Annotated in this window: 52 protein-coding genes and 2 pseudogenes (2 of these 54 only partly in view); 40 read left to right on the top strand and 14 right to left on the bottom strand. The window is 40.6% G+C overall.

Features of this window, described 5'->3' with window-relative positions; translation table 11 throughout:
* The 5 genes and pseudogenes from ACJZU6_RS13115 to ACJZU6_RS13095 all read left to right on the top strand — a co-directional run.
* A protein-coding gene (locus tag ACJZU6_RS13115; RefSeq protein WP_408900400.1) for an AAA family ATPase crosses the window boundary here: on the top strand, nucleotides 1-1081 show its 3' end. It extends 2717 nt beyond the left edge of the window; only the last 1081 of its 3798 coding nucleotides appear in the window; its start codon lies off the left edge, out of view; its stop codon occupies nucleotides 1079-1081.
* Between the two features lie 178 nt (nucleotides 1082-1259).
* Nucleotides 1260-1949 (top strand): phosphate regulon transcriptional regulator PhoB, encoded by a 690-nt coding sequence (gene phoB, locus ACJZU6_RS13110; RefSeq protein ID WP_408900399.1) that lies wholly within the window; start codon nucleotides 1260-1262, stop codon nucleotides 1947-1949.
* Nucleotides 1950-2101: 152 nt separating this feature from the next.
* On the top strand, nucleotides 2102-3433 hold the full coding sequence (gene phoR, locus ACJZU6_RS13105; protein WP_408900398.1) for a phosphate regulon sensor histidine kinase PhoR: 1332 nt from the start codon (nucleotides 2102-2104) through the stop codon (nucleotides 3431-3433).
* Nucleotides 3434-3473: 40 nt separating this feature from the next.
* Nucleotides 3474-4460 carry a PstS family phosphate ABC transporter substrate-binding protein gene (locus ACJZU6_RS13100; protein WP_408900951.1) on the top strand — a complete coding sequence of 329 codons (987 nt, stop codon included), beginning with the start codon at nucleotides 3474-3476 and terminating at the stop codon, nucleotides 4458-4460.
* A 147-nt stretch (nucleotides 4461-4607) separates the two neighbouring features.
* Nucleotides 4608-5330 (top strand): annotated as a pseudogene (locus ACJZU6_RS13095) (substrate binding domain-containing protein); the annotation flags it as partial.
* 283 nt (nucleotides 5331-5613) lie between these two features.
* Here the strand turns inward: ACJZU6_RS13095 and ACJZU6_RS13090 are convergent.
* The 9 genes from ACJZU6_RS13090 to ACJZU6_RS13050 form a co-directional block, all read right to left on the bottom strand.
* Nucleotides 5614-6630, bottom strand: coding sequence for an IS110 family transposase (locus ACJZU6_RS13090; RefSeq protein ID WP_408900906.1), 1017 nt, complete (start codon nucleotides 6628-6630; stop codon nucleotides 5614-5616).
* 373 nt (nucleotides 6631-7003) lie between these two features.
* Nucleotides 7004-7162, bottom strand: a complete 159-nt coding sequence (locus ACJZU6_RS13085) for a hypothetical protein (RefSeq protein ID WP_158258934.1) — start codon at nucleotides 7160-7162, stop codon at nucleotides 7004-7006.
* A 207-nt stretch (nucleotides 7163-7369) separates the two neighbouring features.
* Entirely contained in the window at nucleotides 7370-8353 is a 984-nt protein-coding gene (locus ACJZU6_RS13080) for a competence protein CoiA family protein (RefSeq protein WP_408900397.1), read from the bottom strand.
* A gap of 265 nt (nucleotides 8354-8618) precedes the next feature.
* A complete protein-coding gene (locus ACJZU6_RS13075) occupies nucleotides 8619-9140 on the bottom strand; it encodes a hypothetical protein (protein ID WP_408900396.1) in 522 nt (173 codons plus the stop codon).
* 24 nt (nucleotides 9141-9164) lie between these two features.
* Complete coding sequence (locus ACJZU6_RS13070) at nucleotides 9165-9362, bottom strand: hypothetical protein (protein WP_408900395.1); 198 nt, start codon at nucleotides 9360-9362, stop codon at nucleotides 9165-9167.
* Between the two features lie 532 nt (nucleotides 9363-9894).
* Nucleotides 9895-10242, bottom strand: a complete 348-nt coding sequence (locus ACJZU6_RS13065) for a hypothetical protein (protein WP_408900394.1) — start codon at nucleotides 10240-10242, stop codon at nucleotides 9895-9897.
* A 625-nt stretch (nucleotides 10243-10867) separates the two neighbouring features.
* Nucleotides 10868-12391 (bottom strand): exopolyphosphatase, encoded by a 1524-nt coding sequence (gene ppx / locus ACJZU6_RS13060; RefSeq protein ID WP_408900393.1) that lies wholly within the window; start codon nucleotides 12389-12391, stop codon nucleotides 10868-10870.
* Nucleotides 12378-14468, bottom strand: a complete 2091-nt coding sequence (gene ppk1, locus ACJZU6_RS13055; RefSeq protein ID WP_408900392.1) for a polyphosphate kinase 1 — start codon at nucleotides 14466-14468, stop codon at nucleotides 12378-12380. Before ppk1 ends, ppx begins: the two co-directional genes overlap by 14 nt.
* Before the next feature lie 103 nt (nucleotides 14469-14571).
* Complete coding sequence (locus tag ACJZU6_RS13050; RefSeq protein ID WP_080158934.1) at nucleotides 14572-15078, bottom strand: glycine cleavage system protein R; 507 nt, start codon at nucleotides 15076-15078, stop codon at nucleotides 14572-14574.
* Between the two features lie 175 nt (nucleotides 15079-15253).
* Here ACJZU6_RS13050 and ACJZU6_RS13045 point away from each other — a divergent pair, with 175 nt between their 5' ends.
* Genes ACJZU6_RS13045 through phoU form a run of 4 tightly spaced genes read left to right on the top strand, consistent with a single transcriptional unit; the run spans nucleotide 15254 to nucleotide 20719 of the window.
* Nucleotides 15254-17482, top strand: coding sequence for an ABC transporter permease subunit (locus ACJZU6_RS13045; RefSeq protein ID WP_408900391.1), 2229 nt, complete (start codon nucleotides 15254-15256; stop codon nucleotides 17480-17482).
* A 14-nt stretch (nucleotides 17483-17496) separates the two neighbouring features.
* On the top strand, nucleotides 17497-19134 hold the full coding sequence (gene pstA / locus ACJZU6_RS13040; protein WP_080158932.1) for a phosphate ABC transporter permease PstA: 1638 nt from the start codon (nucleotides 17497-17499) through the stop codon (nucleotides 19132-19134).
* Nucleotides 19135-19163: 29 nt separating this feature from the next.
* Nucleotides 19164-20000: a phosphate ABC transporter ATP-binding protein PstB gene (pstB, locus tag ACJZU6_RS13035; RefSeq protein ID WP_080158931.1), complete on the top strand. Its 837-nt coding sequence runs from the start codon at nucleotides 19164-19166 to the stop codon at nucleotides 19998-20000.
* 11 nt (nucleotides 20001-20011) lie between these two features.
* Entirely contained in the window at nucleotides 20012-20719 is a 708-nt protein-coding gene (gene phoU, locus ACJZU6_RS13030; RefSeq protein ID WP_045037146.1) for a phosphate signaling complex protein PhoU, read from the top strand.
* Nucleotides 20720-20840: 121 nt separating this feature from the next.
* Here the strand turns inward: phoU and ACJZU6_RS13025 are convergent, their stop codons facing one another.
* Both ACJZU6_RS13025 and ACJZU6_RS13020 read right to left on the bottom strand, forming a co-directional pair.
* Nucleotides 20841-21581 (bottom strand): copper homeostasis protein CutC, encoded by a 741-nt coding sequence (locus ACJZU6_RS13025; RefSeq protein ID WP_408900390.1) that lies wholly within the window; start codon nucleotides 21579-21581, stop codon nucleotides 20841-20843.
* 237 nt (nucleotides 21582-21818) lie between these two features.
* Nucleotides 21819-22427 carry a peroxiredoxin C gene (locus tag ACJZU6_RS13020; RefSeq protein WP_080158929.1) on the bottom strand — a complete coding sequence of 203 codons (609 nt, stop codon included), beginning with the start codon at nucleotides 22425-22427 and terminating at the stop codon, nucleotides 21819-21821.
* A 131-nt stretch (nucleotides 22428-22558) separates the two neighbouring features.
* Between ACJZU6_RS13020 and ACJZU6_RS13015 the strand changes: the two genes are divergently transcribed.
* The 3 genes from ACJZU6_RS13015 to aceA all read left to right on the top strand — a co-directional run bounded on the left by ACJZU6_RS13015 (nucleotide 22559) and on the right by aceA (nucleotide 27111).
* The gene (locus ACJZU6_RS13015; protein ID WP_297480365.1) at nucleotides 22559-23461 is read left to right on the top strand and encodes a hydrogen peroxide-inducible genes activator; all 903 of its coding nucleotides are present in this window, start codon (nucleotides 22559-22561) and stop codon (nucleotides 23459-23461) included.
* A 691-nt stretch (nucleotides 23462-24152) separates the two neighbouring features.
* Nucleotides 24153-25766, top strand: coding sequence for a malate synthase A (gene aceB / locus ACJZU6_RS13010; protein ID WP_408900389.1), 1614 nt, complete (start codon nucleotides 24153-24155; stop codon nucleotides 25764-25766).
* A gap of 37 nt (nucleotides 25767-25803) precedes the next feature.
* Entirely contained in the window at nucleotides 25804-27111 is a 1308-nt protein-coding gene (gene aceA, locus ACJZU6_RS13005; RefSeq protein WP_080158926.1) for an isocitrate lyase, read from the top strand.
* 69 nt (nucleotides 27112-27180) lie between these two features.
* Here aceA and ACJZU6_RS13000 read toward each other — a convergent pair whose 3' ends face one another.
* The gene (locus tag ACJZU6_RS13000) at nucleotides 27181-27663 is read right to left on the bottom strand and encodes a CBS domain-containing protein (protein WP_080158925.1); all 483 of its coding nucleotides are present in this window, start codon (nucleotides 27661-27663) and stop codon (nucleotides 27181-27183) included.
* Between the two features lie 273 nt (nucleotides 27664-27936).
* Here ACJZU6_RS13000 and queA point away from each other — a divergent pair, with 273 nt between their 5' ends.
* The 5 genes from queA to secF all read left to right on the top strand — a co-directional run bounded on the left by queA (nucleotide 27937) and on the right by secF (nucleotide 33628).
* Nucleotides 27937-28989, top strand: a complete 1053-nt coding sequence (gene queA / locus ACJZU6_RS12995; RefSeq protein WP_408900388.1) for a tRNA preQ1(34) S-adenosylmethionine ribosyltransferase-isomerase QueA — start codon at nucleotides 27937-27939, stop codon at nucleotides 28987-28989.
* 296 nt (nucleotides 28990-29285) lie between these two features.
* Nucleotides 29286-30413 carry a tRNA guanosine(34) transglycosylase Tgt gene (gene tgt, locus ACJZU6_RS12990; RefSeq protein WP_080158923.1) on the top strand — a complete coding sequence of 376 codons (1128 nt, stop codon included), beginning with the start codon at nucleotides 29286-29288 and terminating at the stop codon, nucleotides 30411-30413.
* Nucleotides 30414-30439: 26 nt separating this feature from the next.
* Nucleotides 30440-30778, top strand: a complete 339-nt coding sequence (gene yajC, locus ACJZU6_RS12985; protein WP_080158922.1) for a preprotein translocase subunit YajC — start codon at nucleotides 30440-30442, stop codon at nucleotides 30776-30778.
* Nucleotides 30779-30814: 36 nt separating this feature from the next.
* A complete protein-coding gene (secD, locus tag ACJZU6_RS12980) occupies nucleotides 30815-32668 on the top strand; it encodes a protein translocase subunit SecD (RefSeq protein ID WP_080158921.1) in 1854 nt (617 codons plus the stop codon).
* A 12-nt stretch (nucleotides 32669-32680) separates the two neighbouring features.
* A complete protein-coding gene (secF, locus tag ACJZU6_RS12975; RefSeq protein WP_080158920.1) occupies nucleotides 32681-33628 on the top strand; it encodes a protein translocase subunit SecF in 948 nt (315 codons plus the stop codon).
* A gap of 379 nt (nucleotides 33629-34007) precedes the next feature.
* Here the strand turns inward: secF and suhB are convergent, their stop codons facing one another.
* Nucleotides 34008-34808, bottom strand: a complete 801-nt coding sequence (suhB, locus tag ACJZU6_RS12970) for an inositol-1-monophosphatase (protein ID WP_080158919.1) — start codon at nucleotides 34806-34808, stop codon at nucleotides 34008-34010.
* 245 nt (nucleotides 34809-35053) lie between these two features.
* Here suhB and trmJ point away from each other — a divergent pair, with 245 nt between their 5' ends.
* The 22 genes and pseudogenes from trmJ (at nucleotide 35054) to ACJZU6_RS12860 (ending at nucleotide 55872) form a co-directional block, all read left to right on the top strand.
* Nucleotides 35054-35794: a tRNA (cytosine(32)/uridine(32)-2'-O)-methyltransferase TrmJ gene (gene trmJ, locus ACJZU6_RS12965; RefSeq protein ID WP_408900387.1), complete on the top strand. Its 741-nt coding sequence runs from the start codon at nucleotides 35054-35056 to the stop codon at nucleotides 35792-35794.
* 110 nt (nucleotides 35795-35904) lie between these two features.
* On the top strand, nucleotides 35905-36420 hold the full coding sequence (gene iscR / locus ACJZU6_RS12960) for a Fe-S cluster assembly transcriptional regulator IscR (RefSeq protein ID WP_045037132.1): 516 nt from the start codon (nucleotides 35905-35907) through the stop codon (nucleotides 36418-36420).
* A gap of 31 nt (nucleotides 36421-36451) precedes the next feature.
* On the top strand, nucleotides 36452-37666 hold the full coding sequence (locus ACJZU6_RS12955) for an IscS subfamily cysteine desulfurase (RefSeq protein WP_080158917.1): 1215 nt from the start codon (nucleotides 36452-36454) through the stop codon (nucleotides 37664-37666).
* 33 nt (nucleotides 37667-37699) lie between these two features.
* Nucleotides 37700-38086 carry a Fe-S cluster assembly scaffold IscU gene (iscU, locus tag ACJZU6_RS12950; RefSeq protein WP_045030777.1) on the top strand — a complete coding sequence of 129 codons (387 nt, stop codon included), beginning with the start codon at nucleotides 37700-37702 and terminating at the stop codon, nucleotides 38084-38086.
* A gap of 17 nt (nucleotides 38087-38103) precedes the next feature.
* A complete protein-coding gene (gene iscA, locus ACJZU6_RS12945) occupies nucleotides 38104-38427 on the top strand; it encodes an iron-sulfur cluster assembly protein IscA (RefSeq protein WP_080158916.1) in 324 nt (107 codons plus the stop codon).
* 88 nt (nucleotides 38428-38515) lie between these two features.
* On the top strand, nucleotides 38516-39031 hold the full coding sequence (hscB, locus tag ACJZU6_RS12940; RefSeq protein WP_080158961.1) for a co-chaperone HscB: 516 nt from the start codon (nucleotides 38516-38518) through the stop codon (nucleotides 39029-39031).
* 32 nt (nucleotides 39032-39063) lie between these two features.
* The gene (gene hscA / locus ACJZU6_RS12935; RefSeq protein WP_408900386.1) at nucleotides 39064-40917 is read left to right on the top strand and encodes a Fe-S protein assembly chaperone HscA; all 1854 of its coding nucleotides are present in this window, start codon (nucleotides 39064-39066) and stop codon (nucleotides 40915-40917) included.
* 2 nt (nucleotides 40918-40919) lie between these two features.
* Complete coding sequence (fdx, locus tag ACJZU6_RS12930; protein ID WP_080158914.1) at nucleotides 40920-41258, top strand: ISC system 2Fe-2S type ferredoxin; 339 nt, start codon at nucleotides 40920-40922, stop codon at nucleotides 41256-41258.
* A 210-nt stretch (nucleotides 41259-41468) separates the two neighbouring features.
* Nucleotides 41469-41666: a Fe-S cluster assembly protein IscX gene (gene iscX / locus ACJZU6_RS12925; RefSeq protein ID WP_080158913.1), complete on the top strand. Its 198-nt coding sequence runs from the start codon at nucleotides 41469-41471 to the stop codon at nucleotides 41664-41666.
* 145 nt (nucleotides 41667-41811) lie between these two features.
* Nucleotides 41812-43095: an aminopeptidase PepB gene (pepB, locus tag ACJZU6_RS12920; protein WP_408900385.1), complete on the top strand. Its 1284-nt coding sequence runs from the start codon at nucleotides 41812-41814 to the stop codon at nucleotides 43093-43095.
* Between the two features lie 130 nt (nucleotides 43096-43225).
* Nucleotides 43226-44503 carry an aminopeptidase PepB gene (pepB, locus tag ACJZU6_RS12915; protein ID WP_080158911.1) on the top strand — a complete coding sequence of 426 codons (1278 nt, stop codon included), beginning with the start codon at nucleotides 43226-43228 and terminating at the stop codon, nucleotides 44501-44503.
* A gap of 78 nt (nucleotides 44504-44581) precedes the next feature.
* Nucleotides 44582-45014, top strand: a pseudogene (gene ndk / locus ACJZU6_RS12910) (nucleoside-diphosphate kinase).
* Between the two features lie 245 nt (nucleotides 45015-45259).
* Complete coding sequence (locus ACJZU6_RS12905) at nucleotides 45260-46381, top strand: bifunctional tRNA (adenosine(37)-C2)-methyltransferase TrmG/ribosomal RNA large subunit methyltransferase RlmN (protein ID WP_080158909.1); 1122 nt, start codon at nucleotides 45260-45262, stop codon at nucleotides 46379-46381.
* Nucleotides 46382-46439: 58 nt separating this feature from the next.
* A complete protein-coding gene (gene pilW / locus ACJZU6_RS12900; protein ID WP_080158908.1) occupies nucleotides 46440-47198 on the top strand; it encodes a type IV pilus biogenesis/stability protein PilW in 759 nt (252 codons plus the stop codon).
* Nucleotides 47188-48141 (top strand): cytoskeleton protein RodZ, encoded by a 954-nt coding sequence (gene rodZ / locus ACJZU6_RS12895; RefSeq protein ID WP_408900384.1) that lies wholly within the window; start codon nucleotides 47188-47190, stop codon nucleotides 48139-48141. The genes pilW and rodZ overlap by 11 nt, the downstream gene beginning before the upstream one ends.
* 16 nt (nucleotides 48142-48157) lie before the next feature.
* Nucleotides 48158-49270: a flavodoxin-dependent (E)-4-hydroxy-3-methylbut-2-enyl-diphosphate synthase gene (ispG, locus tag ACJZU6_RS12890; RefSeq protein ID WP_080158906.1), complete on the top strand. Its 1113-nt coding sequence runs from the start codon at nucleotides 48158-48160 to the stop codon at nucleotides 49268-49270.
* A gap of 104 nt (nucleotides 49271-49374) precedes the next feature.
* Complete coding sequence (gene hisS / locus ACJZU6_RS12885) at nucleotides 49375-50643, top strand: histidine--tRNA ligase (RefSeq protein ID WP_080158905.1); 1269 nt, start codon at nucleotides 49375-49377, stop codon at nucleotides 50641-50643.
* 13 nt (nucleotides 50644-50656) lie between these two features.
* On the top strand, nucleotides 50657-51268 hold the full coding sequence (locus ACJZU6_RS12880) for a YfgM family protein (RefSeq protein ID WP_080158904.1): 612 nt from the start codon (nucleotides 50657-50659) through the stop codon (nucleotides 51266-51268).
* 10 nt (nucleotides 51269-51278) lie between these two features.
* Nucleotides 51279-52442, top strand: coding sequence for an outer membrane protein assembly factor BamB (bamB, locus tag ACJZU6_RS12875; RefSeq protein WP_080158903.1), 1164 nt, complete (start codon nucleotides 51279-51281; stop codon nucleotides 52440-52442).
* Between the two features lie 176 nt (nucleotides 52443-52618).
* Complete coding sequence (gene der / locus ACJZU6_RS12870) at nucleotides 52619-54124, top strand: ribosome biogenesis GTPase Der (protein ID WP_080158902.1); 1506 nt, start codon at nucleotides 52619-52621, stop codon at nucleotides 54122-54124.
* A gap of 76 nt (nucleotides 54125-54200) precedes the next feature.
* Entirely contained in the window at nucleotides 54201-55109 is a 909-nt protein-coding gene (locus tag ACJZU6_RS12865) for an alanyl-tRNA editing protein (RefSeq protein ID WP_162841610.1), read from the top strand.
* Between the two features lie 532 nt (nucleotides 55110-55641).
* Nucleotides 55642-55872, top strand: coding sequence for a zinc ribbon domain-containing protein (locus tag ACJZU6_RS12860; RefSeq protein WP_080158901.1), 231 nt, complete (start codon nucleotides 55642-55644; stop codon nucleotides 55870-55872).
* Nucleotides 55873-55940: 68 nt separating this feature from the next.
* Here ACJZU6_RS12860 and xseA read toward each other — a convergent pair whose 3' ends face one another.
* Nucleotides 55941-57293, bottom strand: a complete 1353-nt coding sequence (gene xseA / locus ACJZU6_RS12855; RefSeq protein WP_297480446.1) for an exodeoxyribonuclease VII large subunit — start codon at nucleotides 57291-57293, stop codon at nucleotides 55941-55943.
* Between the two features lie 272 nt (nucleotides 57294-57565).
* On the opposite strand from xseA, the gene guaB reads away from it, so the two are divergent.
* Nucleotides 57566-57671: the 5' portion of an IMP dehydrogenase gene (gene guaB / locus ACJZU6_RS12850; protein WP_080158899.1), read on the top strand. Its footprint extends 1358 nt past the window's final position; the window shows 106 of its 1464 coding nt (coding positions 1-106); the start codon lies at nucleotides 57566-57568; its stop codon lies beyond the right edge, outside the window.

The following is a 57671-nucleotide window of genomic DNA, read 5'->3' as shown; positions in this document are numbered from 1 at the left end:
TGAGCAATCGTTAGATGTCATTGAAAATAAAGCCAAAGCTGAGCTTGAACACCAGCAACAACAATTACAGCACCAACAAGCCCAGTTAAATCAGTTAGCTGAAGCGATGGCGGCGAATGAGGCGCACAATCACCATGCGACACAGCAATTGTTAGAAGTAACTCAAGAGCAAGAAAAATTACAACATACTTTATTATATTGGTTTGAAAAATTAGCCCTTACCGAAGCTGAATTGACCGCATTATTGAGTAAAGATGATACATGGTTGCAACAACAACGGGCTGAACTTAAACAAATAGAACAGGCATTATCTGCCAGCCAAACAGTATTAAAAGAGCGTCAGCAAGCAGATGTTGAGCATCAGCCGTTGGTCGAATTAGCGACAGGTTGGTTTACTGACCATGACATCAGCAATGATGTGAGTTCACAACAGCAAACCATGACGGAATGGCTGGCTCAAAAACAGCACAGTGATGATCAGGTGTTTCAATTACGTCAGCAATTAGTCCATGCCGAGCAAGCGGAACAACAGGCAGGGGATCTACGATCTGCGTTAGCGACACAACAGACCCAAACCGAGTTGTGGTTACAAATGAATGAGTTGATCGGTTCAGCAACAGGTAATAAATTTAGAACCTTGGCACAAGGGTTAACCTTACAACAATTGGTGTTAGCGGCGAACGAACATTTGCAAGATTTAGCCCCGCGTTATGCTTTGCAACCCGTTCCTGGTAGCCCATTAGCATTGCAAGTTATCGATCATGATATGGGCGATGAAGTCCGCAGTGTGGAATCGCTTTCTGGTGGCGAAAGTTTCTTAGTGTCGTTGTCGTTAGCGTTGGCATTAGCATCGCTTGCGGCAGATACGCGCCAGCTCGGCTCACTGTTTATTGATGAAGGTTTTGGTACGCTTGATCCTGATAGTTTAGAGATGGCATTGGCTTGTTTAGATGCTCTGCAAGCGGATGGGCGTCAGATTGGCGTGATTTCACATGTTGGTACTTTAGTGGAGCGGATTGGGGTTCAAGTTGCTGTCGAAGCTATTGGTGGTGGACGTAGTCAAATTGTCATTAAAGGGTAATAAGATTGCCATTAATTACATGGCTTTTTTTCTTGCAATATCAACTAATAAGCCTATTTTAAACGGTTATTATTAATTATATTAAAACGCGCTTTATCTGAAAAAGTCACAAAAGTGTCATAATGAACACACATAATGATGCATGTCAGAGAAAACAAACGACTAGGTATATTTTATTATGGCAAGACGGATTCTTGTAGTAGAAGACGAAGCACCGATTCGCGAAATGTTGTGTTTTGTCCTAGAGCAAAATGGATATCAAGCAATAGAAGCTGAAGATTACGATAGTGCATTAGAAAAAATGTGTGAGCCGTATCCTGAGTTGATCTTAATGGATTGGATGTTACCTGGAGGCTCTGGCATTAACCTGATTAAGCATTTCAAGCGTGATGAATTGACTCGCCAAATTCCAGTGGTGATGTTAACCGCCCGTGGTGAAGAAGAAGATAAAGTGCGTGGTCTTGAAGTGGGTGCGGATGATTACATCACCAAACCCTTTTCACCGAAAGAGTTAATGGCACGTTTGAAAGCCGTGATGCGTCGTGCTTCACCAACGGCTTTAGATGATGTGATTGATGTGCAAGGATTGAAGCTAGATCCTGTTTCACATCGCGTAACCTCTGTTGATGAACCATTAGATATGGGCCCGACTGAGTTTAAGATGCTGCACTTTTTTATGACTCACCAAGAACGTGTTTATAGCCGCGAGCAGTTGTTGAACAATGTGTGGGGCACCAATGTTTATGTTGAAGATCGTACCGTTGATGTCCATATTCGTCGCTTACGCAAAGCGCTTGAAAATGGTGGTTACGATAAAATGATCCAAACCGTACGTGGGGCGGGATACCGTTTTTCGACACGCATGTAAATATTCCATTGTGCTTACCCGCCGTGGCAAACTCGTTACCTTCATTATTATCATGCGCCTGTGATAGCAATGAAGGTTGTGTTGGTTTTATCGAATAGAAAAATAGCGTAACGGAACCACTGTGCTACTCCGTTACAGCTAGGAGTAAACATGTGGAAAGATTGACATGGAAAAAGTTGGTTGGGGAGCTGATATTATTTTATCTTCCTTGGCTTATACTTGGTGTTATTTTTGGCTATCTACCGTGGTTTTTATTGATCGCGAGTTGGATCCAACTTGGATGGCATTTTCATAACCAACTTAAAATGTCGAATTGGTTATGGAAAGATCGTAGCTTAACGCCGCCTTCAGGCTCTGGCAGTTGGGAACCGCTGTTTAACGGTATTTACCGCTTACAACAGCGTAACCGTCGCCGTCGCAAAGAACTGACTACCTTAATTCGTCGTTTCCGTAATGGTGCCGAATCATTGCCCGATGCAGTGGTGGTGTTTCGTAGCGAAGGTAATATTGTCTGGTGCAACAAATTAGCCCAACAATTATTAGGTTTGCGCTGGCCTGATGATAGCGGTCAACCTATCAGTAATTTGTTACGCAGCCCTGATTTTGTACGCTACCTTTCTCGTCAAGCTTTTGATACCCCATTAGAAATAACCTCACCGATGAATTATGACCGCACTCTAGAATTACGGATCATGCGCTACACTGAGGGTGAATATTTAATGGCGGTACGTGATGTGTCACAGTTAAAACAACTGGAAGGCATGCGCCGTAATTTCTTTGCCAATGTGTCCCATGAACTACGCACCCCAATGACCGTCTTGCAAGGGTATCTTGAAATGGCACAAGATCCTGAAATGCTAATGGGACCAATGTGGGATCGTGCTCATGGCGTGATGACCGAACAATTAGCGCGTATGAATGCGTTAGTTGAGCAATTATTAACGTTATCTAAAATTGAAGCGGCACCGACGATTGAACTAGAAGAAATGGTCGATGTGCCTGCAATGCTTGATATTTTAGAAAAAGAAGCCATGTCACTCAGTAGTAATAAAGATCAGTCATTTACCTTTGATGTTGATAACAGCTTAAAAGTCTTTGGCGATAATGATCAACTCCGCAGTGCTATTTCAAACTTGGTTTATAACGCGGTTAAACATACTCCGAATGATGCTGCTATTCATGTGCGTTGGTATCGCTCACCAACAGGACCTCGATTAGAAGTAACGGACAGTGGTGAGGGTATTGCTGCACAACATATTCATCGATTAACTGAACGTTTTTATCGAGTTGATAAAGCCCGCTCACGTGAAACTGGCGGCAGTGGTTTAGGGCTCGCTATTGTTAAGCACGCATTAAGCCATCATGATGCACATCTAGAAATTGAAAGTGAAGTTGATAAGGGCAGTACCTTCTCATTTACGCTGCCAAGTCGATTAGTGGCTGACACCAGATTGCCACATGCCATCACCAATGATCATTCTTAAAGGGTAAGGATACCTAATGTTATTGTCGCCACTCACTAAAATGGTTACGACTACACTCAGCGCCGTTACATTGTGGAGCGTAGTAGCATTAGCCCCCGTTATGGCTGCAACGACCTCTACCGTTGAGGTTGATACTCAGTTGCAGCCTTATCATAAAGTCAGTGGCATTTCGGGTAATTTATCATCGGTAGGATCAGACACGTTAGCCAATTTAATGACCTATTGGACTGAGGCTTTTAAACGTCAATATCCGAACGTTAATATTCAAATTCAAACATCAGGTTCATCAACAGCCCCAACTGCGCTGGTGGAAGCAACGGCACAGTTAGGGCCAATGAGCCGTGAAATGAAGACCAAAGAAGTTGAGGCGTTTGAAAAAGAATATGGTTATAAACCAACAGCAATTAAAGTAGCAGTAGATGCATTAGCAGTATTTGTGCATGAAGATAACCCGCTTAAAGGCATTAATTTCGAGCAGTTAGATGCAATATACTCACGAACTTTACGTTGTGGCGCATTAGTACCTATTACTCAATGGGGACAACTAGGCTTACCTAATAGTTGGCAACAACGGGATATTCAATTATTTGGTCGTAATTCTGTATCTGGCACCTATGGTGACTTTAAAAAGCGTGCTTTATGTCGTGGCGATTTTCGTAATAACGTTAATGAACAACCGGGCTCAGCTTCGGTAGTGCAGGCTGTTTCAACCTCGCTTAATGCCATCGGCTATTCAGGCATTGGCTATAAAACTACGGGCATTCGCGCTATTCCAGTTGCTCGTGAAGGCTCTGATTATGTTGAGGCAACAGTAGAGAACTCAATTAACGGTAATTACCCGTTATCACGTTATTTATATTTATATATCAATAAACATCCCAACAAAGCTCTAGCACCGATGGAGCAAGAATTCTTACGGTTTATTTTATCCAGTGATGGTCAGAATATAGTGCAAAAAGATGGTTATATTCCATTACCTGTTGCGATTGTGAATGAAAACATGGTGAAGTTGGGGTTGAAAGATTGACGCTAGTGTTAAGGTTGTTGCGGCGCGTTAATATTACATTAACGTGTGTAGACTGCCAATAAATGCTCTAAAGCTCTGTGGTTGCTATTTATGCAGTAACGTAAAACACCCTGAATAAAGAAATTTACTCAGGGTGTTTTTTTTCTACTATTAGAAAATACTCATCGCTTAACTCAAAATTATCGTTCAGAGCCCAAAGGAACATTGAAGATCACCAGTTCTATGATGTTTGGTCGTCAATATGTACAAGATGCGATTTCTATTTTTCAGCATCAATATCCTGATGTGAAGTGTGAACTTAGATTAGAAGATAGAATGGTTGATATAGTGCAAGAAGGTTTTGATATTGGGTTTCGAATTGGTAAGGCTAAAAACTCCAGCTTGATATCAAGAAAGATTGCTCGAAGTCGTTTATTAATTGTCGCTTCTGCTGATTTTATTAAACAACACGGAAAAATAGAGACAATTAAAAGATTAGAAACGTTACCCGCAACCATTTATTCGGCACCGGGATTATTAATTGATAAATTTAGCTATCTTGATGAAAATAAAAACGAACATCAATTTAAGCTTAATGCTATTTATAAAGTTAATGATGTAGAAATGATGGTCAAAAGTGTATTGGCGGGAAATACATTGGCGGTTGTTTCTGCGCAAATGCTTAATGATGAGATCATTGAAGGTAAACTAGTTCCTATCATGACTCATTTAAATATTGATGATTATGGAACAGTTTATGCGGTGTACCCTCATCGAGATGCGCCTATTAAAACGAAGCTCTTTATCGAGATTCTAAAGTCAGTTGTTGGCGAAGATGTGCCTATTTGGGAGCAGAATATTCCTGATTTTGATGTCTTGTATGGCCATTAGAGCTTATGTTTATTCGCGCGGGTTGTATCTATACATAAATAGGCCCCAACAAAAATGTATGGTCCGCCTCGTTATTGCAAGTGCAAATTTCGATAACGAGGTTGGTTTGCGCTAATGTATTCGGAGTTTAATTGAAGTTAACTTACTTAAACTTCATCTCCACGATAAGCTCCGCGCCAGATAATCCTTAAAAAGCCGAAAGTGTATAATCACTGTTTTTTGTATCAGGTCCTTTATCTGGTGGTTTAACCGTTCTGTTATCTCTCTACACATGCAAATCTGATTAATTTAGTTTTCTAAATGGCAATCCAGTTACCATTACTGACCAAGCGATCCTTGCCAACTTATTAGCTAACGCCACAACTACAACATTAAATGGTTTTCGTTTTAATAATTCTGTTATCCAATCCCCAAAAATAGCTTCAGCTATTTTTGGCCTTGATATCAAAGCTCGTGCTCCATGAATAAATAATGTCCTTAATGACTTATTCCCTCGTTTACTGATACCCAGCAGTGTGGATTTCCCTCCTGTTGAATATTGACGAGGAACTAAGCCTACCCATGCTGCTAAATGTCGTCCATTTTTAAAATCTTTTGGTGATGGTACTTCTGATAAACATGCGCTCGCAATCATCGGTCCAATACCTGGGATAGTTTGTAATAATTCACCCATTTCTGATTCTTTCAAAACTGCTTTTATCTTTTTATCTTGCTCAGCAATCTTTTGATGTAAATATTGATAATGCTCATAAAGAACAGCTAATTCTTGAAGCAAAAGTGGTGGTAAGGTGTGATTTTTATCGGCAAGCCATTGAAATAATTTTCCCATGGCAGCGTGTCCACGAGGAAAATTGATACCAAATTCAAGTAGTAGTGCACCAATGCGACACATCGTTGCTGTTTGTTCTTTAATAAACCCAGAACGGATACGTTGTACTGCAGATAAAATTTGGGATTCTTCAGTTTTGACACTAACAAAACGCATTGAAGGTCTAGCAGAAGCTTCAGCGATAGCATCAGCATCAATGTAGTCATTTTTGTTAGTTTTTACATAGGGTTTAACGTATTGAGGAGGGATTAGTTTGGTGTTATGTCCAAAAGATTGGCACTTTCTTGCTAGCCAGTGAGATCCAGCACAAGATTCCATCGCAACAGTAGTTTTATCAAGTTGAAGCAATATTTTTAATAGTTGAGCACGGTTACATTTTTTGCGATATACCTCACGGCCCGCATAATCGTGCCCAATTAGATGAAATGAAGTTTTGCCTAAATCAATACCAAGTACTTTAATTAACATGATGGTTCGCCTCTCTAGATACTCACAACTAAAGCCTAGCGGCTTTAGAGTGAGGCGGACCATCTAATTAAGCCTTAGTACCGATGGAGCCAGAATTTTCACGGTTTATTTTATTCAGTGATAGGCAGAATATTGTCCAAATTCGATTACCTGTCGCGATTGTGAATGAAAATCTGGTTAAGTTGGAGCTGAAAGATTGAGGTTGGTGTTAAGGCTACTGAGGTAGCCTTAACATCAAATCTATTTATGAGTACTCAACATGATCGCTATTCATTTAGAACGAACAGAATAGCTGGTGTTTTAATGTTTTTTTCTAAGAGAAAACAGAGATAAACCCACGTTGTGATGTTACCTAATTCACAAATCACTACTTCAACTATTTCTTTGCTGTGTTGTTATGGCTTTGTTTTTGTAATGCTATTTGATCACTAATCAATTTAAATTCTTCAGCTAGATCGTCATAATTTTTTTTGATTTCTGGGTCTTGTAATGCTTTTTTTTTATACTGTTCAAAACTAACAAATTGACGTTTCAATATAAAACCCTCATTAACTAAATAGTACCTTTCATTCATTTTTAAATGTCATCATGGAAAATTATAATGGTGATATGGAGCTAAATGTCACCATTTTGTCTATTCTTAATCATCAAAAATACCGCCTCAATTTGGGCGATATTTAACATTTAATCTATTTATGCGTACCAACATTGCAAGTCCAATATCCTAAGAAGCCTCTAGATATTAAAAATTACGGTTAATAATCTTCATAAACTCAGAAACGGCTGATTGTCCAGAAGTGACTCTTACATTTGTATTATTACTTTGAGATTTATCAGAAAGAGGAAGACTATTAAATGGAGCATTATCAAAAATATATAGAAAATTATCTCCTTGTATCATGCCGCAATTTGCACAAGTATTTGCCCAGTATGACCCACCATACTGCTTTGAGTATCTGAATTTAATTGTTTTAGGTTTTAATATTGGAGGTTCTACTTCACTAAAAGGCACTCCCATCCACCAAAATACAGGAATCTCTTGCTTACATTTAAAGCAAGTTTCAACATCTGCAATATATGCTGCTTTAGTTGGAATTTTTATCGGTGAATATAGAGATTGATCAATACCATATTTATCTGCTGTCTCAATTACATGCTTAAAATGATTTTTACAATTATTACAGTAAGAATCTTTTAGATTACTCTGTGTTGGAATCCAATTTGACGGATTGAGAAGAACATCCTCAGCCTTAATTTCTATCCAGTATGTCTTTAAATTTTCTGCTTTTATTGCATCAACCTCATGAGTATTAAATATCTCTATAGCTAAACCGATAGAATCAGAACGATATCCAACCACATCGCAAACATAATTACCGACTTTGACCTCCAGTTCTGCACTTGTAAAAGTATTTACAGGCAAACTGATAGAGTAAACATCTCCGCAGTTTCGACAATGATTATCTAATAATATTACTTGATTACCTTTAGCGTTTTTTTCAATAACAGTCTGAACCAATTTCTTAGCTGTAATGTGTAATACCGACTCTAAATTGCAGCTTGACGAAGGGGGATGAGAAAAGTGTTTTACTCTTTTTTCTCCTGCCCGATAAATTAACCGTACTCCACAGCTAGGACAATCGTACGTCTTTCCTTTTTCTGCATTTTCTACTGGAGTTAATTCACCTATTTCACTTAATCCATATGGTATCTTTAAATTTTCCATTAATACTCCAAGATTTATTACACACCAATAAAAATCATTTTCATCACAACTTTTCTTATTCTGAACATGAATTAAAATTCATGATTATACATATAGTTATGATGAAATAACGCTGTAAATATATTAACTCTAAATAAGACAATAATTCATGATTATAAAACCAATTTAACAGCATCCATTCTATGTGATCCAATACGCGATAACGTTCAGATACAAAAAGACCGCCTCAGTGGACGGTCATTTAACAAGAAAAATTTTATGCGTACTAATAAACACTTGTAGTTTTCTTTTGATTCATTACCACCGTGACAAATTCATCACGCCAAGATTCTAAATGTCGAATCACTGATAAAAGTTCAACCTTATTGGATTCACATAGAAGTGCGAGAACATTAGATAATGGATATTCTAAAGACTTAGATATATCAAATACATCTTGAAACGTGTATTCGCTGAGTTTTCCTTCAGGTTCATGCTTCCACCAATTGGCAGCAGAATTAATTAAAGAGATACAAGTCTTACCGTTAGATGATACGGAACCATATTTAAGAGCAGTTTTTTTGTCTATGTTTGAATTCCACATAGTATCAACCATGTACTGCTGCATTGCTACAAATCCAATACCTATAAAATATTCCGTATTTTCATAAATACCAACATTATAGCCATCATTATATTGATCAACTTGCGATAATAATTGAGTTATTTTTTCATCTAACAACCCAATAAAATCAATTAATAATGGAAGCTGCAAATCACAAACTTCACCCTTAGACATTAAAAACATATAGCCCCCCTCATTCCATTTAGGCTAAAAACCGAGACCATCTTCAAAAAGAGAATCAACTTCTTTATTAACGGCAACATCAACAAGTGAATCATAATCATTCAGTTGATGACAATTCTGACATTCAATTATGTCACCAGATAACGGTTCATTATTTAAATCACTTTCTAGGGCACTATCACAAAAAACACATTGCAACCCAATAACAACACTAGCTTTCATGTTTCACCTAATTGGTTGATTTATAATGTAAACACCTCAAAAGCGGCATCTTAAAGATAACAATAAAATAAGTTTTAAAACGTCCATAATTTCTGTAATCGTATGCCCTGTAATAAGAGCAATTACAGTAAACAAAAGAGAAAGAATAATCATTATTTTAGTCATTTAATATCACCAATAAAATTCAGGTGATGCATATATTAATGCCATTTATTGAGATCAAATCAACAACAACAAAATTACAGGTAACTAGATACGCCAAATATATAAAATAGAATGTAACCAACTGTTTTTACTGATTAAATTAAAATTATCGATTTCACGCCATTTTTGTCGGTACCATTTTCAAGATAGAATATTAGTCTTTAATATCAATGTATTAAAATGTGAAGTATAGAAAATTAAATAAAATGCGGCATTTGTCGACTGTAAAAGATTCACTGCCGCACAAGAAGCTTAGAAAACGTATTTAACCGAATGTGTTTTTATACCTAAAATTTAACGTAAATGACTGTATTTAACAGTCTGCATTTTATATGGGCCGAGACCACGTAACGTCAAAAGAAAAACTTGAATAAATTTCACTTATCATCATTTCACACTCTATTTTTACGTCATAACAATTAGCATCATACTCACGTAAAATATGAACAAATTGTTCCTTAACAAAATCCTTTGATGCTGCTTCTTTTTGTTCTCTTGTTATGCCATTAACGATAAAACTACCTTTAAATGTAGTTTCTACATTGTTAGATTTATTCCAATCGTTATGTGAAATATCAGCAATCTTAGCTCGTACTTTATTTGCTTTCTCTTTATCACTATCAAGGTTAGTGAATGGGTTAACGGAGTAAGTTAATAAATAGAAACATAGGGTCATAATATATTCCAAGTATCAGATGTAAAACCAAATCATAGAACAAAGAGGGGTTGATCGCAAGTAATTGTTTTTTCTAATAAAAACACATTGAGACCAAAATTTTTTTTGATTGTTCTATAGTAATAATTCAATTAATAAAATGGCAGACGAACTTGGTGAAATTGATAGATCTGTAAATATAATAATCCATCGCTATTAGATTCGTAGTGACCTTCAAAATATTCTTAGATTTATCTAAACCAACTAAATATTAACAATACCATCTCAGCATAAATCGCTTATCAGTCTGATGTGACTCAAATACCCATCAAATCGCCTCTAGAAACGATTCTAAGACCACAAATACAAGTCACTCGACACCTAGTATTACTTTCCTACGAAAACAGCCCTATTTAACAGTATCCATCTAATTCGCACCACGCGGTTACTCTTCGTATTAAACTGAGCTGATAAGCCTCGTTTTAATACGTTGAAACAGTCAATATCCACAAAAATACAACATGATTATTTTGTTAACTATGTTATTAAATTTAAAAATAGAGCAGTCACTCATATTTTATTTCAAACTCACTAAAAATTATTGTTTAGCTAGCAAATCCGGCCTTAATTTATCGCCACTCGCCCCTTAATTTTCCTCAATACTTAATTTCCAGCCTGCCTTATGCCAATATTGTTGCTCGGTTGCCAGATCGGCGGCGAGGAGAGTATTGGTTGCGAGCCAATCTTTTGGCAACATTAATTGCCAATGTTCGTTATTGGCGTTAACGGTTATTGATGGCAGTGGAACCGAACTGCGTTGACCATTTAGGGTGACAGCTAATCGTAAGGCACGAATTAACGGGTATAGCTGTTTACGCTTATAGATTGTTAATGGTGGCAGTTCATCAAGTTTAAGTCGTTTTCGTTGGCTGCGGGCTAAGGTGGCGAGCAAAGTTTGTTGATCGACATTAAATCCAGGCATGGTGCTAAAACGTAATAAATACGCGGAGTGACGATGAAAACCGGGGTAACTAATACTAAGACCTACTTCATGCAGTAATGCCCCCCATGCTAACAACGTGGCTAAGGTTGGTTGTTGATCTGTCGGTGGTAATGTTAGTTGGTTATAAAGAGCAAGGGCGGTATTTTTTACGCGCTCAGCTTGAGGCTTATCGATATTATATTGTTCAGCCATTGCGGTTGCGGTTCGACTGCGTATGTCACTATGACGGAAACGTTGTTCCATTTCATACAATACGCCTTCGCGTAAAGCCCCTGCGGAAAAGTGCATTTTATCGATATTAAAGGCTGAAAAAATAGCACTTACAATCGCTACGCCAGCAGCAAAAACAGGTTTTCGGTCGTCATTTAAGCCGCTTAATATTAATTGGTGTTGGTGCTTACAGGCGATGATTGTTGTAATAAGTTGGTGTAAGCGCGGTTGGGTTATTATTCCGTCATGATGGCCTTGCGCTATCAATACCTCTTGAATCGCTTTAATCGTACCGGATGCTCCGATGACTTTTTGCCAGCCAATATGTTGATATTGATTAATTATTGTTTCTAATTTTTGGTGAACAGCTAATTGTGCCTGGGCAAAATTAACGCTATCGAGCTTACCATTTGCAAAAAAGGTTTGATTATAGCTTACACAACCTATGTGCTTACTATGCACAATATCGGTTTCAAATCCTGAGCCAATGATGAATTCAGTGCTGCCGCCACCAATATCAATCACTAATTTTTTACCATGATCAGGCTGAGTATGGGTTACGCCTAAATAAATTAACCGCGCTTCTTCTGCCCCTGCAATAATTTCAATTGGAAACGGCATTATCGCTTCAGCTCGACGAATGAAAATATCAGCGTTACGTGCTTGGCGCAGCGTATACGTCGCTGCAACTCGAACATTTTGTGGTGCAAACCCTTGCAGTCGTTCTGCAAACATTGCCAAACAGGCTAAACCTCGTTCAATGGCGGCTTGGCTGAGGTTATATTGATTATCAAGCCCTGATGCTAAATGTACCCGCTGTTTATAACGACTAACAATTTGTAAGCTGTGACCAACAACGCGCGCAATCACAAGATGAAAACTGTTAGAGCCAAGATCAAGTGCAGCAATGTGTCGTGGAGGAGCAAGGTGTTGTTGTGGTGGATTATAATTTAGCATGATATTTTTGCTCCTTACGTGCGCGTTGTTGATGTTGATCTTCACTGCGTTTTAAATAGTGATAAATAGCGGTTTGAGCGCGTATTTTTTGCTTCTTGCCACGACTGACATAACGGTTGCTCATTGATTGATCAAGGATACGTGCTTTGACATTATCAGCCAGTTGTAGATTAGTGATATCAATAATACGTTGCTTAAGTACAGGCGCCAGAACGGGACAACCGACCTCAATGCGGCGATCAATATTACGGTACATCCAATCAGCAGAAGAAATAAACACCTTAGGATCGTCATTATTAGTAAAGATATACACTCGTGAATGTTCGAGAAAACGATCAACAATACTGATAACGGTAATATTGTCACTGATGCCTTTTATGCCTGCGATCAAGCGACACATGCCTCGAATAATTAATCGAATTTTCACACCTTGTTGACTGGCGTAATAAAGTTTATCGACCAACCCCTTATCGATTAAATTATTCAGTTTAAGGGTGATGCCAGCAGGACGGTGTTGTTGAGCGTTATCAATCTCATTTGTTATTAATTGGTATAACCGTGTGCGTGTATCGGTTGGTGATATGAGCAAGTAATTAAAGTGAACTTTCTTGGTTGGATTTGCAATGTAATCAAATAATTGCCGAACTTCAGCGGTAATTTTTAAATGTACGGTAAACAATGAAAAATCGGTATAACACGTGGCGGTTTTTTCGTTAAAGTTACCCGTACCAATATGAGCATAATCTACGGATTGATGTTGTTCCTGCCGAGTAATGAGACACAGTTTTGAATGAATTTTGACATTGGCAACCCCAAATAAGACCGTGATCCCTGCGGCGGTTAACTGTTGCGCCCAGTGAATATTGGCTTGTTCATCAAAACGGGCTTGTAGCTCAACCACTACCGTGACTTGTTTACCATTGTTCGCGGCATTAATGAGGCTATCGATAATAATAGATTGTTTGGCTACGCGATAAATACTGATGCGAATATGGCTAACGGTAGGATCGAATGCGGCTTGTTGTACAAAATCAGTGACATGCTCAAAGCTGTGATAAGGGTAATACAACAGAATATCTTGATGTTTTATGGCATCGAAAACAGTTTTAGCATGACGAAACGGGTAACTATCGATGGTGGGTAATGGCGCATAGCTAAGGTATTTATTACCAATAATCGGAAAAGCAATTAAATCGTTAAAATGCTGAGAACACTCTGCGGCCATCACTGTATCGTAGTCGGAGAGATTAAGATTGCGATAAAAAAAGTGCTGCATTGCTGCTGGCATTGTCGGTTGATAGGTAAACCGAAGTGGGGGTGCCGTTAAACGTTGGGTGAGCCCTTGTGCTAGTTGTTGTAATAAATTATCACCACTGTTTTGCTGCAATTGATAGTCAGCATCTCGTGTTATTTTTATCGTATAAACACTCAATTGAACCGTTGAGGGAAGATCATTAAAAATGTCTCGAATATGGTGACGAATGATATTTTCGATAACCATAAGATGATGAGTACTATTATGCGATGGTAGTTGTACAAAGTGTGGTAATTGAGCCGTTGGCATTTCAATAAGCGCATATTTGATATCATGATGATGCTTTACCATTACCGCTAGGTATGAGCCGTGAGGGTGTATATATTGATCGATTTCAAAGGTGTCTGTCAGGGGGGTGACTATGATATGTGGCAAAATATGCTGACGAAAATAAGCCAATAGCCATTGCTGATGTTCAGGCGTGAGTTGCTGTTCATTATTAAGATAAATACCACACTGCGCCATCTCACAAATCAATGCAGCATAGATTTTCTCAAACGCTTGTTGGGCTTGTTGCGTCTGGTGCTGGATTTGGTTTAGCAATGAATATGCGGCGCTATCTTGATTATTTCCACGTAATAGTTGACGTTTAACTTTAGCGACATGGACTTTGTAAAACTCATCAAGATTATTGGTATAGATACCAAGAAAGCGAACCCGTTCTAGTAGTGGCACCGATTTATCCGCCGCTTCTTGAAGGACTCGCTGATTAAAGGCGAGCCAACTGCATTCTTTTTCAAGATAAATCTGATTGATGGCCATTTGAGGTTAATATCCTTATTACTTTAGCGCCAACAATATCAAATGACATGGTAAAACATCATGATTCGCGTTACATTGCTTTAATGTACGCCATCTGATTGATTTAGCTAAGTGTTTCAATATCGATAGTTAAATCATCGGCGAGTTGTTCGAGTTGCTGTTGAATCATGGCCGCACTAATTTCATGCGGTGTTTGTAATTGAAATTCAGCAATAAAAATAGGATACCCCCAATTAGGGGCGCTTTGAGTCTCTGTTTTTAATTTGGCAATATTAACGCCAAGTTGAGTTAAATGGCGAGTGACTTGTTTGACGATACCACGACGATCATTGCCCGTTACCGTGAGTTGCTGGGCAACATAAGTGGTCACGGTTTGAGTATGATCTTCTACGATGTGAATGTGTAATGCTTCAATGTCGGCTAATGCTTGACGGAGTGAGAACAGATGTTCATCCGCAACGTCTATTTGTACTATTCCCGCAAACTGCCCGCCAAGTTGGCTAAGTGAACTACTTAACCAATTCGCATGGTTGAAGTAAATGGTATCAGAGAGTTGTTCTACAAGTCCGGGCTTATCTTTACCAATAATGGTCACAATCAGTTGTTTCATTACGTCAGTCCTTGTCGTTATAACATGATGGTGGTGATTATTTGATGGTGGTTTTTTAAGCATGGCTGTAAAACGAGGTTTAGCCAACTCAAATCATCGTTACCAGGGGCGTTGTCATAAATCTGTCATTAAATAGCAATACACTTTTGAGCGTATAAATAGGTTAGAGGTCATAATGGCAAACGCCAGCACATTACTAAGGAAAGAAAATCGTTTTCGTCGAGGTAAAGATAAATTAACTCGCGTTGGCGTTACAGCGGGTGGTATTTTTGTGCTGATCACCTTGATGCTGATTTTCTTTTATTTGTTGTATGTGATTGTGCCTATTTTCTCATCTGTTGCTGTTAATCCTAAACAGCACTTATCATTACCAGTAACCAGCAAAACAGCGTTGTTAGGGGTGGATGATAGTAATAACATTGCTTATCGCTTTAGTCGCGATGGCAAGGTTATTTTTGTTGATCTTCAGTCATCAACGCAACAAGCACAGGTGCTAAAACAGCAGACTATTATCAATAATCCAACTGCATACGGTCTAAGTTTGCCTCGTGACGGTATGGTGGCTTATGGTACGGCACAAGGGCAGGTTAAGATTGTTAAACCTGAATTTTCGCTTACGTTTGCAGCGGCGAATAAGCACTTACAACCCAGCATTGAATATCCTTTTGGTCAAACGCCATTAGCGCTAGCTCCCGCAGGAGAGGCCATTACTCAATTAGCCATTTCTGGGCGTGATGATCGTACTATCGTAGTCGGAAAAACGGCGACCAACCACCTTTATGGATTGAGTTTATTGCTGCCTGAAAATGTGGCGCAGCGGGCAAATGGATGGCAACAGCAGCGGTTTGAGATCACTAATACTCCCGCTAAAATTGATGATTTTCAATTAACCCCAGATGGTAAAACATTGTATGTGCTGAGTGGGTCAAATTTATATTTATATAAGTTAACCGCTAACACGGCTTTTCTGCGTAAAATTGAAAATATTGCTACAGGTAACAGTAAGCCAGTATCGATTACCCTGTTGTCTGGCGCAAATTCATTATTGATCACCAATTCTGATAATACGATTTCGCAATGGTTTGAAGTGGTGAAGCAAGGGCAGCGTCAGTTAATCAGTGTTAGAACTTTTCATTTCTCTGCCAGTCCATTAGTTAAAATAGTGCCGGAATATTACCGTAAAGGCTTTTTTGCGATTCAGAAAGATGGCACGACATCGGCTTATTACACTGCTGAACGTAAAGTCATATACAAAGATAAAGTCTTCACGAAGGTTCCAACAGATATTGCCATTTCTCCCAAAGCGAATTTATTAGTAACACTCGATAATGGGCAATGGCAGAGCTACCAAGTTAAAAATGCGCATCCTGATATTGGGTTATCATCGTTATTACAAAAAGTATGGTATGAGGGCTATGCTGAGCCTGATTATGTATGGCAATCCACTTCTGCTAGTGATGAATTTGAGCCGAAATTAAGCTTAGTGCCTATAGTGTTTGGTACGCTAAAAGCGGCGGTTTATTCGATGTTTTTTGCGATTCCATTAGCATTAGCTGGCGCGATTTATACCGCTTACTTTATGTCAAATAAAGTCAGAAGAGTGATCAAACCGACAGTTGAATTGATGGAAGCATTACCTACTGTTATTTTGGGATTTTTAGCAGGGGTATGGTTAGCGCCTATTGTTGAACAATATCTGGCGGGAATAGCACTAGGAATCGTATTTTTACCGTTAGCCATTATTGTGGTTGGGTGGAGTTGGTCAATGCTGCCTGGGCAATGGCGCTCACGTATTCCTAATGGTTTCCATATCGCTTTGTTAATTCCGGTTATTGTGGCGGTAACTTATGGTTGTTTTGGTTTAAGTCCGTGGATTGAAACGCAGTTTTTTAATGGTGATTTACAAGGCTATTTAAACAACCATTTAGGGATTGGTTATGATCAGCGTAATGCGCTTATTGTCGGTATTGCAATGGGATTTGCCGTCATTCCGACGATTTTTACTATTGCTGAAGATGCTATTTTCTCGGTGCCTGCGCATTTAACTAAAGGCTCACTAGCTTTAGGGGCAACCCAATGGCAGACCTTAACCAAAGTGGTGTTACTCACTGCCAGCCCCGGTATTTTTTCTGCGATCATGATGGGACTTGGACGCGCAGTTGGTGAAACCATGATTGTATTAATGGCGACGGGCAACACCCCTGTTATGGATTGGAACTTACTGCAAGGGTTACGTACTTTAGCTGCAACCATCGCTATTGAAATGCCCGAATCAGAAGTGGGTAGCTCGCATTATCGAGTGTTATTCCTTGCCGCCTTTGTGCTGTTTGTATTTACCTTTGTCTTTAATACGATTGCTGAAGTTGTTCGTCAACGACTACGTGCAAAATACAGTTCGTTATAATAAGTGATACAGCAATGATTAAATGGTTTAAATCTGGTTCACCATGGATTTGGTTAACCGCGGGTGCCGTCAGCTTGAGCTTGGTTGCTGTACTTGGTTTATTGTTATTGATTGGCTATAAAGGCTTGAGCTATTTTTGGCCGGCCCCTGTGTATCAGTTTGATGTTAATCTCAATGGCAAACCGCAAGTCGTTATTGGTGAACTTTATCAACGTACTATGGTGCCGGTAGATCAACTTGCCGATGCTGGGGTCGACGTTAGTCAATTTACTGAAGACAGTGTGCCACGGTATTTAATTAAAACCGGGAATCGCGGTCAGGGTGCACTTGATTTCTTAACTGTATTAAGTACTCAAATCATTCATCAACAAATCGCCAATAATATTGCGGTGGTTGATCGTGAAAGTAATGGTAAGTTTTATGGTTATCCCGTCAGTGTGATTGAAGGCGGTGAACCTCAACCGTTATCTCAACTTTCGGTAGCGTTAGCACAAGCCAATAAAGTCCGTTCGGAATTACGCTCATTACAAAACAATGAAATTGCCAATATTAACTGGAATTTAGAACGGTTACGTATTGAAAAACGCCGTTTAGAATTACGCGGTAAACTCACGGTGGCGGATGGGCAGCGAATTGATCGTGAGCAAGCCAATTATAATACGATTTACAAAAATATTGAGAATCGATTATTTGCATTACAGGGGCAATTAGATCACGACGCGTTAGTGTTACGTGATCAAAGTGGCGCTAATGTCACTATTCCGATGATGCAAGTGCTGGATATGTGGCAACCCAATAATTTGTCATGGCTTGAAAAAGTACAGCATTGGGGCCATCAAGTTTATAAGTTTTTAGCCGAAGCACCACGAGAGGCCAATACTGAAGGTGGCGTTTTCCCTGCCATTTTTGGTACGGTGTTTATGGTGCTATTAATGAGTATCATGGTGACGCCACTAGGCGTGCTTGCGGCGGTATATTTACATGAATATGCCAGTAATAATCGGTTTACTAATTTAATTCGCATTGCAGTGATCAATCTCGCGGGCGTACCCTCAATTGTGTATGGTGTGTTTGGATTAGGCTTCTTTGTGTATATGGTTGGCGGCACTATTGATGATGTGTTCTTCTCTGCGCAATTGCCGACTCCGACTTTTGGCACGCCGGGTATTTTATGGTCAGCATTAACACTTGCTATCATGACCTTACCAGTAGTGATTGTGTCAACTGAAGAAGGGTTAGCCCGTATTCCAAGCTCGGTACGTAATGGCTCATTGGCGCTAGGGGCAACACAGGCTGAAACCTTATGGCGCATTGTATTGCCAATGGCGAGCCCTGCAATCATGACTGGATTGATTCTTGCTGTTGCTCGGGCGGCAGGAGAAGTTGCACCATTAATGCTGGTGGGGGTGGTGAAAATGGCACCGACATTGCCGCTAGATATGCATTTCCCATATGTTCACTTAGATAGAAAATTCATGCACTTAGGTTATCATGTGTATGATGTTGCTTTTCAAAGCCCTAATGTTGAAGCTGCGCGCCCATTAGTGTATGCAACCTCGTTTCTATTAGTCACCGTTATTATCAGTTTAAACTTAACGGCTATTGCGATTCGTAATCACCTTCGGGAAAAATTCCGCGCTTTAGAGCAATAACCCTAAGTATCAATAAGATGAGAACAACTATGTATAACGATCGTTCGCTCTTTACTGACCACCCGCCACTGGGGTTATTTGAGCCATTAGATTTATCGCTATTAGCCGAAGATAAAACGGCCTTATCCATTGAAGGTTTGAATTTGCACTATGGTCAAACGCAAGCATTGTTTGATATCAATATGCGAATTGCTAAAGGTCAGGTGACAGCATTTATCGGACCTTCAGGTTGTGGTAAATCAACCTTGTTAAGCTGTATTAATCGAATGAATGATCTGATTGATGGCTGTCATATTGATGGTAAAGTCATGCTTCATGGTCAGAATGTGTACGATAAAAATGTTGATGTTGCAGCGCTGCGGCGTCAAGTCGGAATGGTATTTCAACGCCCCAATCCTTTTCCTAAATCTATTTATGAAAATGTTGTTTACGGACTGCGATTGCAAGGGATCAACGATCGCCGCGTGCTTGATGATGCGGTTGAAAGCTCATTGCGCTCAGCGGCATTGTGGGATGAAGTAAAAGGACGGTTGCATGAGAATGCATTTGGTTTGTCAGGCGGTCAGCAACAACGATTAGTCATTGCTAGAGCAATAGCCATCGAACCTGAAATTTTATTATTAGATGAGCCGACATCAGCCTTGGATCCGATATCAACCTTGACCATTGAAGAGTTGATTAATGAGCTTAAAGCCAAATATACCGTTATCATCGTCACTCATAATATGCAGCAAGCGGCGCGAGTTTCCGATCAAACTGCTTTTATGCATATGGGTGAGCTAGTGGAATATACCAGTACCAATGATATATTTACCACTCCCAAAGAAAAACGCACTGAGGATTACATTACCGGGCGTTATGGTTAAGGACCGACAGCATGTTAAATACAATTAGCCTTGGCCGTCATATTTCTGGTCAGTTTAACCATGAATTAGAAAGCATTCGCACCCATGTGTTAGCCATGGGTGGCTTGGTTGAACAGCAGTTAGCAGATAGCTTAAAAGCATTACATAAACAAAATGAAGAATTAGCCAAACGGGTGATTAGAGACGACCATAAAGTCAATGCGATGGAAGTGGCTATTGATGAAGCTTGCACGCGTATCATTGCTAAACGTCAGCCGACAGCCAGTGATTTACGGTTAGTGATTGCGATTATTAAAACCATTACTGATTTAGAGCGGATTGGTGATGTTGCTGAAAGTATTGCTAAAGTGGCGTCAGAAAATTTCACCAATAAGCAATATAACTTATTAGTTTCACTGGAATCGTTAGGTCAGCACGCGGTGCGAATGTTGCATGAAACCTTAGATGCATTTGCACGAATGGATGTAAAAGCGGCGATTGAAGTGTATCAAGAAGATGATCGTATTGATCGTGAATATGAAGCGATCATACGGCAATTAATGACTTATATGATGGAAGATCCTAATTCAATACCAAATGTGATGAAGGTAATGTGGGCTGCGCGTTCGATTGAGCGGGTAGGGGATCGTTGCCAAAATATTTGTGAATATATTATCTATTTTGTACAAGGCAAAGATATTCGCCACACAAATCCTGAAGATATTAAAAATATGCTTTAGCAACGAACATTGCTTATGTTGTAGCGACACTAAAATTAAGCGATATCGTAAAAATAAAAGGGACGTGATGATCTTAAATTAAGATGATACGTCCCGTTTTTGTTGGTGGTGGTAATGATTATCACAGCTTAAGTTGAGCCACCACTGCCGCTATATTTTCGACACCTGTGATTGGAATCGCGAAATCGTCAATGTCTGCGCTACCCATATGTGCTTGTTTCGCTACTGTAATCATATGACTTGGGCGGGTGGTTTTACCCGAAAGGTGGATCTCGTTGATGCCTGTTCGAGCAATGATGTCACGGACGTTATGACTATTGACGCCCGCACCTGCCATAATTTTTAAGCGATTACCGCAGTATTGATGCATTTGGTTAATCATACCAATACCGTCATAAGCATTGGCTTGTAAACCTGAAGTGAGAATGCGTTCACAGCCAGCCGCCATAATCGTATCAAGTGCAGCCATAGGCTCAACACATTGATCGATGGCGCGATGAAAGGTGATCCCCATTCCCTGAGCTTGTTTAACGAGACTCGTAAGAATAGTGTTATCCACTAAGCCCTGTGCGGTTAATACACCGACAACCACACCTTGTAATCCTGCTTGTTTAGCCGCAAAAATATCTGCCAGCATGACTTCAACATCTTCACTGCTGAATAAAAAATCACCTTGGCGCGGGCGAATCATCGCATAAACAGGAATGGTAGCATATTTAGCTGCGGCAGACATAAACCCAGCGCTAGGTGTGAGTCCACCCAATGCTAACGATGAGCACAGTTCGATACGGGTTGCGCCTGCTTGTTGCGTATTATGAAGCGATTCAAGATTATCGATACAAACTTCAAGTTGAATAGTCATTGATTATTAACAGTATGGTATTTAAGAGGGTATTCAGTGTAGAAGATTATTGCAGAGGGGGCGAATAGCGGTGATTGATTATGTGCGGTTGGTTGAAAATGAAATAACGTGGTAAACACGAGATAAAAAAAGGGCCCGGTATATTCCGGGCCTCATTCTATTTTTATTTGAGCTGACTTTGGCTCTATGTAGCACTAATGCGATTTATAACACCGTGAGCGTGGTGTTAGCAGGTAATTACTTACCTAGATCTGCAGTGTGCTCAGATAGGTAGTCCGCTACACCTTTTGGTGATGCGTCCATACCTGCTTTACCTTCTTCCCACTGAGCTGGACATACTTCGCCATGCTTCTGGTGGAAGTTCAACGCATCAACCATACGTAGCATTTCATCGATGTTACGACCTAGTGGTAGATCGTTAATTACTTGGTGACGAACCATGCCGTCTTCATCGATAAGGAAAGAACCACGGAAAGCAACACCAGCTTCTGGATGCTCAACATCGTAAGCTTTACAGATTTCGTGCTTAATATCAGCAACTAGCGGGTATTTAACTTGACCGATACCGCCATCTTCAATAGCAGTGTTACGCCATGCGTTGTGTGAGAACTGTGAATCAATTGAAACACCAATAATTTCTACGCCTTTCGCTTGGAAATCTTCAAAGCGTTTATCAAAAGCAATAAGCTCTGATGGGCATACGAAAGTAAAGTCTAGTGGGTAAAAGAAAACTACTGCTTTTTTACCTTTAGTAAATTCTGCAAAGTTGAAAGTATCAACGATTTCGCCGTTACCTAGAACCGCTGCAGCAGTAAAATCTGGTGCTTGACGACCTACTAGTACCATTTTGGTGCTCCTTAAATATTGGGGGTTGCCAACCTTTTTAGGCGGGCTCCATACTTGGACGAGACAAACTATAGCTAAACTGTTAAATTGAAAAAAGCGGAATAAACAGATTAAAGTAATCGAAAAATACGATGAATAAATTTCCATCACTTAAACAGCTACATTATTTAGTTACTCTATCGGAAACATATCATTTTGGCGAAGCAGCTAAACGGTGTTTTGTGAGCCAGTCGACATTAAGTTCTGGTATTCAAAATCTTGAAGAGTTACTCGACTGTCACCTTGTTGAGCGTGATACCAAAGCGAAAACCTTGGTTTTTACGTCTATGGGTGAGCAGGTGGTTGATAGAGCACGTGAATTATTGGCGTGCAGTCGCGACTTGGTTGAGCTCTCTCGTTGTTGTGGTGATGGTATGGAAGGCCCATTACGGGTTGGCTGTATTCCTACTATTGCCCCATTTTTGCTGTGTGGCTTAGTGCAACAGGTGAATGCGTTATACCCTAAATTGAATTTATTATTACGAGAAGATACCACCACTAATTTATTAGAAGCGCTGCACCATGGTGAAATGGATGTGTTAATTTTAGCATTACCGGTCGATATTCAGGGAATGTCGAGTAAAGTGGTTGGCCGAGATGCATTTAAAATGGTGATCAGTAAGCACCAAGCGGATTCTGTGACGATGCCATTGCATTATGCTGATTTACCCGATAAATCCGTGTTCTTATTAGAAAAAGAACATTGCTTAACTGAACATGCCGTATCTGCATGTCAATTGACGGCGAAAGAGAAAATTAATCCCTTTACGGCAACGAGTTTACATACTGTGGTACAAATGGTTGCCAATGGCTTGGGAACGACGTTTATTCCACAAATGGCAATAAATCATGGAATTTTAGAAAATCAAAATTTAGTGGTTATTGAACCGCCCGGTCAAGATGCTTACCGTGAAATTGGCTTAGTATGGCGACCAACATCAAGCCGTATAGCAACGTTTGATAAGTTAGGCGATATCGTTAAAAATTTATTGTAAGCCTTCTTTATTATGATAATGACGTAAATGCCTGAAGTAATGATGAATGACGCGCACTATTATTTGTGGCGTTATTATCGTTGTTCAGGCTTTTTTATTGGGGTTGCATTCTACTATAGCTATTTGGGGCTGTTTTTAGTTGAAAATAGCAACTTTCTAATAATAATTAAAATATTATATTATCGAGTGAGTTATCTATAACTTACTGTTTTGTTGGTTAAATTTATTTCTCTCTACAAACTAAGCAAATATTTATTTTAGTTATTATGACCTCCGCTTATTTTATTTTTGGCTTTTATTAAAACTAATAATTATATTAATCATACGGTTATATTTAATCTATATTTAGTTATTTGTTTAAAACACTTTTTTAAATAATTGCTATTGCGCCATGCTTTGTAATTAAATTACGTAACTAGCTACAAAAAAGCATTGTTTACGCAAAAAGCTAAATTCCGAGTTAATTGCTAAGATTTTTATGAATTAAGTATATTACACAGGCATGCTTTATTTGTAACTTATTGAATATCTTTATTTTTGTTTTTTTGCTTTAGGCTGGGTAAAATCGGTGTTATTTGCATTCCGACGCAGGTTACGGCAACGTAAATAAGTGCTTAGAATAATTCAACAGGGAGTCATTGCTTTTGTTATTGATAAAAGTAGTGATTAAGTTACATGCTGGAGGTGCAATATGACAGACACAGCCATTCAAGCCAATGCTCATTCTCAGTTATTACTGCAGCAACCTCTGACGGAACAGCAACAACAGATTTTAACTGCAGATGCATTATCCTTTATTGCGCGGTTAGTTGAACGATTTGCTGAGCGAGTACCGTTATTGTTAGAGGCTCGTGAATTGCAGCAATTAGCGATTGATCGTGGTCAACTCCCCGATTTTTTACCTGAGACTCACGCTATTAGAGAATCAGAGTGGAAAATACAAAATATTCCCCATGATTTACAAGATCGTCGTGTCGAAATTACCGGCCCCGTTGATCGTAAAATGGTGATCAATGCATTAAATGCTAACGTAAAAGTATTTATGGCAGATTTTGAAGATTCTTTTGCGCCATCATGGAATGCGATTCTTGATGGGCATCAAAATTTGCGTGATGCAGTTAATGGCACCATCAGTTATACCCATCCTCAAACGGGCAAGCAGTATCAACTTAATGATGATCCGGCGGTATTGATTTGTCGCGTCCGTGGTCTGCATTTATTAGAAAAAAATATACTCTGGAATGGACAACCAATCCCCGGTGCTTTACTTGATTTTGCATTGTATTTTTATTTGAACCACCAAGCATTATTAGCCAAAGGCAGTGGCCCTTATTTCTATTTACCTAAACTGCAAAGTTTTAGGGAGGCGGCGTGGTGGAGTGATGTGTTTAGTTTCACTGAAGATGAATTTGGTTTAACCCGCGGCACCATTAAAGCAACGGTATTGATTGAAACCTTACCCGCTGCGTTTGAGATGGATGAGATCTTATTTAATCTTAAAGAGCATATTGTTGGGCTTAATTGTGGCCGTTGGGATTATATTTTTAGTTATATAAAAACCTTACGTAATTTCCCTGAGCGTATTTTGCCTGATCGCCAAGTGGTGACGATGGAAAAACCATTTCTTAACGCATATTCACGGTTATTAGTCCGTACTTGTCATCGTCGCGGTGCATTAGCAATGGGGGGAATGGCTGCCTTTATTCCAGCGAAAGATCCCAAGCAACAAGCATGGGTGTTAAATAAGATTCAAACTGATAAAGCGCTGGAAGCGAATAATGGCCACGATGGTACTTGGGTTGCTCATCCAGGGCTAGCGGATACTGCGCGCGCTATTTTTGACGAAGTACTCGATCAGCGTATCAATCAATTAAATGTCAGCCGTGAACAAGATGCGCCAATTACGGCGGCTGAATTATTAGCTCCTTGTGATGGCGAGCGAACAGAAGCGGGAATGCGACATAATATTCGTGTGGCTGTGCAATATATTGAAGCGTGGATCTCAGGTAATGGTTGTGTGCCTATTTATGGCTTGATGGAAGATGCAGCAACGGCAGAAATTGCTCGAGCGTCAATTTGGCAATGGATAAAACATGGGAAAACGTTATCCAATGGTCAAGTGGTAACTAAAGCCTTATTTGCTCAAATGTTGACTGAAGAAATGCAAGTCTTACAGCAAGAGTTAGGCCAAGAGCGGATTGAAACTGGGCGCTTTGACGAGGCAACCTATTTAATGTCGCACTTAGCAACCAGTGATGAGTTAGACAACTTTTTAACCTTAAAAGGTTATGACTACTTAGTGTAATAACGGATTACTGCCAATTGACTAGAGGGATATTATTATGACATTAACTCGCCAACAACAAATTGCTGCCCTAGAACAAGATTGGGCTGAAAATCCACGCTGGAAACACGTTAAGCGTACTTACACCGCAGAAGAAGTCGTTAATCTTCGTGGTTCATTTATTCCTGAACATACTATTGCTCAACGTGGTGCTGATAAATTATGGGAATTAGTTAATGGTAGTGCTAAAAAAGGCTATGTTAATTGTTTAGGTGCTTTAACGGGTGGGCAAGCAGTACAACAGGCAAAAGCCGGTATTGAGGCGATTTATTTATCAGGTTGGCAAGTGGCCGCTGATAATAATACCGCATCAGCAATGTACCCTGATCAGTCACTATATCCAGTAGATTCTGTGCCTGCGGTGGTGAAGCGGATCAATAATTCTTTTCGACGGGCGGATCAAATTCAATGGTCTAACGGTGGTTCACCTGCTGATGGTGTTGATTATTTCTTGCCGATTGTTGCCGATGCAGAGGCTGGATTTGGCGGCGTGCTAAATGCTTATGAATTAATGCGTAACATGATTGAAGCGGGGGCTGCTGGGGTTCACTTTGAAGATCAATTAGCGTCAGTGAAAAAATGTGGTCATATGGGCGGCAAGGTGTTAGTTCCCACTCAAGAAGCGGTACAAAAATTAGTGGCGGCACGTTTAGCGGCTGACGTTGCTGGAACGACAACCTTGGTTATTGCTCGTACTGATGCTAATGCGGCGGATCTGTTGACGTCAGATTGTGATTCATACGATAAAGATTTTATTATCGGTGATCGCTCTGCCGAAGGCTTTTATCGTGTTCGTGCGGGGATTGATCAGGCTATTTCACGTGGTCTTGCGTATGCACCTTATGCGGATTTAATTTGGTGTGAAACTGCCAAGCCATGTTTAGAAGAGGCGCGTAAATTTGCCGAAGCCATTCATGAGCAATATCCTGATCAGTTATTAGCCTACAACTGTTCACCGTCGTTTAATTGGGAAAAGAACCTTGATGCTGAAACCATCGCTAAATTCCAACAAGAATTAGCGAACATGGGTTATAAGTACCAGTTTATTACGCTCGCGGGTATTCATAATATGTGGTTCAACATGTTTGAATTAGCACATGCTTACGCGCAAGGCGAAGGTATGCGTCATTATGTTGAAAAAGTACAACGTCCGGAGTTTGAAGCAGCGAATAAAGGCTATACCTTTGTTGCCCATCAACAAGAAGTGGGTACGGGCTACTTTGATACTATGACTAATACCATTCAAGGCGGTAATTCGTCAGTGACGGCATTGACGGGTTCAACTGAAGAAGAACAGTTTAAATAAGTACTATTTATATCGGCATTAAACTATCGAGGGGAGCGTGACGCTCCCTTTTTTTATTGCTATTGAGTATTACAATTGATTCAGTAGATCGTCATCCTCAAGGTTGTCTTGTTCCTGTTCAACAGGATCCACTTCGTCTTGCATTTCTAATAATGTTACCGCAATCGCAACAAAATCACTGTTGGTAATAATCCCCACCAGTTGTTTATTCTCAAGCACAGGTAAGCAGCCAATTTGATGTTTTTGCATATACAGTGCGGCTTCTTTAAGTCCTGCGTGGCTATCAACACTAAAAATATTACGGTTCATGCAATGTTCAAGTAAAGCTTCTAATGGTGAGTGTGAATGACTAGTGATAATAGATTTTAAATTAGAGTCTTGAGCGGCAAGAACATCACGTTGCGAAATGAGTCCCAGTAAATGGTGATTATGATCAGTAATCGGTATATGGCGAATAGACTGGGTTTGCATCATCTCTTTGGCATCAAATAGGGTGTCATTACGTGATAATGTGTGCGGTTTTAGTGTCATCATATCGGCAACAGTAAACATAGAAACCTCCCGTCTGTTATCTACTAGCTAAGATATTATTTCGAAATCTACTCTTTTGAATGTAGCGAATTATGGAAGATTATCCCATGACAGTGGTCATAAATTTCAAATGTCACCAATGATTAAACTTTTTCTTTTATTGCTAAATCAAGGAAAATTAATAAGGACAGCGGCTATTTCGTTATGGAATCTGCGCTTTAATTGCTTCGGAGTTTCGCATCTTTGGTGGAGTTAAGTATAATGCTCGCTTGCTGTTATTTAAGGCGTATTACGATGCAAGTTTCTGATTTTGATTTTGAGTTACCAGATGAGCTAATTGCTCGCTACCCACAACCTGAACGTACCGCGAGTCGTTTGCTGCATATGACAGGCAACACTGGTGAATTAACACATAAAGGTTTTAAAGATGTGTTAGATCTGGTCGAGGCTGGGGATTTATTAGTGTTTAATAATACCCGTGTTATTCCTGCGCGTATGTATGGTCATAAAGCGTCTGGTGGTAAAATTGAAGTGTTAGTTGAGCGCATGTTGGATGATAAATCCATTCTTGCCCATGTGCGCGCATCTAAACCACCAAAGCCTGGTAACGAGTTGTTATTAGGTGAAAATGGTGAGTTTTCTGCGGTAATGGTTGCTCGTCATGATGCGCTATTTGAAATTCGTTTTAACAGCGATAAAACTGTATTAGAGATTTTAGATGCGGTGGGGCATATGCCATTACCACCGTATATTGATCGTCCAGATGAAGATGCAGATAAAGAGCGTTACCAAACAGTTTATAACGCTAAGCCGGGTGCGGTTGCAGCGCCTACTGCGGGTTTACACTTTGACGATAAGCTGATGGCTGATCTAAAAACGAAAGGTGTTAATTTTGCCTTTGTGACCTTACATGTTGGTGCTGGAACATTCCAACCAGTACGTGTTGATGATATTAACGATCACCACATGCACTCTGAATATGTTGAAGTGCCACAAGAAGTGGTTACTGCGGTTAATGAAACCCGCGCTAATGGTGGTCGTGTTATTGCCGTTGGTACAACATCGGTACGCTCACTAGAAAGTGCTGCACAAGATGCGATCAAAAATGGCACAGAGCTAAAACCTTTCTTTGGTGATACTGAAATCTTTATTTTCCCAGGGTATCAGTTCCAGCTAGTGGATGTATTAATTACTAATTTCCATTTGCCTGAATCAACATTGATTATGCTTGTGAGTGCATTTGCTAGTTATGAGTACACCATGAATGCTTATCATCAAGCAGTGGCTAATCAATATCGTTTCTTTAGTTATGGCGACTCGATGTTTATTACCCGTAAAAATGTGTGATATTGATTACGTTAACACTTATTAAAAATTAAGTATTTAGGCTGCTTTTTGTTACAATTGCAGCCTTTGTTGTCTCTGCTATATGATATAAATTTATTTCTATAGAATTTACAACATAATAAATACTTTTGGGCTCCACTTTGCCGTTATGCTTACTTACGATAACACCAATGTTGAGAGCGACAATGGCCGTTATAAACGACCATTATTTTTGTGGCTGATCAGGCAATAGCCTGTGGGGCTTAATCCCATAATGGGAATATTGTCAGATTGTTTCTCTGGCTTTTGGAGGTCTTGTGAAATTTGAATTAGATAAAACGCAAGGTCGCGCACGTCGCGGTCGCTTGCAGTTTGAACGTGGTACGGTTGAAACCCCTGCATTTATGCCTGTAGGTACTTACGGTACTGTTAAAGGTATGACACCTGAAGAAGTTGAAGAGACAGGTGCACAAATCATTCTAGGTAATACGTTCCACTTGTGGCTACGTCCTGGACAAGAAGTGATGAAGATGCACGGTGATTTGCATGACTTTATGCAATGGAAAGGTCCAATCTTAACCGATTCAGGTGGTTTCCAAGTATTTAGTCTTGGTGCACTGCGTAAAATCACTGAAGAGGGTGTACATTTCCGTAACCCTGTAAACGGTGACAAAATTTTCATGGACGCAGAAAAGTCGATGGAAATTCAGTATGACTTAGGCTCTGATATCGTAATGATTTTCGACGAGTGTACGCCATACCCTGCAACCCACGATGAAGCTAAAAAGTCGATGGAAATGTCACTCCGTTGGGCTCAACGTAGTCGTAACCATTTCGATAAGCTAGAAAATCCAAATGCGCTATTTGGTATCGTACAAGGTGGCGTATATGAAGATTTGCGTGATGTTTCTGTTGAAGGCCTAACGAATATTGGTTTTGACGGTTATGCCGTGGGCGGTTTGGCTGTTGGTGAGCCAAAAGAAGATATGCACCGTATTCTTGAGCATACTTGTCCAAAATTACCGCAAGACAAGCCGCGCTACCTTATGGGTGTAGGCAAGCCTGAAGATCTTGTTGAAGGTGTACGTCGCGGTATCGACATGTTTGACTGTGTAATGCCAACGCGAAATGCACGAAATGCACACTTGTTTGTGACTGGCGGTGTGATCAAGATCCGTAATGCGAAACATAAAACAGATACAACACCACTAGATCCTGAGTGTGACTGTTACACTTGTCGTCATTACTCAAAAGCGTATCTATATCACCTAGACAAATGTAATGAAATTCTAGGTGCGCGCTTAAATACAATTCACAACCTACGTTACTACCAGCGTTTGATGGCAAGTATTCGTAAGTCGATTGAAGAAGATCGTTTCGATGCATTTGTAGAAGAATTCTACGCGCGTCGTGACCGTGAAGTTCCACCATTACAAATTGTATAAATCATAATAAACCGAGGACGTTATAAATGAGCTTTTTTATCTCTCAAGCACATGCCGCAACTGAAGGTGCTGCTCAAGGTGGTTCACCGTACCAGTTATTCATTATGCTGGGTCTGTTTGCTGTCATTTTTTACTTCATGATTTACCGTCCACAAGCTAAGCGTGTTAAAGAACACAAAACGCTAATGAGCTCGATGAGTAAAGGCGATGAAGTAATGACAAACGGTGGTCTTTTAGGTCGCATTACTAAGTCTTCATCTGAAAGTGATTACATTGTTATTGCGCTAAACGACAACACTGAAGTTACTATCAAAAAAGACTTCATCACCGCCGTTTTGCCAAAAGGCACAATGAAGTCTTTATAAGACTATAAAAAACATTCGCTTTGAAGGATCATAGCAGTGCTTAACCGATACCCTCTGTGGAAGAACTTATTAGTGTTGTTCGCACTAATTATAGGTTTGCTTTATGCACTTCCCAACGTATACGGTGAAGATCCAGCGATTCAAATAACTGGGGCGCGTGGCGCCTCAGTTACTATGAACGCTCTGGATACTGTCACCGAAGATTTAAAAAAGAACAATATCCCCTATAAGTCAGTTGTATTTGAAAAAGGCTCTGTATTGGTCCGTTTTCAAGATACTGATACTCAAATTAGTGCCCGCGATATTCTTAATAGTGAGTTAGGCGACAACTATATTGTTGCTCTTAACCTCGCGCCATCAACCCCCTCTTGGTTAGAAGCTATTGGTGCGACACCGATGAAGCTTGGCTTAGACCTACGTGGTGGTGTTCATTTCCTTATGGAAGTGGATATGGATGCGGCGATGGAAAAGCTATTAGGTCAGCAAGAAGAAACATTCAGAACTGAACTACGCCAAGATAAAATTCGTTATCGTGCCATTGATAAAAGTAAAGAAACGGTTTCTGTACGTTTACGCGATGCCGCTCAACTTGAGCAGGCAAAAGCGGTATTAGAGCCTCTTCATCCCGATATGATCTTTACTGAAAGTGAAGCGAAAGGACGTTTTGTATTAATCGCTAGTTTCTCTGAAGCGCGTCTTCAAGAAATCCGTAATTATGCTGTTGATCAAAATATTACGATTTTACGTAACCGTGTTAATGAATTAGGCGTAGCTGAACCATTAGTACAGCGTCAAGGTGCTAACCGCATTGTGGTTGAGTTACCAGGCGTTCAAGATACTGCACGCGCAAAAGAAATCTTAGGCGCAACTGCAACACTTGAGTTCCGTGAGGTTGATAGTAGTGCCGATCTTGCGGCTGCCGCAGCAGGACGAGTTCCTGCGGGTAGTGAAGTGAAGATGACCCGTGATGGTCGTCCTGCGGTATTGAAAAAGCGCGTTATTTTAGCGGGTTCTCATATTACAGATGCGACATCAAGTGCTGATGAATATGGACGTCCTCAAGTGAATATTTCGCTTGATACCGAAGGCGGTAGCAAAATGACGGCGTTCTCACGTAATAATGTCGGCAAATTAATGGCGACCGTATTTACTGAGTACAAAGACAGCGGTAATCGTACTTCTGAAGGTAAAGTCATTCTTGAAAAGCACGAAGAAGTGATCAACCAAGCGACGATTCAAACGGCACTTGGACGTAACTTCCGTATTACAGGCATTGATTCACAGCCAGAAGCGCACAACCTCGCATTGTTATTACGTGCAGGTGCGTTGATTGCACCGATTTCAATTGTTGAAGAGCGCACCATTGGTCCATCTATGGGTCAACAGAATATTGATATGGGTATTCAGGCGTGTATCTGGGGTATGGTCGCTGTAATGCTATTTACCTTATTGTACTACCGTGGTTTTGGTTTGATTGCTAACCTCGCATTGATGATGAACTTGGTGTTAATTATTGGCGTAATGTCGATGATTCCAGGGGCAACCATGACCTTGCCAGGTATTGCCGGTATTGTATTAACCGTCGGTATGGCGGTTGATGCTAACGTGCTTATTTTTGAACGTATTCGTGAAGAATTACGTGATGGACGCAGCCCGCAACAAGCGATTCAACAAGGTTACGGTAATGCGTTTAGCACCATTGCCGATGCCAATATCACCACTCTAATGACAGCGATTATTTTATTTGCTGTTGGTACGGGGGCAATTAAAGGCTTTGCAGTGACACTATCGATCGGTATTTTAACCTCGATGTTTACGGCAATTATCGGTACTCGTGCTGTGGTTAACTTAATCTATGGCGGCAAACGCGTAGATAAGTTGTCAATTTAGGAGGGCGCATAAATGAAACAATTATTGAATACCGATAAAGTTACTGACTTTATGCGTTGGTCAAAATTAGCGTTTATTTTTTCGCTAATGATGATTACAGCTTCTATTGCGACAATATCAACCAAAGGTTTAAATTGGGGCTTAGACTTTACTGGCGGTACGCTAATTGAAGTTAGCTTTCAAAACCCAGCGGATTTACCGTTAATTCGTGATTCACTAGCAAAGTCAGGTTTTGGTGATGCGATTGTGCAGAACTTTGGTACTGCGCGTGATGTGATGGTGCGATTACAGCCTCGTGAAGGTATTAAAGGTGAGATTCTGGGGAACCAGATCATTGATGCTTTAAAAACCGGTACTGGTCAGCAAGTTGAAATGCGCCGTGTAGAATTTGTCGGCCCTAATGTGGGTGATGAATTAGCTGAAGCGGGTGGCTTGGCGATTCTTATCGCATTGCTGTGTATTCTGCTTTATGTCTCTGTACGTTTTGAATGGCGTTTAGCTGCTGGTGCAGTATTGTCGTTAGCACACGATATTATTATTACGGTTGGTATTTTTTCGATACTACAAATCGAAGTTGATTTAACTATTGTGGCAGCATTGCTAACAGTAGTGGGTTACTCACTTAACGATACTATCGTGGTGTTTGACCGTATTCGAGAAAACTTCCGTAAGATGCGTAAGCAAACCGCTGAAGAAATTATGAACTGTTCACTTTCTCAAACATTAAGTCGAACATTAATTACGTCCAGTACTACTTTGTTTGTTGTTATTGCCTTGTTCTTAAAAGGCGGCGCAATGATTCAAGGTTTTGCCTTAGCCTTATTAATTGGTATCACGGTTGGTACTTATTCTTCAATCTATGTAGCATCTGCGTTAGCGCTTAAATTGGGTATTACCCGTGAGCACTTAATGCCGACGCCGATAGATAAAGAAGGTGAAGAACTGGATGCCATGCCTTAACGGTAACGCATAAATAGATGTTGTAATAACTATCTATCTAGACGGAGTCTTCGGGCTCCGTTTTTTTATGTGTCCAATAAGACGGACAGTAATGACAATATGATTTTATTGTCTATTTTTAATGGATTTTTAGTGTAAGGCTATGGATAAAATAAAAGCTTGAATAAACAGACTGAGTGGACAAAGTCAGCCGTAGTAACGTGTGAGCATTACAAGTATGAGTACAAGTATGAGAATGAGTAAAAACGGGACAATAAAGCCGAGGTGGGTGAGGTTAAATATAAGCCGTAATAGAATTAAAAATAAAAGTAATAGAAACAAAAACGCCCCGCTGGTGGATATCAGCGGGGCGTTTTTATTAACAGGTAGTAATCAGTGATTACTTAGTCAATGCTTCGCTACCGAGTTCACGGATTTTAGCTAGCATTGGTTTAACTACACGTGCGTTACCAGCAACAATGTTACCAGTCGTTAGGTAGTTAGTGTTACCTGTAAAGTCAGCACAGATAGCACCAGCTTCACGCGCGATTAGTTCACCAGCAGCAAGTTCCCAAGGCTTTTGGCCTAGTTTGAATACGCCATCAACACGGCCAGCAGCTAGGTAACAAAGATCCAATGCAGTACAACCTGATTGACGCATGTCATCACATTCTACAAATAAAGCATTTTGGATTTTTAGGTAGCTTTCAGCGTGTTGCTTAGCGGCAAAAGGAAGACCTGTTGCTAACACAGTACCCGTTAGATCACGAGGTTGTGATGCACGTAGACGTAGGCTGTTAAGTTGCGCGCCTGCACCACGAGTAGCTGTGAATAGTTCGTTACGAGCTGGGTCGTAAACGGCTGCAACTTCTGTACGGCCACGCATGCGTAGAGCGATAGAAACTGCATAGTGAGGGTAACCACGAACGAAGTTCTTGGTGCCATCCACTGGGTCAATAATCCACTGACACTCTTTGTCACGTCCTTCTTTCGTACCAGACTCAGCTGCAATGATGCAGTGATCAGGGTAAGATTTTAGGATTGTCTCGATGATGATAGCTTCTGCTTCATGATCGATATTGGTAACAACATCATTACCTTTATTAGCAACCTCAATAGATTGAGGTTTTTCTAGAGATTTAATGACATGGTCACCAGCCTTTCGCACGGCGCGAATGGCAATATTAAGCATCGGATGCATAGGATTTTCCCAACGGATGTTAAAGAACATAAAAAGCGGCGGCGAGTATAACAGAGCTATAAAAAAATGGAAGTGGTTATTTTTTCGACGTTAGCCGATGTGGAAAAAAATGAAAATGGCAGTATTTTATTTATTGATGGACCTAATAGGTATTAACGTTCATCAAATAGACATGTTTTCTTCATTTTTGTGATGGCTGTGCTACTATCTCTGAGCGTTAAATTAGACTGGAATATAGCGACATCATGTTAGATAAAATTCGCGTTGTCCTTATCGGCACGTCACATCCTGGAAATATCGGTTCAGCAGCTCGCGCAATGAAAGTAATGGGGTTAACTAACCTTGTTCTTGTTGATCCTGCGTGTGAGATTGATAGTCATACAATTGCTTTAGCGGCAGGTGCTGCAGATGTAGTTGAGAACGCTAAAATTGTAAAAACATTAGATGAAGCCGTTGCTGATTGCGGTTTAGTGGTTGGTTCAAGTGCGCGTTCTCGTACGTTAGAATGGCCACAATTAGACCCACGTGAAAATGGCATTAAAGTCATTGCAGAATCAGAGCAGCATCCGGTAGCTATTTTATTTGGTCGTGAGCGTATCGGCTTGACCAATGAAGAATTACAAAAATGTCATTGCCATGTTTATATTCCTGCTAACCCTGAATATAGCTCATTAAACCTAGCAATGGCTGTACAAACAATAACTTATGAAGTTCGCATGGCATATCTGGATGCGACTAAACATCAATCTACTCAAGTTATTGATGAATACCCGCGCGCTGAAGAATTAGAGCGTTTTTACCAGCATCTTGAAAAAGTAACCAACCAAACGCGTTTTATTAATAAAAACCACCCTGGCATGGTAATGGTAAAATTACGCCGTATGTTTACTCGTGCTCGCCCTGAGCAACAAGAGTTGAACATTTTACGTGGTATTTTATCGTCAGTAGAAAAAACGATTGAAACCTTAGAGAAGAACAACAAGTAATCATGGTCGCAATTATAGCGAAAGACCTATTGTTTTAGTGGGTTAAATACTTGACTAAAATAGTCAGGTATGGGAGACTGCTTGTATACATTCAAGTAGGTAGCCATGTTATGAAGTTGACCTCAAAAGGAAGATATGCGGTGACTGCAATGTTAGATGTAGCATTGCACTCACATAATGGACCAGTACCGTTGGCTGATATTTCAGAACGTCAAGGGATCTCACTGTCCTACCTAGAACAACTATTTTCGCGTCTTCGTAAAGCGGGCTTGGTCACAAGTGTTCGTGGTCCTGGTGGTGGTTATCGCTTGGGTGAAGATGCAAGCAATATCGCTGTTGGTATGGTTATCGCTGCGGTTGATGAATCAGTTGATGCAACTAAATGCCAAGGGAAAGGCGGCTGCCAAGGTGGTGTGCGCTGTTTAACTCACACTCTATGGCATGATTTAAGTGATCGTATCAGCGGATTTTTGAATAACATCACTCTTGGTGAGTTGATGAAGGATAATGATGTACAAGTTATTGCTGATCGTCAGGATGTAATCCTACGGAGTAATAATCAGCCATCGTTTGCAAATAAAAAATCACACGACAGCGCCCCTATCGGTGTCGATGTCCGCTCCTAGAGACCAGACGTTCGTGTTTTCGGAGAAGAAAATGAAACTGCCAATATATTTTGATTACTCTGCAACTTGCCCGGTAGATCCTCGTGTTGCTGAGAAAATGGTTCAGTGTTTAACTATGGATGGTACGTTTGGTAATCCAGCGTCACGTTCACACCGTTATGGCTGGCAAGCGGAAGAAGCGGTTGATGCTGCTCGTGAGTATATTGCTGAGTTAGTTAATGCTGATCCACGTGAAATTGTATTTACATCAGGTGCTACAGAATCTGATAACCTTGCAATTAAAGGTGCTGCGCATTTCTATAACAAGAAAGGCAAGCACGTTATTACATGTAAAACTGAGCACAAAGCGGTTCTTGACCCATGTCGTCAATTAGAGCGTGAAGGCTATGAGGTAACCTACCTTGAGCCTGAGTCAAATGGTCTTATTGATTTGGCAAAACTACGCGACGCAATGCGTGAAGATACTGTGCTGGTTTCTATTATGCATGTGAATAATGAAATTGGTGTTATTCAAGATATTGCAGCAATTGGCGAAATCTGTCGTGAAAACAAAACTATTTTCCATGTTGATGCAGCACAATCAGCAGGTAAACTGCCGATTGATGTGCAAACGACGAAAGTTGATCTGATTTCATTCTCAGCGCACAAAATTTACGGTCCTAAAGGTATTGGTGCACTATACGTGCGTCGTAAGCCTCGTATTCGTCTTGAAGCGCAAATGCACGGTGGCGGCCATGAACGTGGTTTCCGTTCTGGTACTTTACCAACTCACCAAATTGTGGGTATGGGTGAAGCCTTCCGTATTGCGAAGCTTGAGATGGCACAAGATTACCAACACGCTGTTGAGATGCGTGAGCGTCTACTAAAAGGCCTTGAAGGCATCGAAGAGATGTCAATTAATGGTGATGTAGAACACCGTATTCCCAACAACCTAAACATTAGTTTTGCGTTTGTTGAAGGCGAGTCATTACTAATGGCATTGAAAGATCTTGCTGTATCATCAGGTTCTGCATGTACTTCTGCAAGCTTAGAGCCATCATATGTACTACGTGCATTAGGCCTTAATGATGAACTAGCACATAGTTCAATCCGTTTCTCTTTTGGTCGTTTTACTACCGCTGAAGAAATTGACTATGCTGTTGTTCAAATTAAACAAGCAGTAGATAAGCTACGTGCAATGTCACCTCTTTGGGATATGTTCAAAGATGGCATTGATTTAAATACAGTTGAGTGGGCACACCACTAATCTGCGGTTAGACATTATTCGAGGGAATTTATCATGGCATATAGTGAAAAAGTCATCGATCATTATGAAAATCCGCGTAACGTGGGTTCATTTGACAACGACGATAAAAGCATTGGTAGCGGTATGGTGGGTGCACCAGCCTGTGGCGATGTAATGAAACTTCAGATCAAAGTAACTGAAGATGGCATCATTGAAGATGCAAAATTTAAAACTTATGGTTGTGGTTCAGCTATCGCATCAAGCTCACTGATCACTGAATGGGTGAAAGGTAAGACGTTAGACGAAGCTGCATCAATCAAGAACTCTGCAATTGCAGAAGAGCTTGAGTTACCACCCGTTAAGGTTCACTGTTCAATTCTTGCAGAAGATGCAATTAAAGCAGCAGTTAGCGATTATAAAAAGAAACACGAACAAAAATAATTTCTGAGGTTTGAAGTATGGCCATTACTATCACTGAAGCGGCAGCTAGTCGCGTATCGACTTTTTTAGCTAACCGAGGCAAAGGCATTGGTTTACGCCTCGGCGTTCGCACTTCAGGGTGTTCGGGTATGGCGTATATCCTTGAGTTCGTCGATGAACTTGACGAAGGGGATCAGGTCTTTGAAGAGCAAGGTGTAAAAATTATCGTTGATGCAAAAAGCATGGTTTATCTTGATGGTACTGAGCTTGATTTCGCCAAAGAAGGCCTAAACGAAGGTTTTCAATTTAACAACCCTAACGTGTCAAGCGAATGTGGTTGTGGTGAAAGTTTCAACGTGTAATTGCTCATAGTGTTTTATTAAACCTGGCTGCTGGCCGCCATTATGGTGAGTGAGTTGTCAGGTTTATTTTTTATATATGGCTGCGATTATGAATCATTTCGAATTATTTGGATTACCGTTTCAATTTGATGTTGACGGTGGTTTACTGGCAACACAATTCCGCGAATTACAACGTCGATTCCATCCTGACAACTTTGCTACTGCATCTGAACGTGATCGATTACTATCGGTACAAAAAGCGGCTCAGATTAACGATGCTTTTCAAACGTTAAAGAATCCTGTCTCCCGTGCTGAATATATGCTTGCTGAACGCGATGAAGATATTCGTGGTGAGCAAAAGACGTTGCAAGATATGGATTTCTTGATGCAGCAAATGGAGCTACGTGAAGCGTTGGAAGTTATTTCTGATTCAACTGATCCTGAAGCCGCTTTGTTTGATTTTGAACAACAGGCAACAGCTATGTATAAGGCACAGTTGGATAAATTGACGTGTTTATTAAGCCAAGAGAATTGGTTTGAAGCTGCAGATGCAGTACGTAAGTTAAAGTTTATTGTTAAGTTGCGTGATGAAGTCGAACGTCTTGAAGAATCATTATTCGACTAATCAGCACTTGCGTTATTTAGACAGGAACGATAATGGCATTTTTACAGATTTCTGAACCCGGTCAAAGTGCAGCACCGCATCAACAAAAATTAGCGGTTGGTATTGATTTAGGGACGACAAACTCATTAGTCGCAGCCGTTCGTAGCGGCGTTGCTGAAACATTAAAAGATGCTGAAGGGCGTTCAATTTTACCCTCTGTTGTGCATTATACTGAAAAGCATGTCATTACGGGTGATGCCGCGCGCGCTTACGCACAACGAGATCCAGTTAATACTATCCTATCGGTAAAACGTCTGATGGGACGCTCATTGGCTGATATCGAGCAGCGTTATCCACAATTGCCTTATCAATTTACGGCATCAGAAAACGGTTTACCGCAGCTAGTGACTCGTCAAGGAACGATGAACCCAGTTCAGGTATCCGCTGAAATTTTAAAATCATTAAGTCAGCGTGCAGTAGAAAGTTTAGGTGGCGATCTTGAAGGGGTGGTGATCACCGTTCCTGCTTATTTTGATGATGCGCAGCGTGCTGGCACCAAAGATGCCGCTAAGCTCGCTAATTTAAATGTTTTGCGCTTACTTAATGAACCAACAGCAGCAGCGATTGCGTATGGCCTCGATTCTGGTCAAGAAGGCGTGATTGCAGTGTATGATCTTGGTGGTGGCACCTTTGATATTTCAATTTTGCGCTTATCAAAAGGCGTTTTTGAAGTGCTTGCAACGGGGGGGGATTCAGCATTAGGCGGTGATGATTTTGATCAACTGCTTGCTGACTGGGTTTTACTTCAAGCGCAATTAACCGAGACACTTACGCCACAACAACGTCGTGAACTGCAAGATGCGGCTCAACAAGCGAAAGTAGCATTAAGTGATGCCGACAGTGTGACTATTAATGTTTTAGGTTGGCAGGGTGATATCACTCGTGAACAATTTGATGACTTAATTACGCCATTGGTAAAGAAAACCTTACTTGCCTGTCGTCGTGCAGTAAAAGATGCTGATATTACCATTGACGATGTGATTGAAACCGTCATGGTTGGTGGCTCAACTCGAGTGCCATTAGTACGTGAACACGTAGGTGACTTTTTTGGTAAAACACCATTAACCTCGATTGACCCTGATCAAGTGGTTGCTATTGGTGCAGCTATTCAAGCTGATATTCTGGTGGGTAATAAACCCGATGCAGATATGCTGCTATTAGACGTGATTCCATTGTCATTAGGCATTGAAACCATGGGTGGCATGATCGAAAAAATTATTCCACGTAATACCACATTGCCCGTTGCTCGCGCTCAAGAATTCACCACCTTTAAAGATGGCCAAACAGCAATGTCGGTTCATATCGTTCAAGGTGAGCGTGAGATGGTGAGTGATTGTCGTTCATTAGCTCGATTTACTTTACGCGGTATTCCACCAATGGCGGCAGGTGCTGCACATATTCGTGTGACTTATCAGGTTGATGCTGATGGCTTATTGTCTGTAACGGCAATGGAAAAAAGCAGTGGTGTACAATCTTCCATTCAAGTGAAGCCATCTTACGGCTTATCGGATGATGAAATTGCTACCATGTTACGAGATTCAATGACATTTGCTCAAGATGATAAAGATGCACGTGCATTAGCGGAACAACAGGTAGAAGCCGATCGCGTTCTTGAAGGACTGATTGCTGCTCTGGCAACAGACGGCAACACGTTATTAAGTGCTCAAGAACGTGAAGAGTTAGAAACTGTAATGATGGAACTGGTTCAATTACGTCAGAGTGGCGACGCTCGTACAATTGAAGCTGGAATTAAGAAAACTGATAAGGCCAGCCAAGAGTTTGCGTCACGTCGAATGGATCAATCTATTCGTCAAGCGCTCGCTGGTCAGTCTATTGATGAGGTTTAGGCATGCCTAAGATTATAATTTTACCGAATGAAGAACATTGTCCAGAAGGCGCTATTTTAGAAGCGCAATCAGGCGAAACTATCCTAGATGTTGCATTGCGCAATGGTATCGAAATTGAGCATGCGTGTGAAAAATCTTGTGCATGTACGACCTGTCATGTTGTCGTTCGCGAAGGGTTTGATTCTCTAAAAGAGAGTGATGAACTTGAAGATGATATGCTTGATAAGGCGTGGGGACTTGAACCTGAATCTCGTTTAAGTTGTCAGGCTCGAGTAGCGGATGAAGATTTAGTGGTTGATATTCCACGTTATACCGTCAATCTTGCTTCTGAAGCCCAATAATTGATGATTAAGATAGGTCGCCATGATGGTGGCCTATTTTTTTAACTGTTGATTAGGGGTACGGCTATTTATACCAATCACAATACGTCTCTGAGCTAATGTTTTTTAAAGATGACCACGTAATTAATGGAATTGATATTGATTAAATGTGGTTAAATTAAGTATGGTAAAGTTAATAGATTGTTTTTATTCGATAAATAAGGGTTTATTATGAGTCTACAATGGATTGATTCACGTGATATTGCTATTGAGCTGATTGAATTATACCCAGAGATAGATCCGACCCAAGTACGGTTTACTGATTTAAGGGATTGGATCGTGGCACTGGATGAATTTGATGATGATGTTGACCATTGTAATGAGAAAATTTTAGAAGCCGTACAGATGTGCTGGATTGACGAACAATAATTGGAACCACGAAAAGCCTGTTTTATTGTTGCCTCGCAAGGGGGATGGGCATAGTCTTATTGGTTATAAAAATAGTATAACAATGACGCAGTAATCAGCTTTATTTAATTGCTTGGCTGTGTGGTATTTATCAAGGAGCTTATCAATGTCTACCATAATGTCTGTGAGTCTTTCTCATCAAGCGGCAGGGTCGCAATGGGGAACAAATGCATTAATTAGTTTTGGTGCAGAAGGCAGTGTGATTCATGTGTCGACCCATGATCTTTTGGGCGATATTCAACGTGCTGGTCGTCGGTTTGATGCGCAAGGCATTAAAGCGGTTAACTTAATCGGCATGGCATGGGGCTTAGACGCAATTTGGGCATTTCTGCAGGGGTATCGTAATCCAAAGACTGATAATTCGGTGACTTGGGAGCCATTAAATAAAGCGGATGAAGCCGAATTACAGGCACGAATTAAAACGATTAACTGGGTGTGCGATATTATCAATCAACCCGCAGATGTGGTTGCGCCATCACAACTGGCAGCGCGTGCTGGTGAGTTTATTAAGTCATTAGCCCCTGAGCACGTTACTTACAAAATTGTTAAAGGTAACGACTTATTAGATGAAGGTTGGAATGGTATTCATGCTGTCGGTCGTGGTTCTGATCACCGTCCAGCGATGTTACGTTTAGATTACAATCCAACGGGTGATGCTGATGCACCTGTTTTTGCGTGTGTTGTTGGTAAAGGCATTACCTTTGACTCCGGTGGCTATAGCATTAAGCCATCAGCAGGTATGGCATCAATGAAAGCTGATATGGGTGGCGCAGCATTAGCAACAGGTGGTCTAGCATTATCAATGGCACGTGGGCTTAATAAGCGAATTAAATTAGTTTTATGTTGTGCTGAAAACATGATTTCAGGCCGTGCATTAAAATTAGGCGATATCATTAAATATAAAAATGGTAAAACCGTTGAAGTGTTAAATACTGATGCCGAAGGACGATTAGTACTGGCTGATGGTTTGATGTATGCCAATAGTCAACACCCTGAATTAATTATTGATTGCGCGACATTAACGGGCTCTGCCAAAATGGCGTTAGGTAATGACTACCATGCACTATTAAGTTTTGATCAGGCTCTATCTCGTCAAGCATTAGCAGCAGCAGAACAAGAAGGTGAAGGTATGTGGCCATTACCTTTAGCTGAAATTCACCGTAAAATGCTGCCGTCAAACTTTGCTGATCTGGCCAACATTTCCAGTGGGGATTTTATGCCTGGAGCCAGTACCGCAGCAGCATTTTTATCGTATTTTGTGAATGATTACCAGCAAGGCTGGATGCATATTGATGCCAGTGGTACTTACCGTAAGAGCGGTAATGATCAATGGGCTGCAGGCGCAACCGGTATGGGTGTTAAAACCTTAGCGCGTATTTTAGCGCAATAATAACAGTTAAAAAATAAAGCCTTCTTAATGATTTTGTTTCTAGTTGAAATCGTTTAAGAGGGCTTTTTTTATATTTAAATTACGCTAAATAAAAAATATAGACTATAAATAAAACAAGAGGTTATCAATAATGTTGACAGTAAATTTATCAAAGGAGCCCGCACGCGCTCCTTGGGGTATTAATGCCTTAATCAGTTACCAAACTGACAGTGTCACTGTGCATTATGGTGATGCATTTGGTTTGCGTCGTATTCAACAAGCGGGCCGACAAATTCAAACACAAGGGGTTGAAGCGGTAAGTTTGAGTGGTGATGGTTGGAATTATGAGCGTCAATGGGCTTTTTATTGTGGTTTTGCCGCTACCATGGATACGGTTGCCATTAAATGGGCATCGATTGATGAAGATGAGCTTGAATTGTTAAATGTACGTCGGCATAGCCATGATTGGGCGCGGAAAATCATTAATACAGGTCCTGATAGCATTTATCCACAAAAATTAGCCCAAGCAGCGGTGCAGTTTTTATCTGAGATAGGTGGCGATCATATCAGTGCCCAAATGATTATTGGTGATGAATTATTAGCTGATGGTTGGATTGGTATTCACAGCGTCGGCCGAGGTAGCCAACATCCACCAGTATTGCTGAGCGTTGATTATAATCCTAGTGCTGATCCTGATGCGCCTATCAGTGCGTGTTTAGTCGGGAAAGGGATCACCTTTGATTCAGGCGGTTACAGTTTAAAACCCAGTGCAGGCATGGTCAGTATGAAGTGCGATATGGGGGGCGCTGCAACAGTTACTGCTGCATTAGGGTATGCCATTGCACAAGGTTTAACGCAGCGGGTCAAACTTATTCTTTGTTGTGCTGAAAATATGGTGTCAGGCGATGCTTATAAACTTGGCGATGTGTTAACGTATAGCAATGGGGTATCGGTTGAAATTGTAAATACCGATGCTGAAGGGCGGCTGGTACTTGCTGATGGCTTATTAATGGCGTCTGCAACTAAAGCGCCGTTAATTATTGATGCTGCAACATTAACCGGTGCCGCAATGATGGCTGTTGGTAGTGATTACAATGCCATTTTTGGGTTTGATAAAGCATTATTAACCCGTGCTCAACAATTATCAGAGCTAGTGAATGAACCTGCATGGCCATTACCTCTTGAAAAATGGCATCAAGGCTACTGTCCTTCTGCATTTGCAGATACCGCCAATAGCCGTGTTCAAAAAGGTGGCGGTATGGGGGGGGCATCAAATGCAGCTGGATTTTTATCACGCTTTGTTGATACAGATAATTGCAGTTGGATTCATTTTGATTTGGCTGCATGTTATCGTGATAGTGCCGATCCACGTTGGGCAGTCGGTGCGACGGGCTTAGGTATTGCAAATATTGCAGGATTGCTATTGTAAGTTAACAATAGTTATTCGTGGCGATGAAGTGCGACTAAGTAAATGGACGGCAACTAGACTCAAAAGGAAATTATAATAATGACAATAGAAAAAACGTTTTCAATCGTAAAGCCGGATGCTGTTAAACGAAATTTAATTGGCGCTATTTATCAACGTTTCGAAAATGCAGGCTTAAAAATTGTTGCTGCTAAAATGTTACAGCTAACTAAAACTCAAGCTCAAGGGTTTTATGCTGAACATGAAGGTAAACCTTTCTATGATGAATTAGTTGATTTTATGACTTCAGGCCCGGTGATGGTACAAGTGCTTGAAGGGGAAAATGCAATTGTTCGTTATCGAGAATTGATGGGTAAAACGAACCCACAAGAAGCAGCATAGTGGCACTATTCGTGCTGATTTTGCACTTAGCTTACGTTACAACTCGGTTCATGGTTCAGATAGTCCACTATCAGCCGAACGTGAGATCAGCTACTTTTTTGCCGCTGATGAGTTATGTCCACGTAGTGAGTAATGATTAGTTGCTGAAAAAATAAGCAAAACCAAATACTAAAGGGAGGCTAAGGCTTCCCTTTATTATTTTAAGCATCAAGATTGTTATCACCGCAAAAATAACCATACATTGAACGGGTGGAAACCCGCGCCTAAAGGCTGTACAATTTCGCGCCTTAAACCCTGGTAACTACGATGAGGCTGCCATTTGCAGATCTCCGAGTTATAAAGGCGCAGCAATAGTCATTTTTAGTGAGGCACCAACCGATGACAACTGTCAAAATTAATCTGCTGGATTTCGATCGCAAAGGTCTGCGTAAATACTTTGCCGAAGAGCTAAATGAAAAGCCATTCCGAGCAGATCAGATAATGAAATGGATTTATCATTTCGGTTGTGATGACTTTGATCAAATGAACAATATCAACAAAAAGTTGCGTGAAAAATTGCAGCGTGTTGCTGAAATTCGTGCACCTGAAGTCTCTAATGCACAATACTCAAATGATGGCACCATCAAATGGGCAATGCGTGTTGGCGATCAAGACGTAGAAACGGTTTATATCCCTGATGAAGATCGTGCAACTTTGTGTGTTTCTTCTCAAGTAGGCTGTGCATTAGAATGTAAATTCTGTTCGACAGGCCAACAAGGTTTTAACCGTAATTTACGTGTTTCTGAAATTATTGGTCAAGTGTGGCGTGCAGCGAAAGAAATTGGCATTCAAAAAGAAACCGGTCGCCGTCCTATTACTAATATCGTAATGATGGGTATGGGTGAGCCACTGCTGAATATGAAAAACTTAATTCCAGCATTAGAAATTATGCTTGATGATTTAGGTTTTGGTTTATCTAAGCGTCGCGTTACTGTTTCAACGTCTGGTGTTGTATCGGGCCTAGAGCAAATGATCGGTACTATCGACGTTGCACTGGCTATTTCACTGCATGCGCCGACGGATGAATTACGTTCACAAATCATGCCGATTAATGATCGCTGGAATATTGAAGCCTTCCTAGACGCAGTTCGTCGTTATGTTGATTCAACCAATGCGAACCGTGGTCGTGTAACAATTGAATACGTGTTACTTGATCATGTTAATGATGATATGGAACATGCTCGTCAATTAGGACGTTTATTAAAAGACACACCAGCTAAAATTAACCTGATTCCATTTAATCCATACCCTGGTTCACCGTATAAAAAACCTAGTAATTCACGTATAGATCGCTTTATGAAAACTCTAATGGAGTATGATTACACTGTAACTGTACGTAAAACACGTGGTGACGATATTGATGCCGCTTGTGGCCAGTTGGTTGGTGATGTTATCGACCGCACTAAACGTACTCAAGCGAAGCAATCAATGGGTGAGTCTATTGCAGTTAAAACCCTTTAAATTAGCTTAGCTATTATAACCACTTCGCGGTTTAACACGGATGTTAAGGTGAGTAAAAATGATACAATGGATGAAGTATCCATTATTTTCTTGTTTGCTGTTGGCCGGATGTGCCACTGTGACAGTAGAAGATAGCGCAGAACAATTTAATGCCATTGATGCTGCTGAAGCACGAATGACATTAGGGTTAAACTATTTAAAAGTAGGTCAATGGCAACGTGCACGTGAAAATTTAGAACAAGCGTTAAATTATGCGCCTGACTATTATCGTGTGCAAAATGCCATGGCCTATTACTACCAAAAGGTTGGTGAGAAAGAATCGGCCGAAAAAATGTATAAAAAAGCATTAAGAGACTCACCTCGAAATGGTGATGTACTTAATAATTATGGGGCCTTTTTGTGTAGCGAAGGGCGTTATGATGAAGCGATTAATACATTTGTTAAAGCCATTAATCAACCTTACTATTACCTTATTTCAGCAAGTTATGAAAACGCAGGTTTATGTAGCCGTAAACAAGGCGATGACGAACAAGCGATAGATTATTTTGAAAAAGCACTTTCACATGATCCATATCGTCCAAAATCAATATTGCAACTGGCGCAGTTAGAATTAGAGGCTAATAATTATAAAGATGCTCGCGTACGGTTGTTTAAATTTAATAAGCGATACGGATATACAGCAAATAGTTTGTTGTTGCTCATTCAGTTAGAAAACCAAGATGGACGGTTAACTTTGGTCAATAAATACGCTAACTTATTAAAAGAACAATTTCCTAATTCTCAGCAATATCAGAATTATCTAGCCAATGAATACTGAAAATAACGATTCGCCACAACCAGAAAATGCGGCTCTTCGCCCTGGTGATATGCTTCGCCAAGCTCGTGAGCAACTGGGTTATTCGCAACTAGATATCGCTAATCGCTTACGATTACGCTTATCGGTGATTAATGATATTGAAAGTAACTGTTTTGACAGTGAAAAAATATCAACATTTACTCGAGGGTATGTGAGGTCGTATGCAAAGTATGTGGGGCTAGATGACGTTGCTGTTGTCGCTTTATTGGATGATTACGGTCACTCCAAACCTAAAGCACAAGAAATGCAAAGTTTCTCACGCCGCACTAACCGTGAAGCGCATGATAGCCGTATAATGGGACTAACGTGGATCCTTGCGGTTATTTTTGTTGGTGTGACCGCTGTGTGGTGGTGGCAAAATAGCCATTTAGATCGAGATACAACGCCAGTCGTTGATGTTGCTCATGTTGATAAGGTAACCCCTGCAACAGAGACAACCACTACGGCTGCGGTAGTTACATCTTCCGCTATTGATACATCGACCGCAACGGTAACTGATGGTACGCCATCAACGGCTTCTGCTGCTATTACCACACCGGTTAATCCAGATGCCGTATCAACGCCAGCAGTGATTACCGATGTTGCTACAATAGCGGCGAAGCCTGTTGCTGCAACCACAGAACCTGAAGTAGTAACGCCAGCGGTGACAACCGAGGTTGAAGCTGCACCTGCATTACAATTGGCGTTTGCTGCAGATTGTTGGGTTGATATTCGTGACGCTAATGGTAAACGTCTCGAAAGTGGTATTAAGACCGCAGGTCAAACACTTGATATTAATGGTAAGGCACCATTTCGCGTTCGACTTGGTGCACCGAGTGCCGTTAAAATAGAACTTAAAGGGCAACCTTTCGATCTTAGTCGTTATCCGGCAGGTCGACCTATAACGTTAACGTTGCCGCAGTAATAGAGAATGATAAGACATGCATAACGAATCACCCATTATACGTCGCCAATCAAGCCGAATTTATGTCGGCAATGTACCTATTGGCGATGGCGCTCCAATTGCCGTTCAATCAATGACTAACACTCTTACCACCGATGTTGATGCAACGGTGGCTCAAATTCGTGCATTGGAAAAAGTAGGGGCTGATATTGTACGTGTTTCTGTACCGACAATGGATGCTGCTGAAGCGTTTAAGTTGATTAAGCAACAAGTAAATGTTCCATTAGTTGCTGATATTCATTTTGATTACCGCATTGCATTAAAAGTCGCGGAATATGGCGTTGACTGTTTACGTATTAACCCCGGCAATATTGGTCGTGAAGATCGTATTCGTGCGGTGGTTGAATGTGCGCGTGATAAAAATATTCCGATTCGAATCGGGGTTAATGGCGGTTCGTTAGAAAAAGAAATTCAACAAAAATACGGTGAGCCAACCCCCGCTGCATTGGTTGAATCAGCGCTGCGTCATGTTGAAATTTTAGACCGTCTGAATTTTGATCAATTCAAAGTTAGTGTTAAAGCTTCAGATGTGTTTTTAGCGGTTGAGTCTTACCGCCAGTTGGCAAAACAAATTGTACAACCATTGCATTTAGGTATCACAGAGGCGGGCGGTGCGCGCGCTGGATCAGTGAAATCTGCGGTTGGTCTAGGCATGTTACTTGCTGAAGGCATTGGTGATACGTTACGTATCTCATTGGCGGCAGATCCTGTTGAAGAGATCAAAGTGGGTTTTGATATTCTAAAATCATTACGCATTCGTTCGCGCGGCATTAATTTTATCGCGTGTCCAACCTGTTCTCGTCAAGAGTTTGATGTCATTGCGACGGTTAATGCATTAGAGCAACGTCTAGAAGACATTATTACACCGATGGATGTTTCTATTATTGGTTGTGTAGTGAATGGCCCAGGTGAAGCAGAAGCTTCTCACTTAGGTATTGCTGGTGGTAACCGTAAGAGTGCTTTCTATGAAGATGGTATTCGTCAAAAAGAGCGCTTTGATAACGACAACGTTATTGATCAGCTTGAGGCGAAAATCCGCGCAAAAGCCTCAATGTTAAACCTAAACAATCGTATTGATATTAAGCAATAAGATAAAATAGCAAAAACCATGCTGTTATTGTGACAGTGTGGTTCACTATTTCTGCAATAAATTATATATTCGATTTAAATCCCCATCGAAAACTGAGAATAATCGTGGCGAAACAAATTCAAGCAATTCGAGGCATGAACGATTGCCTTCCAACACAAACTCCACTTTGGCAAAAAGTCGAAGGCACAGTTAAACAAGTGATCAGTGCATATGGTTACAATGAAATTCGTATGCCAATTGTTGAGTCGACACATTTGTTTAAACGTGCGATCGGTGAAGTTACTGATGTTGTTGAAAAAGAAATGTACACTTTTGAAGATCGTAATGGCGATAGTTTAACATTACGCCCAGAAGGTACAGCCAGCTGTGTACGTGCAGGTGTTGAAAATGGTTTGCTTTACAATCAAGAACAGCGCTTATGGTACATGGGCCCAATGTTCCGTCATGAGCGTCCACAAAAAGGCCGTTACCGTCAATTCCACCAAGTTGGTGTAGAAGTATTTGGTATTGATGGTCCTGATGTTGATGCTGAACTTATCATGATGACAGCACGTTTATGGCGTGAACTTGGTATTAATGACCATGTTCGTCTAGAGTTAAACTCTATTGGTTCACTGCAAGCGCGTGCAGATTACCGTGTTGCACTGATTGCGTTCCTTGAACAGCATATGGACGTGTTAGACGAAGATGCTAAGCGTCGCATGTACACCAATCCATTGCGTGTTTTAGATACTAAGAACCCTGCGATTCAAGAAATTCTTGTTGATGCACCAATGCTTTCTGCGTACCTAGATCCAGAATCACAGCAACATTTTACTGGATTATGTGAACTATTAGACGCTGCTGGCATCAAATATCAAGTAAATGAACGCCTTGTACGTGGTTTAGATTATTATAACCGTACTGTATTTGAGTGGATCACTGATAGCTTAGGTGCACAAGGTACAGTATGTGGTGGTGGTCGTTATGACGGTCTAGTTGAACAACTAGGTGGTAAAGCAACCTCATCAGTTGGTTTTGCTATGGGACTTGAACGCCTAGTATTACTGATGGAAGCATTAGAGCAAGACGATGTTCGTCGTTCGGTTGATGTTTACATGGTAACGGCTGGAGAAGGTACTTTAGCAGCAGGTATGATGCTTGCAGAAAAATTACGTGATCAATTACCTCAGTTACGCATTATGTCTAACTTTGGTGGTGGTAATTTTAAAAAGCAATTTAAACGCGCTGATAACGTAGGTGCAGCAATTGCATTGGTTCTTGGTGAAAATGAAATGGCAGAAAACACCGTTGTGGTTAAAGATCTTCATGGCGGTGAACAAACAACCATGGCACAGGATGAGGTTGCCGCGAAGCTGGCAGCACTGATTTAAGAGAGGACAGGAAGTGAACGACTACGCCACAGAAGAACAACAGGTTGAAGCGATAAAATCGTGGTGGCAAGAGAACGGCAAAGCCGTTGTTCTAGGCGCCGTGATTGGTTTAGGTGGTCTATTAGGTTGGCGTTACTACCAGTCTGAAGTCCATGCTGCGAAACATTTAGCATCAGACTCCTATACTCAAGTAGTTACAGCTCTCGACAATAATAGTAAAACTGCTGTTACTGAAGCGCAAACGTTCATCGAAGCTAACAAAGACAGTCAATATGCTGTTCTTGCTGCATTACAATTAGCGAAAGTTCAAGTTGAAAATAATCATCTTGACGGTGCGATTGAACAACTTAATTGGGTGATCAGTAACACTAAAGATAACGCTATTTTACCGTTAGCAGTAACACGTCTTGCACGTATTTACGCAGAACAGCAGAAATTCACTGAAGCGTTAGCTGAACTGAAAAAAGTAACGATTCCAAGCTGGAATGAAAATATTGCAGAATTACGCGGTGATATCTTACTGCAAAAAGGCGATATTCAAGCAGCTCGTGATGCATATATAGAAGCTCAGCAAGATGGTTCATCACCAGCATTGCAAATGAAGCTTAATGACTTAGCTCAATAAGGCGAACATAATGCATAAGGTGTTAAAACGCGCTTTAGCCGTAGCAATTGCTGTGAGCGTATTATCTGGTTGTGCGAGCGAAGTTGATTCTATTCACATGGCACCATTGCCTAAAGTAGACAATACTTTTACGCCTAAAACAGATTGGAGTCGTAGTGTTGGTGATGGTGTTTCTGGTTACTATTCAAAGCTAACGCCCGCTGTTGGTCAAGGTAAAGTCTTTGTTGCTGATCGTGATGGTTTAGTTGAAGCTCTAGATTCTAGCAACGGCAAAGTGCTATGGAAAAATGATTTAGAGAAAGAGACTAGCGTTAAAATTTCTGGAGGCTTAGTTTTAGCAGAAGGAAAAATCTTTATCGGTACTGAAAATGCTGACGTAATAGCATTAGATGCTGCAACAGGTAAAGAAGTTTGGCGTGCTAAAGTCGCTGGTGAAGTGTTATCACAACCTTTAGTTGATAGCGGTATTGTTGTTGTTAACACCAGTAGTGGTGTGCTTGAAGCGCTTAATGCTGATACAGGTAAGAGCAAATGGCAAATCAACAATGAGATTCCAACGTTAACATTACGTGGTACAAGTTCTCCAGTTGCGATCTCTGGTGGTGTTTTCTGGGGGCTATCAAATGGCCGTTTAGAAGGTGCGATCTTAAATGATGGCCGTGTGCTATGGCAGCAAACCATTTCAACCCCTAAAGGTTCAACTGAAATTGATCGTTTAGTTGATGTGGATGCCGCTCCTGTAATTTCAGGCGATCGTTTATATGCTATCGGCTATAATGGATCATTAGTATCGATCGATCTTCGTAGTGGTCAAATTGCGTGGAAACGTAATTATTCATCAGCAACAAATTTTGTGGTTGATGGAAACGAGTTGTTCTTAGTAACAGCTAAAGATCATATCGTCGCAGTTGATGCCCGTAGTGGTACTGAGCTATGGCAAAACAAAGATCTTCAATACCGCCAACTAAGTGCACCTGCTGTTATTGATGGCTATTTAGTGACGGGTGATGCTGAAGGATATCTACATTGGTTAGATACTCAATCAGGTGAATTTGTTTCACAAGAATCTGTTGATGGTAGTGGTATTGCGGTTCCACCCGTTGCACTTGATGACAATGGCTTCATTGTTGTTACCCGTGATGGTGAAATCAACAAAATGCAAATATCGAAATAAGTCGGTATACTGTCGCTAGATTAATTTGTCGGCTCCAGCTGTCTTATGCAGTTGGAGCCGTTGTTGTTATATCCGTTGTGTATATTATTGTCGGATGAAGATAAGTAAATATGCTTATTTGAGGCAAGAATGAACGGTAAAATGTCAATTAAGACTATGAAAAGTAAGAGGTAGTTATGATTCCTGTTGTTGCCCTTGTCGGGCGCCCAAACGTGGGTAAATCGACGTTGTTCAATCGTCTTACCCGCACGAGGGATGCACTAGTTGCAGACTTTCCTGGTTTAACTAGGGATCGTAAATACGGTAGAGCTGAGCTAGAAGAGCACGAATTTATTGTTATTGATACCGGCGGTATTGATGGCACAGAGGAAGGTGTTGAAACCAAAATGGCTGAACAGTCATTAGCGGCAATCGAAGAAGCAGACGTTGTGCTGTTCCTTGTTGATGGTCGTGCGGGATTAACTTCTGCTGATGAAGCAATTGCAAAACACCTTCGCAGCCGTGAAAAGCCAACATTTTTAGTGGTTAACAAAGTTGACGGTATTGATCCTGATACTGCTTGTGCTGAGTTTTGGCGCTTAGGCGTTGATGCGATGTTCCAAATTGCAGCAACTCAAAACCGCGGTGTAACGGCGTTGATGGAGCGTGCGTTAGCACCATTCTCTGATAAGTTAAATGCAGAGTTAGCGGCTGAAAATGGTGAAGATGGCGAACTAACGCTTGAAGACTTAACTTCAGTTGAAGACATCGAGAAAGCAAACCTTTCTGAAGAAGATGCTGAAGCTGCGTACAAACGTCTACAAGAACAACCAATTAAGATGGCTATCATTGGTCGTCCTAATGTGGGTAAATCAACGTTAACTAACCGTATTCTTGGTGAAGAACGTGTTGTTGTTTACGATATGCCGGGAACAACACGTGACTCTATTTACATTCCAATGGAACGTGATGGTCAAGAATACGTATTGATTGATACCGCAGGTGTTCGTCGTCGTAAGAATATGAGCATGGCTGTTGAGAAGTTTTCTGTTATTCAAACATTGAAAGCTATCGAAGATGCTAACGTTGTATTGTTAGTCATTGATGCGCGTGAAAATATTTCAGATCAGGATTTAAGCCTACTTGGTTTTGTTCTGAACTCAGGTCGTTCATTAGTGATTGCAGTTAATAAGTGGGATGGTTTAGATAACGACGTTAAAGAGCGTGTTAAATCTGAACTTGATCGTCGTCTTGGTTTTGTTGACTTTGCACGCATTCACTTTATTTCTGCACTACACGGTACTGGTGTTGGTCACTTATATGAATCAGTTATTGAAGCATATAAGTCAGCAACTAAGCGTATTAGTACATCACTGCTAACCCGTATTATGCAAATGGCGCAAGATGATCACCAGCCACCAATGATTCGTGGCCGTCGTGTGAAACTAAAATATGCCCATGCTGGTGGTTACAACCCACCGATTATTGTTATTCACGGTAACCAAGTAAATGACCTTCCTGGTTCTTACAAACGTTACTTGATGAACTACTACCGTAAGTCATTAGAAATGATGGGTACACCTATTCGAATTCAATTCCAGAATAGTGAAAACCCATTTGAAACAACAAAGCAGAAGTTGACTGTTTCTCAAGAACGTCAACGTAAGCGCTTAACGAGTGCTTTACACGATCGCAGAAAGTAATATTAGCGATTAAGTGTGTTGTCTCTAAATGTGAAAGCCCAACCATAGTGTTGGGCTTTTTTATAAGGAAAATATCATGGCAGCTGTTACACCAATGATTGCGACACCAATAATGATCAATCCAACCACCGTTTTTTTTACACAAAATAGATGGCAAATAACTACGACAGTTGTTTGTTCTATTGTTACTGAAAATAGCGGCACATGGATTGTTACTGAACAAACACCCTTTCATCCTGTGAGTCATATTTGGCCAGATCATCCCGCAGATCGTGGTGACTTAGTGTTTCAAACCGAGCAATACACGGTGATCGACTGTGTAGTAGGCGCGATAGAAATAGCGACTCAGCAACTGTACATTGCCGCTGATATTCCTGTTAAGCGTGATACTGATGGCTGGGTATTTGTTGTGGTGCACCATATAGCATCAGCAGTAACTCTGTGTGTTGGTGAAGAAGTAACACTGGTGGTTGATAAAGCATATCAACAGAGTTTGAGTCGTGGTCACAGTGGTGGTCATTTATCATCATTAGCATTAAATAAGGTATTACATACTGATTTTTGGCGGAAAGATCCGAGTCGGCGTGATGAACTTGGGTATTATGATTTTCATAGTTATGCACAAGAAAAGAGTATTGTCAGTGAAAATTGCAGCACCGATCATTATCGCTTAGGTAAGACCTTGCGTAAAAGAGGCCTAAATAGCGCAGAGATGGTGGCGAACTTAGCTGAAATAACATTGCGTATGAATCAGCAGCTTGCACAATGGCTGCAATTAGCGACGCCGATAGTAATGCGTCGCGAAGGTGATGCTTTAACCGATTCGCGTTATTGGCAATGTGATCTTGGCGATGAGGGGATAATTGAAATTCCCTGCGGTGGAACACATGCAACTTCTTTAGCAGAATATCACGCGCTAACGGTAAAGTTTGAGATTATCTCTGAGCAAGAAATTGTCATGATAACGACCGCCACCGTCGCGTAAATAAGATGGCATTATTATTTATAAATCGTCTGCGGACGATTTTTTTATATTTGTAATTGTCTATTTTTTATAATGTTAGTGGGATTTTTTATACTGGTGACTATTATTGAATAAGAATAAATCGGCATTATCGAAATGTATAGCATGGCAAATATGGTCAATATTTATTCTTTTTTAAGTATGATCTTAATTTATTAAATATTAGATCTATGGGGTTTAAAGTAGAAGCCTTAGAGTTTTATTCTGTTTGAAATCCATATGCAGAATATGTAACTTATGCTTTCGGGATGTGTATTGATAAATATTCTTTTAGTAGCTGATCGCTGATCAGATTTAATAAACACAATGATCACCCATAAGGGTGATGATCATCTCGGGGATCATGACGGTATATTCACCATTGATAAATCGAATCAAAGGATGAAATATAGTTAGGGGTGTGCCTAAGATTTAAAGAATGGTGTTTAAATTTAGTAGCATCTTAGTCAATAATTTTGCATGCTAGAATAAATTCATTTAGGAGTAAAAGAGAGTGATTAAAAATACTTGTCCACAATGTGAGAGTGAATTAAGTTGGAAAGATCAGGGATATTTTTGTGATTATTGTCAACAAAAAGTGACTAAAACTGCATTTTGTCCTGATTGTTCTGAACAATTAGAAAAATTACAAGCGTGTGGCTCTGCGAGTTATTTTTGTAATTATTGTAATGAGTTAAAATCAAAATCACGAGTAAAGGTCGTATTTAATAAAGCGGAAGATTAATCTTTTAACGCTATCATGCCGCAATAAAAGAGTGCTATTGCGGCATTGAAGAGTGATGGGGGCGAGAATTAATGACTATTAACGGTGGTATGGATTTTACCGTCTGTAACCGTCGTAATCAGTTGATCCCCTGCTTTAACCTGATCACAGCGACGAATAAGCTCCCCTTTATCATCACGTGTAATTGAATAACCACGGCTAAGCGTTGCCAGTGGACTGACCGTATCTAATTTTTCTGCTGCTAAGACTAATTTATGATTAGCATTTAATAATTGTCTATCCATCGCATCCAGTAAACGTCGCTTAGTGTTAACGAGTGTTGTGGTGTGATGCTGCAGTTGTTGCTGCGGTGAATAAAGTGATAATTTATATTGGTTCTGAGTAATACGTTGTTGCTGTATTTGTATTTTTTTCAGCATTATCTGCTGAAGTCTACGGCTGATCTCATCTAAATGCTGTTGTTGTTGGTTTAAACGTAGTTGTGGATGTTGGCGATCTAAACGATGTTTTAATTGATTTACATGCTGCTTTTTATCTGCAACATAAAACTGAATCGCATGGCGTAGTTGTTGTTGTTTCTGAGCAATTTTATCGGTTTGTGCAGAGCTATCACGACTGATTAATTCTGCCGCAGCTGAGGGGGTAGGTGCACGCATATCTGCGACAAAATCAGCAATAGTGACATCGACTTCATGACCAACGGCACTGACGATCGGAATCTGACTTGCTGCAATTGTTCGTGCAACAATTTCTTCATTAAATGCCCATAAATCTTCTAATGAACCCCCCCCACGGCCAACAATTAAAATATCACATTCTTGGCGTGAATTTGCTCGCCCAATCGCTTGAGCTATTGATATGGCTGCGCCATCACCTTGCACCATAGTTGGATAAATAACCACAGCTAAGCTTGGATCTCGACGTTTTAATACGTGCAGAATATCGTGAAGAGCCGCACCTGTTTTAGAGGTAATAACACCGACACGTTGTGGTTGTTGTGGCAATGGTTTTTTTAATGATTGAGCAAATAAACCTTCAGCAGCAAGGCTCATTTTGAGTTGTTCAAATTGCTGTTGTAAACGGCCATCACCTTCAGGCTGCATACTTTCAATAATCAACTGATAGTCACCACGAGGCTCATAAATGGATAGGCGCGCTTTAACTAATACTTGATTACCATTGCCAGGCTTAAAGGTGACATGGCGATTATTACCTTTGAACATCGCACATTTAACTTGGGCACGAGAATCTTTAAGGGTGAAATACCAATGGCCAGAAACCGGCATTGAAAAATTCGACAATTCACCGACGAGCCATACTATCCCCATTTCATTTTCAAGGATTAGACGGACTTGCGCATTGAGACTAGAAACGGTGTAGATACGATCGTTGGATTGGCTTTGAGAAGCGAATAGAGTCACGAAGGAAGCACCTGCTAACGAATGAATGGCGGCAGGCGGTCAGAAAACTATCAAATAGAACGAAAAACGCCTAGGCAGATCAATGGACAGATCTTGGCCGTATTTCGTCGACCGCATCACCGGATAGTTAACCGAAATATACTACACAGCAAATGTTTTTTGTCAATTAAAAAATAAAAAATAAAACTAGCCAAACGATTGCTTCATACGTATAATCCGTTCGCAATATTTTAATCTTCTTTGTAAACCTTTAAATTGGTGTGAGATATTGCATGTTACGAATTAAAAAAGAAGCGTTGACGTTTGATGATGTATTATTAGTTCCTGCTCATTCTACAGTCCTACCTAACACTGCCGATCTGCGCACCCGTCTCACGA

The sequence above is a fragment of the Photobacterium piscicola genome, from assembly GCF_046058925.1.
GTDB classification, from domain to species: Bacteria; Pseudomonadota; Gammaproteobacteria; order Enterobacterales; family Vibrionaceae; genus Photobacterium; species Photobacterium piscicola.
The sequence above is the reverse complement of the archived record's forward strand: the minus strand, read 5'-3'. Positions and strand labels throughout refer to the sequence as shown.

Bases quoted from the DNA above. Each gene is read 5' to 3' on its own strand.
- ACJZU6_RS13050 (WP_080158934.1), bottom strand. From the start codon at position 15,078: ATGAAACAACTGATTGTGACCATTATTGGTAAAGATAAGCCCGGACTT.
- phoU (WP_045037146.1), top strand. From the start codon at position 20,012: ATGTTAAATACAATTAGCCTTGGCCGTCATATTTCTGGTCAGTTTAAC.
- secF (WP_080158920.1), top strand. From the start codon at position 32,681: ATGAAACAATTATTGAATACCGATAAAGTTACTGACTTTATGCGTTGG.
- ACJZU6_RS13045 (WP_408900391.1), top strand. From the start codon at position 15,254: ATGGCAAACGCCAGCACATTACTAAGGAAAGAAAATCGTTTTCGTCGA.
- ACJZU6_RS13075 (WP_408900396.1), bottom strand. From the start codon at position 9,140: ATGTTTTTAATGTCTAAGGGTGAAGTTTGTGATTTGCAGCTTCCATTA.
- ACJZU6_RS13070 (WP_408900395.1), bottom strand. From the start codon at position 9,362: ATGAAAGCTAGTGTTGTTATTGGGTTGCAATGTGTTTTTTGTGATAGT.
- iscX (WP_080158913.1), top strand. From the start codon at position 41,469: ATGAGTCTACAATGGATTGATTCACGTGATATTGCTATTGAGCTGATT.
- ACJZU6_RS13080 (WP_408900397.1), bottom strand. From the start codon at position 8,353: ATGGAAAATTTAAAGATACCATATGGATTAAGTGAAATAGGTGAATTA.
- yajC (WP_080158922.1), top strand. From the start codon at position 30,440: ATGAGCTTTTTTATCTCTCAAGCACATGCCGCAACTGAAGGTGCTGCT.
- rodZ (WP_408900384.1), top strand. From the start codon at position 47,188: ATGAATACTGAAAATAACGATTCGCCACAACCAGAAAATGCGGCTCTT.
- ACJZU6_RS12905 (WP_080158909.1), top strand. From the start codon at position 45,260: ATGACAACTGTCAAAATTAATCTGCTGGATTTCGATCGCAAAGGTCTG.
- ppk1 (WP_408900392.1), bottom strand. From the start codon at position 14,468: ATGGCCATCAATCAGATTTATCTTGAAAAAGAATGCAGTTGGCTCGCC.
- pstA (WP_080158932.1), top strand. From the start codon at position 17,497: ATGATTAAATGGTTTAAATCTGGTTCACCATGGATTTGGTTAACCGCG.
- ACJZU6_RS13025 (WP_408900390.1), bottom strand. From the start codon at position 21,581: ATGACTATTCAACTTGAAGTTTGTATCGATAATCTTGAATCGCTTCAT.
- ACJZU6_RS13000 (WP_080158925.1), bottom strand. From the start codon at position 27,663: ATGTTTACTGTTGCCGATATGATGACACTAAAACCGCACACATTATCA.
- ACJZU6_RS13065 (WP_408900394.1), bottom strand. From the start codon at position 10,242: ATGACCCTATGTTTCTATTTATTAACTTACTCCGTTAACCCATTCACT.
- pepB (WP_080158911.1), top strand. From the start codon at position 43,226: ATGTTGACAGTAAATTTATCAAAGGAGCCCGCACGCGCTCCTTGGGGT.
- aceA (WP_080158926.1), top strand. From the start codon at position 25,804: ATGACATTAACTCGCCAACAACAAATTGCTGCCCTAGAACAAGATTGG.
- phoB (WP_408900399.1), top strand. From the start codon at position 1,260: ATGGCAAGACGGATTCTTGTAGTAGAAGACGAAGCACCGATTCGCGAA.
- iscR (WP_045037132.1), top strand. From the start codon at position 35,905: ATGAAGTTGACCTCAAAAGGAAGATATGCGGTGACTGCAATGTTAGAT.
- iscA (WP_080158916.1), top strand. From the start codon at position 38,104: ATGGCCATTACTATCACTGAAGCGGCAGCTAGTCGCGTATCGACTTTT.
- ppx (WP_408900393.1), bottom strand. From the start codon at position 12,391: ATGCTAAATTATAATCCACCACAACAACACCTTGCTCCTCCACGACAC.
- ACJZU6_RS13015 (WP_297480365.1), top strand. From the start codon at position 22,559: ATGAATAAATTTCCATCACTTAAACAGCTACATTATTTAGTTACTCTA.
- pstB (WP_080158931.1), top strand. From the start codon at position 19,164: ATGTATAACGATCGTTCGCTCTTTACTGACCACCCGCCACTGGGGTTA.
- ACJZU6_RS12865 (WP_162841610.1), top strand. From the start codon at position 54,201: ATGGCAGCTGTTACACCAATGATTGCGACACCAATAATGATCAATCCA.
- ACJZU6_RS12955 (WP_080158917.1), top strand. From the start codon at position 36,452: ATGAAACTGCCAATATATTTTGATTACTCTGCAACTTGCCCGGTAGAT.
- fdx (WP_080158914.1), top strand. From the start codon at position 40,920: ATGCCTAAGATTATAATTTTACCGAATGAAGAACATTGTCCAGAAGGC.
- der (WP_080158902.1), top strand. From the start codon at position 52,619: ATGATTCCTGTTGTTGCCCTTGTCGGGCGCCCAAACGTGGGTAAATCG.
- ACJZU6_RS13020 (WP_080158929.1), bottom strand. From the start codon at position 22,427: ATGGTACTAGTAGGTCGTCAAGCACCAGATTTTACTGCTGCAGCGGTT.
- suhB (WP_080158919.1), bottom strand. From the start codon at position 34,808: ATGCATCCGATGCTTAATATTGCCATTCGCGCCGTGCGAAAGGCTGGT.
- queA (WP_408900388.1), top strand. From the start codon at position 27,937: ATGCAAGTTTCTGATTTTGATTTTGAGTTACCAGATGAGCTAATTGCT.
- hscB (WP_080158961.1), top strand. From the start codon at position 38,516: ATGAATCATTTCGAATTATTTGGATTACCGTTTCAATTTGATGTTGAC.
- pepB (WP_408900385.1), top strand. From the start codon at position 41,812: ATGTCTACCATAATGTCTGTGAGTCTTTCTCATCAAGCGGCAGGGTCG.
- iscU (WP_045030777.1), top strand. From the start codon at position 37,700: ATGGCATATAGTGAAAAAGTCATCGATCATTATGAAAATCCGCGTAAC.
- pilW (WP_080158908.1), top strand. From the start codon at position 46,440: ATGATACAATGGATGAAGTATCCATTATTTTCTTGTTTGCTGTTGGCC.
- aceB (WP_408900389.1), top strand. From the start codon at position 24,153: ATGACAGACACAGCCATTCAAGCCAATGCTCATTCTCAGTTATTACTG.
- hscA (WP_408900386.1), top strand. From the start codon at position 39,064: ATGGCATTTTTACAGATTTCTGAACCCGGTCAAAGTGCAGCACCGCAT.
- ACJZU6_RS13100 (WP_408900951.1), top strand. From the start codon at position 3,474: ATGGTTACGACTACACTCAGCGCCGTTACATTGTGGAGCGTAGTAGCA.
- trmJ (WP_408900387.1), top strand. From the start codon at position 35,054: ATGTTAGATAAAATTCGCGTTGTCCTTATCGGCACGTCACATCCTGGA.
- ispG (WP_080158906.1), top strand. From the start codon at position 48,158: ATGCATAACGAATCACCCATTATACGTCGCCAATCAAGCCGAATTTAT.
- bamB (WP_080158903.1), top strand. From the start codon at position 51,279: ATGCATAAGGTGTTAAAACGCGCTTTAGCCGTAGCAATTGCTGTGAGC.